The organism is Paenibacillus sp. sg306046 (genome assembly GCF_059821225.1).
Genome location: NZ_JCAMRT010000004.1, coordinates 113,509 through 171,179, shown reverse-complemented (window position 1 = coordinate 171,179; position 57,671 = coordinate 113,509). Strand labels below are relative to the sequence as shown.

The 57,671-nt window shown below is 54.0% G+C and carries 57 protein-coding genes (2 of these 57 only partly in view); all 57 read right to left on the bottom strand.

Going from position 1 to position 57,671, the window contains the following annotated elements:
- Positions 1 to 550, bottom strand: the 5' portion of a protein-coding gene (locus AC6ROY_RS05695) for a phosphatidate cytidylyltransferase (protein ID WP_500099115.1). It extends 239 nt beyond the left edge of the window; only the first 550 of its 789 coding nucleotides appear in the window; the start codon lies at positions 548 to 550; the stop codon falls past the left edge of the window.
- Positions 551 to 572: 22 nt separating this feature from the next.
- Complete coding sequence (uppS, locus tag AC6ROY_RS05690; RefSeq protein ID WP_500099114.1) at positions 573 to 1,340, bottom strand: undecaprenyl pyrophosphate synthase; 768 nt, start codon at positions 1,338 to 1,340, stop codon at positions 573 to 575.
- Positions 1,341 to 1,405: 65 nt separating this feature from the next.
- Positions 1,406 to 1,963 carry a ribosome recycling factor gene (frr, locus tag AC6ROY_RS05685; RefSeq protein ID WP_500099113.1) on the bottom strand — a complete coding sequence of 186 codons (558 nt, stop codon included), beginning with the start codon at positions 1,961 to 1,963 and terminating at the stop codon, positions 1,406 to 1,408.
- A 3-nt stretch (positions 1,964 to 1,966) separates the two neighbouring features.
- Positions 1,967 to 2,692, bottom strand: coding sequence for a UMP kinase (gene pyrH, locus AC6ROY_RS05680; RefSeq protein WP_500099112.1), 726 nt, complete (start codon positions 2,690 to 2,692; stop codon positions 1,967 to 1,969).
- A gap of 89 nt (positions 2,693 to 2,781) precedes the next feature.
- Positions 2,782 to 3,432, bottom strand: coding sequence for a translation elongation factor Ts (gene tsf / locus AC6ROY_RS05675; RefSeq protein WP_500099111.1), 651 nt, complete (start codon positions 3,430 to 3,432; stop codon positions 2,782 to 2,784).
- A gap of 109 nt (positions 3,433 to 3,541) precedes the next feature.
- A complete protein-coding gene (rpsB, locus tag AC6ROY_RS05670) occupies positions 3,542 to 4,240 on the bottom strand; it encodes a 30S ribosomal protein S2 (RefSeq protein WP_500099110.1) in 699 nt (232 codons plus the stop codon).
- Between the two features lie 240 nt (positions 4,241 to 4,480).
- On the bottom strand, positions 4,481 to 4,999 hold the full coding sequence (locus tag AC6ROY_RS05665) for a hypothetical protein (RefSeq protein WP_500099109.1): 519 nt from the start codon (positions 4,997 to 4,999) through the stop codon (positions 4,481 to 4,483).
- Positions 4,989 to 5,630 carry a hypothetical protein gene (locus AC6ROY_RS05660; RefSeq protein ID WP_500099108.1) on the bottom strand — a complete coding sequence of 214 codons (642 nt, stop codon included), beginning with the start codon at positions 5,628 to 5,630 and terminating at the stop codon, positions 4,989 to 4,991. The genes AC6ROY_RS05665 and AC6ROY_RS05660 overlap by 11 nt, the downstream gene beginning before the upstream one ends.
- Positions 5,631 to 5,658: 28 nt before the next feature.
- Positions 5,659 to 5,991, bottom strand: a complete 333-nt coding sequence (locus tag AC6ROY_RS05655) for a hypothetical protein (RefSeq protein ID WP_500099106.1) — start codon at positions 5,989 to 5,991, stop codon at positions 5,659 to 5,661.
- 20 nt (positions 5,992 to 6,011) lie between these two features.
- Positions 6,012 to 7,421: a flagellar assembly protein A gene (locus AC6ROY_RS05650; protein WP_500099281.1), complete on the bottom strand. Its 1,410-nt coding sequence runs from the start codon at positions 7,419 to 7,421 to the stop codon at positions 6,012 to 6,014.
- Positions 7,422 to 7,442: 21 nt separating this feature from the next.
- A complete protein-coding gene (locus tag AC6ROY_RS05645) occupies positions 7,443 to 8,225 on the bottom strand; it encodes a FliA/WhiG family RNA polymerase sigma factor (RefSeq protein WP_500099104.1) in 783 nt (260 codons plus the stop codon).
- Positions 8,226 to 8,242: 17 nt separating this feature from the next.
- A complete protein-coding gene (locus tag AC6ROY_RS05640) occupies positions 8,243 to 8,677 on the bottom strand; it encodes a hypothetical protein (RefSeq protein ID WP_500099103.1) in 435 nt (144 codons plus the stop codon).
- Positions 8,678 to 8,679: 2 nt separating this feature from the next.
- On the bottom strand, positions 8,680 to 9,174 hold the full coding sequence (locus AC6ROY_RS05635; protein ID WP_500099101.1) for a chemotaxis protein CheD: 495 nt from the start codon (positions 9,172 to 9,174) through the stop codon (positions 8,680 to 8,682).
- Positions 9,171 to 9,758: a chemotaxis protein CheC gene (locus tag AC6ROY_RS05630; RefSeq protein ID WP_500099280.1), complete on the bottom strand. Its 588-nt coding sequence runs from the start codon at positions 9,756 to 9,758 to the stop codon at positions 9,171 to 9,173. Before AC6ROY_RS05630 ends, AC6ROY_RS05635 begins: the two co-directional genes overlap by 4 nt.
- Before the next feature lie 38 nt (positions 9,759 to 9,796).
- The gene (locus tag AC6ROY_RS05625) at positions 9,797 to 10,258 is read right to left on the bottom strand and encodes a chemotaxis protein CheW (RefSeq protein WP_500099100.1); all 462 of its coding nucleotides are present in this window, start codon (positions 10,256 to 10,258) and stop codon (positions 9,797 to 9,799) included.
- 47 nt (positions 10,259 to 10,305) lie between these two features.
- Positions 10,306 to 12,375, bottom strand: coding sequence for a chemotaxis protein CheW (locus AC6ROY_RS05620; RefSeq protein WP_500099099.1), 2,070 nt, complete (start codon positions 12,373 to 12,375; stop codon positions 10,306 to 10,308).
- 57 nt (positions 12,376 to 12,432) lie between these two features.
- Positions 12,433 to 13,590, bottom strand: a complete 1,158-nt coding sequence (locus tag AC6ROY_RS05615; RefSeq protein WP_500099098.1) for a protein-glutamate methylesterase/protein-glutamine glutaminase — start codon at positions 13,588 to 13,590, stop codon at positions 12,433 to 12,435.
- A 44-nt stretch (positions 13,591 to 13,634) separates the two neighbouring features.
- Positions 13,635 to 14,510 (bottom strand): MinD/ParA family protein, encoded by an 876-nt coding sequence (locus AC6ROY_RS05610; protein ID WP_500099097.1) that lies wholly within the window; start codon positions 14,508 to 14,510, stop codon positions 13,635 to 13,637.
- Positions 14,503 to 15,882 carry a flagellar biosynthesis GTPase FlhF gene (gene flhF, locus AC6ROY_RS05605; RefSeq protein ID WP_500099096.1) on the bottom strand — a complete coding sequence of 460 codons (1,380 nt, stop codon included), beginning with the start codon at positions 15,880 to 15,882 and terminating at the stop codon, positions 14,503 to 14,505. Before flhF ends, AC6ROY_RS05610 begins: the two co-directional genes overlap by 8 nt.
- Entirely contained in the window at positions 15,879 to 17,912 is a 2,034-nt protein-coding gene (gene flhA, locus AC6ROY_RS05600; RefSeq protein ID WP_500099095.1) for a flagellar biosynthesis protein FlhA, read from the bottom strand. The genes flhF and flhA overlap by 4 nt, the downstream gene beginning before the upstream one ends.
- Before the next feature lie 41 nt (positions 17,913 to 17,953).
- Complete coding sequence (gene flhB / locus AC6ROY_RS05595; protein WP_500099094.1) at positions 17,954 to 19,066, bottom strand: flagellar biosynthesis protein FlhB; 1,113 nt, start codon at positions 19,064 to 19,066, stop codon at positions 17,954 to 17,956.
- 13 nt (positions 19,067 to 19,079) lie between these two features.
- Positions 19,080 to 19,862, bottom strand: coding sequence for a flagellar biosynthetic protein FliR (gene fliR, locus AC6ROY_RS05590; protein WP_500099093.1), 783 nt, complete (start codon positions 19,860 to 19,862; stop codon positions 19,080 to 19,082).
- An 8-nt stretch (positions 19,863 to 19,870) separates the two neighbouring features.
- Positions 19,871 to 20,140, bottom strand: coding sequence for a flagellar biosynthesis protein FliQ (gene fliQ, locus AC6ROY_RS05585; RefSeq protein WP_500099092.1), 270 nt, complete (start codon positions 20,138 to 20,140; stop codon positions 19,871 to 19,873).
- A 20-nt stretch (positions 20,141 to 20,160) separates the two neighbouring features.
- Complete coding sequence (gene fliP / locus AC6ROY_RS05580) at positions 20,161 to 20,922, bottom strand: flagellar type III secretion system pore protein FliP (protein ID WP_500099091.1); 762 nt, start codon at positions 20,920 to 20,922, stop codon at positions 20,161 to 20,163.
- Complete coding sequence (locus AC6ROY_RS05575) at positions 20,919 to 21,389, bottom strand: flagellar biosynthetic protein FliO (RefSeq protein ID WP_500099089.1); 471 nt, start codon at positions 21,387 to 21,389, stop codon at positions 20,919 to 20,921. Before AC6ROY_RS05575 ends, fliP begins: the two co-directional genes overlap by 4 nt.
- Positions 21,390 to 21,626: 237 nt before the next feature.
- Positions 21,627 to 21,989, bottom strand: a complete 363-nt coding sequence (locus AC6ROY_RS05570; protein WP_500099087.1) for a response regulator — start codon at positions 21,987 to 21,989, stop codon at positions 21,627 to 21,629.
- A gap of 30 nt (positions 21,990 to 22,019) precedes the next feature.
- On the bottom strand, positions 22,020 to 23,324 hold the full coding sequence (gene fliY / locus AC6ROY_RS05565; RefSeq protein ID WP_500099085.1) for a flagellar motor switch phosphatase FliY: 1,305 nt from the start codon (positions 23,322 to 23,324) through the stop codon (positions 22,020 to 22,022).
- On the bottom strand, positions 23,314 to 24,312 hold the full coding sequence (fliM, locus tag AC6ROY_RS05560; protein WP_500099083.1) for a flagellar motor switch protein FliM: 999 nt from the start codon (positions 24,310 to 24,312) through the stop codon (positions 23,314 to 23,316). The genes fliY and fliM overlap by 11 nt, the downstream gene beginning before the upstream one ends.
- A gap of 53 nt (positions 24,313 to 24,365) precedes the next feature.
- Entirely contained in the window at positions 24,366 to 24,860 is a 495-nt protein-coding gene (locus tag AC6ROY_RS05555; protein WP_500099082.1) for a flagellar basal body-associated FliL family protein, read from the bottom strand.
- 1 nt (position 24,861) lies between these two features.
- Entirely contained in the window at positions 24,862 to 25,083 is a 222-nt protein-coding gene (locus AC6ROY_RS05550; protein ID WP_500099081.1) for a flagellar FlbD family protein, read from the bottom strand.
- Positions 25,084 to 25,147: 64 nt separating this feature from the next.
- Complete coding sequence (gene flgG, locus AC6ROY_RS05545) at positions 25,148 to 25,972, bottom strand: flagellar basal body rod protein FlgG (RefSeq protein WP_500099080.1); 825 nt, start codon at positions 25,970 to 25,972, stop codon at positions 25,148 to 25,150.
- A 104-nt stretch (positions 25,973 to 26,076) separates the two neighbouring features.
- Complete coding sequence (locus tag AC6ROY_RS05540) at positions 26,077 to 26,451, bottom strand: TIGR02530 family flagellar biosynthesis protein (RefSeq protein ID WP_500099078.1); 375 nt, start codon at positions 26,449 to 26,451, stop codon at positions 26,077 to 26,079.
- Complete coding sequence (locus AC6ROY_RS05535; RefSeq protein WP_500099077.1) at positions 26,448 to 26,909, bottom strand: flagellar hook capping FlgD N-terminal domain-containing protein; 462 nt, start codon at positions 26,907 to 26,909, stop codon at positions 26,448 to 26,450. Before AC6ROY_RS05535 ends, AC6ROY_RS05540 begins: the two co-directional genes overlap by 4 nt.
- Positions 26,910 to 26,951: 42 nt before the next feature.
- Positions 26,952 to 28,280 carry a flagellar hook-length control protein FliK gene (locus AC6ROY_RS05530; RefSeq protein ID WP_500099075.1) on the bottom strand — a complete coding sequence of 443 codons (1,329 nt, stop codon included), beginning with the start codon at positions 28,278 to 28,280 and terminating at the stop codon, positions 26,952 to 26,954.
- A gap of 30 nt (positions 28,281 to 28,310) precedes the next feature.
- Positions 28,311 to 29,234, bottom strand: coding sequence for a MotE family protein (locus AC6ROY_RS05525; RefSeq protein WP_500099074.1), 924 nt, complete (start codon positions 29,232 to 29,234; stop codon positions 28,311 to 28,313).
- A 27-nt stretch (positions 29,235 to 29,261) separates the two neighbouring features.
- Complete coding sequence (gene fliJ / locus AC6ROY_RS05520) at positions 29,262 to 29,702, bottom strand: flagellar export protein FliJ (RefSeq protein ID WP_500099072.1); 441 nt, start codon at positions 29,700 to 29,702, stop codon at positions 29,262 to 29,264.
- Positions 29,703 to 29,710: 8 nt separating this feature from the next.
- A complete protein-coding gene (fliI, locus tag AC6ROY_RS05515; RefSeq protein ID WP_500099071.1) occupies positions 29,711 to 31,030 on the bottom strand; it encodes a flagellar protein export ATPase FliI in 1,320 nt (439 codons plus the stop codon).
- Between the two features lie 4 nt (positions 31,031 to 31,034).
- Positions 31,035 to 31,853 carry a FliH/SctL family protein gene (locus AC6ROY_RS05510; RefSeq protein ID WP_500099070.1) on the bottom strand — a complete coding sequence of 273 codons (819 nt, stop codon included), beginning with the start codon at positions 31,851 to 31,853 and terminating at the stop codon, positions 31,035 to 31,037.
- Entirely contained in the window at positions 31,846 to 32,853 is a 1,008-nt protein-coding gene (gene fliG, locus AC6ROY_RS05505) for a flagellar motor switch protein FliG (RefSeq protein WP_500099279.1), read from the bottom strand. The genes AC6ROY_RS05510 and fliG overlap by 8 nt, the downstream gene beginning before the upstream one ends.
- Before the next feature lie 22 nt (positions 32,854 to 32,875).
- Positions 32,876 to 34,483, bottom strand: coding sequence for a flagellar basal-body MS-ring/collar protein FliF (fliF, locus tag AC6ROY_RS05500; protein ID WP_500099069.1), 1,608 nt, complete (start codon positions 34,481 to 34,483; stop codon positions 32,876 to 32,878).
- Between the two features lie 44 nt (positions 34,484 to 34,527).
- The gene (gene fliE, locus AC6ROY_RS05495) at positions 34,528 to 34,827 is read right to left on the bottom strand and encodes a flagellar hook-basal body complex protein FliE (protein ID WP_500099068.1); all 300 of its coding nucleotides are present in this window, start codon (positions 34,825 to 34,827) and stop codon (positions 34,528 to 34,530) included.
- A 46-nt stretch (positions 34,828 to 34,873) separates the two neighbouring features.
- A complete protein-coding gene (flgC, locus tag AC6ROY_RS05490) occupies positions 34,874 to 35,329 on the bottom strand; it encodes a flagellar basal body rod protein FlgC (protein ID WP_500099067.1) in 456 nt (151 codons plus the stop codon).
- A gap of 3 nt (positions 35,330 to 35,332) precedes the next feature.
- The gene (gene flgB / locus AC6ROY_RS05485) at positions 35,333 to 35,734 is read right to left on the bottom strand and encodes a flagellar basal body rod protein FlgB (RefSeq protein ID WP_500099066.1); all 402 of its coding nucleotides are present in this window, start codon (positions 35,732 to 35,734) and stop codon (positions 35,333 to 35,335) included.
- Positions 35,735 to 35,988: 254 nt separating this feature from the next.
- Positions 35,989 to 36,762 (bottom strand): GTP-sensing pleiotropic transcriptional regulator CodY, encoded by a 774-nt coding sequence (codY, locus tag AC6ROY_RS05480; protein WP_500099065.1) that lies wholly within the window; start codon positions 36,760 to 36,762, stop codon positions 35,989 to 35,991.
- 24 nt (positions 36,763 to 36,786) lie between these two features.
- Positions 36,787 to 38,187, bottom strand: a complete 1,401-nt coding sequence (gene hslU, locus AC6ROY_RS05475) for an ATP-dependent protease ATPase subunit HslU (RefSeq protein WP_500099278.1) — start codon at positions 38,185 to 38,187, stop codon at positions 36,787 to 36,789.
- A 53-nt stretch (positions 38,188 to 38,240) separates the two neighbouring features.
- The gene (gene hslV / locus AC6ROY_RS05470) at positions 38,241 to 38,783 is read right to left on the bottom strand and encodes an ATP-dependent protease subunit HslV (RefSeq protein ID WP_500099063.1); all 543 of its coding nucleotides are present in this window, start codon (positions 38,781 to 38,783) and stop codon (positions 38,241 to 38,243) included.
- A gap of 123 nt (positions 38,784 to 38,906) precedes the next feature.
- Positions 38,907 to 40,226, bottom strand: a complete 1,320-nt coding sequence (gene trmFO / locus AC6ROY_RS05465; RefSeq protein WP_500099277.1) for an FADH(2)-oxidizing methylenetetrahydrofolate--tRNA-(uracil(54)-C(5))-methyltransferase TrmFO — start codon at positions 40,224 to 40,226, stop codon at positions 38,907 to 38,909.
- Between the two features lie 42 nt (positions 40,227 to 40,268).
- A complete protein-coding gene (topA, locus tag AC6ROY_RS05460; protein WP_500099062.1) occupies positions 40,269 to 42,374 on the bottom strand; it encodes a type I DNA topoisomerase in 2,106 nt (701 codons plus the stop codon).
- 34 nt (positions 42,375 to 42,408) lie between these two features.
- A complete protein-coding gene (dprA, locus tag AC6ROY_RS05455) occupies positions 42,409 to 43,512 on the bottom strand; it encodes a DNA-processing protein DprA (RefSeq protein WP_500099060.1) in 1,104 nt (367 codons plus the stop codon).
- Positions 43,513 to 43,642: 130 nt separating this feature from the next.
- Positions 43,643 to 44,575, bottom strand: a complete 933-nt coding sequence (sucD, locus tag AC6ROY_RS05450; RefSeq protein WP_500099058.1) for a succinate--CoA ligase subunit alpha — start codon at positions 44,573 to 44,575, stop codon at positions 43,643 to 43,645.
- 32 nt (positions 44,576 to 44,607) lie between these two features.
- Complete coding sequence (sucC, locus tag AC6ROY_RS05445) at positions 44,608 to 45,768, bottom strand: ADP-forming succinate--CoA ligase subunit beta (RefSeq protein ID WP_500099057.1); 1,161 nt, start codon at positions 45,766 to 45,768, stop codon at positions 44,608 to 44,610.
- 315 nt (positions 45,769 to 46,083) lie between these two features.
- Positions 46,084 to 48,300, bottom strand: coding sequence for a glycoside hydrolase family 88/105 protein (locus tag AC6ROY_RS05440; RefSeq protein ID WP_500099055.1), 2,217 nt, complete (start codon positions 48,298 to 48,300; stop codon positions 46,084 to 46,086).
- A gap of 23 nt (positions 48,301 to 48,323) precedes the next feature.
- Complete coding sequence (locus AC6ROY_RS05435; protein WP_500099054.1) at positions 48,324 to 49,880, bottom strand: type 2 periplasmic-binding domain-containing protein; 1,557 nt, start codon at positions 49,878 to 49,880, stop codon at positions 48,324 to 48,326.
- Positions 49,881 to 50,115: 235 nt separating this feature from the next.
- Positions 50,116 to 52,413 (bottom strand): helix-turn-helix domain-containing protein, encoded by a 2,298-nt coding sequence (locus tag AC6ROY_RS05430; RefSeq protein WP_500099052.1) that lies wholly within the window; start codon positions 52,411 to 52,413, stop codon positions 50,116 to 50,118.
- 117 nt (positions 52,414 to 52,530) lie between these two features.
- Positions 52,531 to 53,397, bottom strand: coding sequence for a carbohydrate ABC transporter permease (locus AC6ROY_RS05425; RefSeq protein ID WP_500099051.1), 867 nt, complete (start codon positions 53,395 to 53,397; stop codon positions 52,531 to 52,533).
- Positions 53,398 to 53,425: 28 nt separating this feature from the next.
- Positions 53,426 to 54,391: an ABC transporter permease gene (locus AC6ROY_RS05420; RefSeq protein ID WP_500099276.1), complete on the bottom strand. Its 966-nt coding sequence runs from the start codon at positions 54,389 to 54,391 to the stop codon at positions 53,426 to 53,428.
- A 209-nt stretch (positions 54,392 to 54,600) separates the two neighbouring features.
- On the bottom strand, positions 54,601 to 57,671 hold the 3' portion of the coding sequence (locus AC6ROY_RS05415; protein WP_500099049.1) for a glycosyl hydrolase. The gene runs 292 nt beyond the window's last position; 3,071 of the gene's 3,363 nt are visible here — the last part of the coding sequence; its start codon lies off the right edge, out of view; its stop codon occupies positions 54,601 to 54,603.

Genomic DNA, 57,671 nt, shown 5'->3' with positions numbered 1-57,671 from the left:
GCGCTACCACAATCGAAAGCACGACGCCGCCAACAGCGCCTTCGACCGACTTTTTCGGACTGATTGTCGGCCAGAGCGGCGTTTTGCCAAACTTGGAGCCGGTAAAATAAGCGCCGGAATCCGTCGTCCAAATGCATAGAAAAACAAGCAGCGTCCAGAACAGCCCGTGCTCCGGCACACTGCGGGTGACGATCATGTAATGAAAACCGAGACCAATATAGACCATGCCGATGAAGGCCATGGCCGCCTGGTCAATGGTCGTTCTGTTTTTGCTGATGACCGTTGCCGCCAGAAACAAAAACATCAGCAGCCAGATGAAATGGCTGTGGCCGAGCGTAGCGAATTGCCAGGGGATGGTCAGCAGCGCTAATCCTAAATAACCGACTGCTTCCACCATCCGGTTGTTCTTCAACCCGTTCATTCTCAGAAATTCATCGTAGCCGATGACGGCAAGCGCGACAATCAGACCGGTAAACCAGTAGCCGCCCAACACTAACAAAATGAAAAATGCGAGCCCTGCTACGACTCCTGTTACGATCCGCTGCTTCAATGTGTAATTCCTCCAATTGCCGCTATAAGCCGCCGTATCTGCGGGCACGCCGCTGGTATTCTTGGATTGCTTCGTAGAAATGCTGCTCGCTGAATTCCGGCCAACACAAATCCGTAAACCACAGCTCCGAATAAGCCAGCTGCCACAGCATGAAATTGCTGATCCGCAGCTCGCCGCTCGTACGAATCAGCAGATCCGGGTCCGGCAGCGGATCTGTCAGCAAATAACGCGAGAATGCCGCCTCGTCAATGTCCTCCGGCTGTACCTTGCCGGCTTGCGCATCACGCATCAGCTGCTTTACGCCAGACAACAGCTCTTTGCGGCCGCCATAATTAAGCGCAAAATTGAGAATAAGTCCGTCATTGTGCTTGGTCTGATCAATCGCATCCTGCACAGACTTCAACGTGTAATCCGGCAAATCCTGCGGCCAGCCCGTCATCCGAATCTGTACATTATTGGCAATCAGCTCTTCGATCTCTTTAGGGAAAAACTCAAGCGGCAGCTTCATCAGGTATTCGACTTCTTCCTTCGGCCGTTTCCAGTTCTCAGTCGAGAAAGCGTACATCGTTAACACCTGAACCCCGATGTCATTCGCCGCCATCGTTATTTTTTTCACATTTTTCATACCCGAATGGTGACCAGCAATCCGCGGAAGACCGCGTTTTTGCGCCCATCGGCCGTTGCCGTCCATGATAACAGCCACATGGCTCGGGATGTTATCGGAAGCGAGGCCTTGCGCCGCCTCCGCTTTCTCTGCCTTACTGCCGAACCACTTTACAAATGGTTTCATGCCAATCCTCCATCAGGAAAGACTAAAAGACTAAAAGACCCCTACATTCAGGGGGTCTTTGCCCATTACACTTCCATGATTTCTTTTTCTTTTGCTTGCAGCGTTTTGTCAACTTCAGCAATAAACTTATCCGTGAACTTCTGAATATTTTCCTGGTGGCCGCGCGACTCGTCTTCAGACATTCCCGCTGCCTTCTCCAGCTTCTTGATTTCATCATTTGCATCACGACGAATATTGCGGATGGCTACCTTTGCTTCCTCGCCGGACTTACGGGTCATCTTGACCAGCTCGGTACGGCGTTCTTCGGTCAGCGCAGGAATAATGATCCGGATGCTGCTTCCGTCATTAGACGGGTTCAAGCCCAAATCAGACTTCAAAATCGCTTTCTCAATCGCAGCCATCGAGCTTTTGTCCCAAGGCTGAATCATCAGCGTGCGGGAATCCGGCGTATTGATGTTCGCCAGCTGGTTAACCGGCGTCATCGCGCCGTAGTATTCAACCTGAATCCGGTCCAGCAGCGCCGGCGTCGCACGGCCTGCGCGCAGCGACAGCAGTTCTTTTTTCAGCGAAGCGATGGCTTTGTCCATCCGCTCTTCGGCATTTTTTTTAATCGTTTGCGGCATTGGCTATACACTCCCTTTTACGATCGTGCCGATCTTCTCTCCAACGACGACACGCTTGATATTGCCGCTTTCCGTAATCGAAAAGACAATCAGCGGGATATTGTTATCCATACATAACGAAGAAGCGGTTGAATCCATAACGCCAAGGTTTTTGTTGAGCACCTCGAGATAAGTCAACGTTTCGAACTTTACAGCACTCGGATCTTTGAACGGATCGGCCGAATAAACGCCATCCACTTTGTTTTTCGCCATCAGGATCACTTCCGCTTCAATCTCAGCGGCGCGAAGCGCAGCGGTCGTATCCGTCGAGAAAAACGGATTACCCGTGCCTGCGGCGAAAATGACGACACGGCCCTTCTCCAGATGCCGAATCGCTCTGCGGCGAATGTAAGGCTCCGCCACCTGCTGCATATTTATGGAGGATTGCACGCGTGTCGGAACGCCGATCGTCTCCAGCGCGTCTTGGAGGGCCAGGGAGTTCATCACTGTGGCGAGCATACCCATGTAATCGGCGGTCGCCCGATCAATTCCTTTCGCGCTGCCGGCGATTCCTCTCCAGATGTTGCCGCCGCCTACGACGATAGCAACTTCCACTTGAAGATCGGTCACTTCTTTCACCTGCTGCGCAATGGAACTGATCATCTCCGAATCAATCCCGTAGCCTTGCTGTCCCGCCAAGGCCTCACCGCTTAATTTCAATACGACTCTTTTAAACTTCGGGCGTTCCAAAGCCACATACCTCCCTTTCATTAAAGCACATTTCCCGTACTTAACAAACAGGGAACACGCCGGTGTCCCCTGTTTGACTTGCATATGGCTTACAAATTGACTTGGCTCATAACTTCTTCAGCGAAGTTTTCTTGTTTCTTTTCAAGGCCTTCGCCCAGCTCGTAACGAACGAAGCGGCGGATCGAGAGGTTTTCGCCGATTGTGGCGATTTTTTCTTTCAATACTTGCTCAACCGTTTTGTCCGGATCTTTGATGAACGGCTGCTCAAGCAAGCAATATTCTTCGTAGTATTTAGCCAGACGGCCTTCCACGATTTTTTCAACGATTTTCTCAGGCTTGCCTTCGTTCAAAGCCTGATTTGTCAAAATTTCGCGTTCTTTGTCAAGCGCTTCTTGAGGAACTTCGTCACGGCGCAGGAACTTAGGATTCGAAGCGGCAATGTGCAAAGCAACATCGCGTACGAACGTTCTGAACTGCTCGTTTTTCGCTACGAAGTCTGTTTCGCTGTTAACTTCAACCAGTACGCCGATTTTACCGCCAGCGTGGATGTAGGACTCGATCATGCCTTCCGTTGCAACACGGTCGGATTTTTTAGCCGCAGCGGCCAACCCTTTTTCACGCAGAAGCTCGGAAGCTTTCGTCAGATCGCCGTTTGCTTCCTCAAGCGCTTTTTTACAATCGAGCATACCTGCTCCTGTTTTTTCACGCAATTCTTTTACTGCTGCTGCAGTTACTGCCATCGTTAGGGCCTCCTTAGAGTTCTTTTCTGAAACTACACCTTAAAAAAAGGGCGGTGAAAGGATTTTGCACCTTTGAACCACCCTTTTCGTATTCGTACGTGTATGTGGATTAAGCTGTTGTTTGCTCGCCTTGTTGAGCTTCGATAACAGCGTCAGCCATTTTGGCTGTCAACAATTTAACCGCGCGGATCGCATCGTCGTTACCAGGAATGACGTAGTCGATTTCGTCCGGATCGCAGTTTGTATCAACGATACCGACGATTGGAATACCAAGCTTGCGAGCTTCAGCAACAGCGATCCGCTCTTTGCGAGGGTCGATGATAAACAACGCGCTTGGCAAACCTTTCATATGTTTGATACCGCCAAGGAATTTCTCCAGGCGATCTTTTTCTTTGCGAAGAATGATAACTTCTTTCTTAGGAAGAACGTCGAACGTGCCGTCCGTTTCCCATTTGTCCAGCTCATGCAGACGGTTGATCCGCTGTTGAATCGTGGAGAAGTTAGTCAGCGTGCCGCCCAACCAGCGTTGGTTGATGTAGAACTGACCGCTGCGCTCTGCTTCTTCTTTCACTGAATCTTGAGCTTGCTTTTTCGTACCAACGAACAAAATCGTTCCGTTGTCCTCGGCTACAGATCTGACGAAGTTATAAGCTTCCTCAACCTTTTTAACCGTTTTTTGCAGGTCGATAATATAAATTCCGTTTCTTTCGGTGAAGATGTAACGATCCATTTTAGGGTTCCAGCGACGGGTTTGGTGACCGAAGTGTACACCAGCCTCGAGCAGCTGTTTCATGGAGATTACTGCCATCCTCACGCACCTCCTCAAATATAGTTGTTTTTGGTACCTCCGCGCGATATCATCTTCACAGTGAAACTTCCAGATTATTGACGAAGCTGTCGTCGAATCGACACCTCTCGGCAACGCGGAAGCACCCTCACTGGAATTCATCGGCGTGTGGATTTTTACACCGTGGATTACTATACCATAAGTCGCATAAGGTTGCAACCAATACGTCCAATCGTCACAATCAAACAAATTCAGCCCGGTTTATTTGACCGTTAGCCCCGTTATAATTTGCTCCAGCGATTGCGGTCCTTTGAACTGATGCGCCCCGGTAATCAGGCTGCCGGACAGCCGGCGCTTGTACATCTCATTCTCGAACGCTTTTTTGTCCGCAATCAGGCCGCTTTTGACGAGCAGATCGGACACTTGCCACAGCACCATGCCGCTTTGGATGTAAATCATCGTCTCTTTCTCGGCTTGGACGGGCTTCTGCTGTGCTTGCTGCTCGGCAAGCCGCTGCTGGATCAGCTCGTCCACCTGAGGCTGGAGATACACCTTTGCGTCCTTCTCATACACCTGAAAATAAACGGCCGCGGCTTCCTTCAGCTGGTCGCGGGTCAACGGCTCTGCGGCGGGACGGGCATCGCCCCCGCTCCCACTTCCGTTCAGCTCCTCCGTCGTCAGCGGACTGACGCTTGGAGCGGCATTCATAAGCTGCAGCAGCACAGCGCCGGCAATCAAGCCGCTGCCGAGCCCGTAGAAAAGCGATTTTTTATTCGACATCCGCGCCTTCCTCCTGTTTCGCAAGCTGCAGGATCAGCGAGATTTCGCCTTTGTTGATGCCCAGCTTCTTCGCAATTGCATCCGTCGATTTGCCTTGGGCATGCAGTTGAAAAAGCTCGCTGTAGCGCTGGCGGATGTTCATCGGGCGGTCGCGGCTTTCCTGCGGCTCAGCCTCACTGGCCTGCTCCTCCGAAAAGCCGGCTGCCGCCGCCGCTGGCTGCGCCTCACGCCCTGGAGCAGCTGCTTCGCCAGCCAGCGCCTGGCTTTGGCTGCTTTGCCGAGACTCCGGCACGGTGTCCTGAACGTTCACCTGCTGCTTCTGGATCTGTTCCGTCACGAAGCCTACCCGGCTCAGCTCGGACTGAAGCTGCTGATTATGCTTTTCCAGCGTTTCGACCCGAACAGCCAGCTTCGCCGCATGGGTTTCGTAGTCTTTTCGAGTGTCTGAAAAAAGCTGGACAATCGCCTTGTTCTGCTCCTCAAGCTCCACCGCAAAATGATCCATCGCATGCTCCACTTCCTTCATGACGCCGGGCGTTTCCTTGGAGGCTTCCTGCGCCTTAGGCAGCAAGCGGGCATACACGATCAGCAGCAGACCAAACAGCACGATATAAATCCACGGTTGATTCAAAGCTATCACCTAATTTCACTGCAAGTAGTCAAAGCGAGATGTCGATATGATGTCCCTTGAAGGGGTGACCGTCATGAGGGGCCGGGCCTGCGCTGTCCGCCTTCGCTTTGCCGGACCGGGCAGAGGCCGCGGCCCCGCGCTTCCCCTCGCCCTCCTCGCGTCCGCCATCCGGGTCGGCAGCCGTCCGGGCGGCTTCCGCTGTCTTCGCGCTAATTCGGCGCTCCTGCACCAGCTGCTTTTCCGACTCCTGCGACAACGCAGCCTGATCGTGCACAGGCTTATGGATCAATTGCTGCTGCTTCAGCCCGACCTCATCATTTTTATGAAGAGCAAATTGCATTTCAACGGCTTTCATGCTCATGCGGCTTCCCTCCCGGTCCGTTATTGAATCGGCAGCATCGCAATATCGCCGTCCACCAGCTGAAACCTGACCCGTGGCGACGTATCCTTTATAAACCTGGTATACCGGCCGATGACGATTTTCGTACCGCTAAACACATTCCCGATCACTTCCACCTTCGCCAGCTCGGAATCCTCCAGCGATTTCTCGATCTCCAGAATGCGCTCCTTGGCGCTCGACACCTCTTCCGCCACTTGCTTCTTCGTATGGTTAAGCTTGATGCGCAGCCCAACCTTGTCCGGCGTCAGCTGTCCCGCAGCGGCCAGCTGGTCGAGCAGCACTAGCGCCTTATCCGTCTTTTCATAGTTGTCATTGAGCGCTCTCAAGCTTTCGCGCAGCTGCTTCAATTCATTGCGCAGCTCCGGCAGCACGCCAACCTCGATCGACGTAACCGTTGACATCGCATTGCCGATCGTCCGACCGACGACCGATTCGCCCGCTTGAATTTGCCCGCCGACGATCAGCCCCTTGGCGCCCTTACAGAGAACAAACCGGCCGGCGCGGATATTGGAGTGCATAATGCTCTGATTGGCCTGCACTTCCTCTCCCGCTTCAACCGTAGCATCCTGGATGAAGGAGCACTTCACCCGTTTGCCGGCACGGATAACCGCTTTATTGTGCCCCAAAATCCCGGCATTTATTTCAATGGAGCCGCCCGCCTCAAGGTCAGCCCCATCCACATTTCCGGTAATGCGAATGTCGCCCGCTGCCTTGATCCGGAAGCCTGGCAGCGCATTGCCGCGAATGACGACTGAGCCGACAAAATCAATGTTGCCGACATTGTAATCGACATCGCCATTCACCTCGAAGATCGGAAACACGTTGATTTTTTCACGTTCCGTTTTGGTGACCATGCCGTCAATAGCTGCATACATCGCGAGCTGCTCGGTATCCATGACGACATTTTTACCCGGCTTGAACCGGGCTTCCTTGCCGTCCTTGGCAAACAGCGCTTCCCCGGTAACCGCTCTTCCCGGCGTCCCTGTCTCAGCAGGAATACGCTCCGCGATCAGCTGTCCCTTGCGTACATTATGAATCGCCGTTACTTCTTTATAGTCAACCTTCCCGTCCTCCATCTCCGCTGGCTTTTTCGTTTGATCATTCAGGTTAAATGACATCACGATTTTGCCATCGGCCCCATTGCGGGGCGCTTCCCCGGTCGCGAGAACCGTGTTGGTGTAGAAGAACGCGGATGGATCTTTCACGATTTCCAGTAATTTCGCTTGATCAATGCCATGTACAATATGATACGTTTTCAGCAGCTCTTCCAGCTGCTCGAGCGTAACCGTAAACCGTTCATCACAATTCGTGAACTTCAAACATGCTGTCAATTTATCATCAGACAATACCACGTCTAAGTAGTAGCTTAACGGCATCGTCATTTCACCCATCATAATCCCCGCTTCCTTGCTTTAGTCTTGAAAAAGTTGCGACTTGTGACGACTCAGGGAGCCTCGCAACCGCAAAATTGCTTTGGAGTGCAATTGCGAGATTCTGGATGGGGAAAGACTCATGACCTCCGCAATTTCACTTAGCGAAAGCTCTTCATAATAAAAAAGGGAAACGACCGTTCTTTCTTTTTCCGTCAGACGTTCAATCGCCTGCGCCAGCGTATCCTTCAAATAAACATCATGAACCGTGGACTCCGGGTTTTTCGCTTTCTCGTCAATCAGAATGGACAGGCGTGTCTCCGCCTCTTCCTCGCGAATCGGGTCATCGACCGAGCAGATCGTCGTCACTGCGATGTCCTGCACCATCTGCTGAAAGTCGCTCTCGCTGATCTGCAAATATTCGCTCATCTCGGCATCCGTTACGGAGCGCAAATAGCGCTGCTCCAGCTTCTGGTAGCCTTCTTCGATTTTTTTCGCTTTTTCCCGGACTGAACGCGGGACCCAGTCACCTTGGCGCAAACCATCAATCATCGCGCCGCGGATGCGCCAGGAGGCGTAGGTCTCGAACTGCAGACCTCGTTCGTAATCGAATTTCTCGATCGCATCAATCAGCCCCATGACGCCGTAGCTCGTCAGGTCGTCCTTGGAGACGTTTTTGGGCAGCCCGATGGACAGACGGCCGGACACATAATCAACAAGCGGCAAGTAGGTTTCAATCAGCGTACGTTTTGCGTCCAGCTGCCGTTCCTCTCTCCACTGCTTCCATTTATCCATATTCGCCAAATGCGATTTTTGCCCGATCATGAAGGATTCACCAACCTTTACTCTTCAGTCATTCGACGAAGCGCCTGCGCCATTTCCTGAGACGTTGGCTCCGCTGCATCGCCGGTCTTGGTTGACAGCTTGGGCGGGTTAAGAGGCGCAAACAAAGCTTCCTCCGTTGGCGCAGACTCGTCGATCCGGCCTTTCAGCATCTGATGAAGCTCAGCATCCTGATCCGGCGGGGTAATGGCGTCGAAGGCGGTTCCTCGATCGAAATCCGCCTCTTCCTCCGGCTCAGGCTTGCCAACCTGGCCGATAGCGAATACCGTACCAAGCAACCAGCGGCAAGCAAAAACCAGAGCAAACAAAATCGCAAAGCTGTAACAGCTTCTGAGAAGCGTTGTCAGCCAGATGTTATTCCCGATTGACATTGCGAAGGTCATCATAAACGCAATGCCGCCGATCATAAAGTTCCATTTGATTGATCCGATCATGGCTACAATTCCTTCACTCCGTGTTGAACGCTGCGGATAAGAAGCATCCCTGTCTCACAGTCAAATTCGATCGTTCTGCCATAGTTGCCGCCCGTATCCTCAGCCACAACCGGGATCCGGTAGCGGGCCAGCAGCTCCTTGCAGGATTCGACATTACGCGGACCGATCCGCATCGTCTCCGATTGGCCCCCGAATGCAAACATCTGCGCGCCGCCGGCCATTTTCGCTGACATTCGGCTCGTCTGGGCGCCGAGCTTTTCCATTTGCTTAATCATTTCAGGCAACGCGGTGTCGGCATACTTCGCAATGTTCAGCTTGCCTTCTCTGGCGATTTCAGAGTTGGGCAGCATCACATGCGCCATGCCTGCTACCCTGGCTCTTGCATCGAATAAGGTCAATCCGACGCAAGAGCCCAGTCCTGTCGTTTTCAGCACACCAGTCAGATGGGCAACATTGAGGTCGGCCATCCCGACCTTGATCAAGTTGTCCTGAATCATGGAGTGTGCACTCCCAACGCAATGAAAATTTTCTCAAACGATTCCGGGTCCGGAATCAGGAAGAAGTGGCCCTCCACCTCTTCCTGCCCGTCCAGAAACTTCGTATCAATCAGCAGCGCCTGATCGCCCATTTCGCCGAACTGCAGCAGCCCATAAGCCAAAATCGCTCCGGCCATGTCGATTGCCAAGGAAGGAACCGTCGGCTGCATGTTCAAATTCGTGAAATCAGCGAGCGACGATAAGTAGGAGCCCGCCAAAATATTGCCGATCTCGCTCAACGCGGAAATCTCCATGTCCGTGTAGCCTTCATCGCTCAAGACGTCAATGCCGACCAGATTGTGCAGCAGCCGCTTGGCTGAATCCTGGCTGAGAATAAAAAACAGATTGCCCGGCGTTTCGCCTTCAACACGCAGGAAAATCGCAATGACGACAGCCTCGGCGCCGCCGACGCTGTCCGCGATTTCCTCAAATGCGACCATGCGCACCTTAGGCACCAGCATGTCCACCGGCTTGTCAAGCAGCTTGGACAAGGCAGTTGCCGCATGACCGGCCCCGATATTGCCCACTTCTTTTAAAACGTCCATTTGAAAATCGGCAAACGCATTAAATGCTTCCACGCGGTCTACTCCTCCACGCTTTCGAGCTGCGCAATTTCGCTTTTTCTAAGCACTTCCTGCAGATTCAGCAAAATGAGCAGCCGGTTGTCGCCAACCCGGGCAATGCCGCGCAAATATTTCGCTTTAATGCCGCCCACAATTTCCGGCGGATCATCCACGTGATCCGAGTCCACGTCAATGACGTCATTGGCGGAATCAACAATCAATCCGACCTCGTTGTCGCCAACCGCCACAATAATGATCCGCGTATTGTCCGTATATTCGCCTTCCTCAAAGCCGAAACGTCCGCGCAGGTCAATGACCGGCGTTACGACGCCACGCAGGTTGATGACGCCTTTAACAAAATCCAGCGTTTTCGGCACCCGCGTCATCGGCTGCATCCGCTCGATTGTCTTGACCTTTTCTACCTCGACACCATACTCCTCGTGAGCCAGCGCAAATACGATAACCTTCATTTCCTCTCCCATACTCTCATCCTCCTTCAAAGTGGTTGTACGCGTTCGAGCCTGGCAGATTATTTAATCAATGCATTGGTGTCGATAATCAACGCGACCTGTCCATCGCCCAAAATCGTCGCTCCCGAAGTGGCAAACAGGCTTGTCAAGTATTTGCCCAGCGTTTTGAGGACGATTTCCTGCTGCCCGATAAATTCATCCACGACAAGCGCGGCCATTTTTTCTCCCTTGCGGATGACCACGACCTGGATATCGGACGCACGGTTGTCATCTTCGCCCGGAACATCGAACAAATCAGCCAGCGATACGACCGGAATGACCGAATTGCGGTAATCCACCATATGGCTTCCATGCACCCTGCGGATTTGATCCTTCTTGATAGCCGCCGTTTCGACGATCGAGGTAAGCGGAATCGCGTATTTCTCACCGCGCAGACGAACCAGCATCGCAGAAATAATCGACAGCGTCAGCGGCAGCTGTACCGTCCATTTCGACCCTACGCCATAGGTAGATTCAACCTGGACACGGCCGCCGAGACTTTCGATTTTCGTCTTGACGACATCAAGACCGACGCCCCGACCGGAAATATCGGAAATTTTATCTGCCGTACTGAAGCCGGAAGCAAACAGCAGCAGAAACACTTCGTTGTCCGAGAGGCGAGCCGCCTGCTCCTTCGTCACAACTCCGTTCTGAATCGCCTTGCCCAGCACCTTTTCGCGGTTGATGCCGCGTCCGTTGTCTTCAATTTCGATAAATACATGGTTGCCGCTGTGATACGCCCGCAAATTGATCGTACCCGTCTCCGGCTTGCCTGCCGCAATCCGGTCAGGCGTCGGCTCCAGCCCGTGGTCAACTGCGTTGCGCAGCAAGTGAACGAGCGGGTCGCCGATTTCATCGACAACGGTGCGATCCATTTCGGTTTCCGCCCCGGTAATGATCAGATCGACTTTTTTATCCAGGCTTTTGGCGACGTCACGAATCATCCGCGGGAACCGGTTAAAGACCGTATCTACCGGAACCATTCTGAGCTTCAGCACGATATTTTGCAGGTCGCTGCTAACCCGTGCCATATGCTCGACCGTTTCGGTCAAATCATTTTTGCGGATTTCGCTCGCCAGCTGCTCCAGCCGTACCCGGTCGATCAGCAGCTCGCTGAACAAATTCATCAGCGTATCAAGCCGCTCGATATCAACGCGGATCGTCCGGTTTGCGACAGGCGCGCCTGCTGCTGCCGCCGGCTTTTTCTCCGGAGCTTTAGGCGCAGCCGGCTCGGCGACCGCCACAGCAGCTGCCGTCTCCGCCTGGGCCAGCGCAACTTCAGCCGCTGCTGCCACAGTCACCGCAGGCTTCATTCGTGCGGCCAGCTTTGCACTGTCCAGCACCTCAAGGTCTACCTTCTCAATTTCCGAAACACTGGAAATTTGAGCATGCAGCGCATCCCGGTTCGTATGCGAAATGTAATAGACCGCAAACTTCTGATCGAATTTTTCTTGCTCAATTTCTTCGACAGAAGGCATCGACTTGATCACTTCGCCGTTTTGCTCCAGCACGTTAAATACCATGTACGCCCGCGCCGCCTTCAGCACGCAGTCCGATTTCACGGTTACTTCAATCCAGAATACCGGAATACCTGCCTCAATCGTCTGCTCCAGAATCGACAGCTGGAACTCGTCCAGCTCCGCCGGGGCTGGCTGTACGCTGGCCGCAGCTGCTGGCGAAGCGGCAGCTGCGCCGCCGGCTTTTTTGTATTCGCCGGACACAATCGACTTGAGCGCCGTCACGACAGCCGTCACATCCGCCTTGCCCGTGCCTCCCTGAATAATGTCGTCCACCATCGTTTCGAGCGCATCCAGGCTTTTGAACAAACAATCGAAAATAAACGAATCCATCTTCAGCTTGTTATTGCGGACCAGGTCCAGCACGTTTTCCATTTCGTGGGTGAGCGAGGCGATGTCCTCGAAGCCCATCGTAGCGGACATCCCCTTCAGCGTATGCGCTGAACGAAAGATGTTTTGAACGATACTGATGTCTTCCGGGCTGCTCTCGAGACTCAGCATGTTTTCGTTGATCGCTTGCAGATGGTCCTTCGACTCATCAATAAACATTGAGAGATATTGATTCATCTCCATAAGCACACCTCCGTCGTGTCATAAGAAAGCTTCGGATCTTAAAGTTATGTAGTGCCGTTAAGACAATCCTGCCGTGCCGACAACCGCAATCAGCTTGCCTGCGATGTCCTGCTGGGGCAAGACATGCGTGACTCCTTTCAGTTCTACGGCTGCGCGGGGCATGCCATAGACGATACAAGTGTCTTCCGATTCCGCGATGGTCGTAACGGCTCCCGCATCCAGCAGCGATTTCATCCCTTTGGCTCCATCGGCGCCCATGCCCGTCATGATCACAATATGACGCTTCAGCTCGCGAAAAGGCAGCAGCGATTCAAACAGCACGTCCACAGACGGCCGGTGACCGCCACGGGGCTCATCCTTACTCAGATGAATCCGGTAGCCGTTAGAGCCGTTGCGGGCTACCGCCATATGGAAGCCGCCCGGCGCGACATAAGCGCAGCCATTTTCCAGCACCATGCCGTCCTCCGCTTCCGCCACCTGAAGCCCGGACACCGTGTTCAGGCGCATCGCCAGCGACCTGGTGAAATTCGGCGGCATATGCTGCACGATCACAACGGGCGCTGCCAGTCCGGCCGGAATTTGCGACAGCACCTGATGCAGCGCGCGCGGCCCTCCGGTTGACGTACCAATCGCCACCAGCTGCTGGACAGGACCTGACTTGCGGACAGGCGCAGCCGTTTCTACGCCCGGAGGCGCAGCCATCCGCCGGGGGAGCAGCGGGTTCGCCGGACGCGCAGGCGGCGCGGGCGGAGCAGAAGGCGCTGACAGCCCGCGATCCGGCTGATCCTCGACAACAGTGATACGCTTCATTTTTGTGCGCACCGCTGCATGCAGCTTTTCCAAAATCAGCTTTTTCACCTTATGTAGATCCAGCGAGATGGAACCGGAAGGCTTGCCGACAAAATCAAAGGCGCCCCACTCCAAAGCCTTGATCGTCTCGGTTGCTCCCTCCTGCGTCAAGCTGCTCAGCATGATGACCGGAACCGGGCATTCCTTCATAATGACGCGGAGTGCCTCCAGGCCGTTCATCACAGGCATCTCAATGTCCATCGTCACCGCGTGCGGACGTAACTTCTTGATAAGCTCAATAGCTTCTTTGCCATTTTTGGCCGTACCAGCGACCCGCAATAAAGGATCATCCGATATAAAGTCCGAAATCAGCTTTCGCATAAAAACTGAATCGTCCACGACCAAAACATCATATGGCTGCGGCATAACATCACTCCTCTACGTTGTAAGAAGGTCATGAAGGGGGATAGCTAAGGTTTAATCAGACGAATCATCCGGTTCAGGAAGCCTTTGACCGAAGCCGATTGTTGTTCGGCAGGCAGCTGATTCGCGAGAAAGTCAAAGGTCAGCTCGTTCAGCGACTTCGTGGCCGGACTATCGGGAAAGGCGAGCGTAAACGGCACCTGCTTGCGCACAGCGCGTGATACGGCCTGATCATCCATCACATAGCCAACGGTCGGGATGTCCAGATTCATAAACTGCTTGGCCACCAAGCTGATCTTGTCAGCCGTCTGGCGGCCTTCCTTCCGATCCGTCACCCGGTTGACCACAAGCCGGAACTTCACATCGTGGCCCTCGGCATGAATCATTTTAATGATCGCATAGGCATCCGTAATCGAGGTCGGCTCCGGTGTCGTAACCACAATCGTCTCCTGCGCGGCCAAAATAAATTTCATCGTTTCCTTGGACAAGCCTGCTCCGGTATCAAACAAGATAAAATCCACATGACCGTTCAGCTTGCCGATCTGCTCGGCGAAGTAGTCCAGCTGCTCCTCGGACAAGCGAATCAGGTCATTAAACCCTGAGCCGCCTGCGATAAACTGTACGCCCTGCGGTCCGGTATTGATGATGTCCCACACCGTTTTCTCGCGCTTGAGCAGATGGTACAAGCTGTACCTGGACGTAATGCCCATCAGTACGTCAATATTGGCCAAACCGATGTCAGCGTCGAAGATCAGTACCTTGTAGCCTTTCTGCTGCAGCGTCAAGGCGAAGTTGAGCGTAAAGTTGGACTTGCCGACGCCCCCCTTGCCGCTCGTTACGGTAAGCACCCGGGTCGGCCGTTCGCCATCCAGAACATGTTGACTTCTGAGTAGATTCCGAAGCTTCTGTGCCTGATCACTCATGTTCCCGGTCCTCCAAAATCAGATCAATAATGTGCTGCTCCTGCAAAATCTTAATATCATCCGGCACGCTTTGCCCGTTCGCCACATAGGAGGGCTGCAGGCCGAACTCGCGCAGCAAATTCGGAATCGCTCCGTAGGAGTCGGTTTCATCCATTTTGGTGAACAACACTTTATCCAGCTTGAATTTATTAAAGTTGCTGGTGATGGCCTGCATATCCTTATATTTGGTTGTCAGGCTGAGCACCAGAAACGTTTCGCTTTGTCCATTGGAACGAAGGAGCGCGTTCAGCTCGGACACAAACATCTCATTGCGGAAATTTCGCCCGGCCGTATCCATAAAAATAAGATCGCAATCCTTCAGATTCTCAAAGGCTTTCGTCAAATCAAGTGGCGAAAACACAACCTCCAGCGGCACGTTCAAAATGGTTCCATACGTTTTTAGTTGCTCGACAGCGGCAATCCTGTACGTGTCGGAGGTGATAAAGCCAACCTTTCGCTGATGCTTGAGCACCTGCTCCGCTGCCAGCTTGGCAATCGTTGTCGTTTTTCCGACGCCGGTCGGACCTACAAAATGGGCGATCCTCGTCTCGACCTTAATCGACTTCGCCCCATCCTTGGCAACAATCGCCAGCAGCTGGTTGTGCAAGGAGTGACGGACGAATTCGTCTGTCAGCTCCACCGCTTCGGCTTCCGCTTGCTCGGCAACGACCGCCAGCAGCTCCCGGACCAGCAGCGGGTCGACCTCCTGCTCCAGCAGTCTGCGCTCATAGCGCTCCAGACTCGGATGCTGCCGGACGACTCCGCCCTGCTGCTGCGACAGCTTGAGCATCATGTCCTTCATTTGCTTGATTTCTTCAAGCAGCAAATCTTCCCTTGCGCGCAACACGCCGGCCGCTTGGGTTTGCTGGACAGGAGCAACGGGCGCCGCCGGAGGTGCGACGTGGGCGGCAACCGGCGTCGACGGCAGTACGTCCGGCACATCGGGAAATGACAGCGCCAGCTTCTCCTCGCGGGTCGCGGGGACCGCTGCAGCCGGTACAGGCGCCGGAGCCGACGGTTGCGGTTGCCCGTTTCCGGCGTGAGCTCCATAAGCTGCCGCGACCACAGGCTTGGCGGCTGTGCTCATTGCCGGCATCTGGGCTGCTGCCTGCTGCGGCCGCGCCGGCGACGGTTCGCCCGACTTGCCGCCCGCTCCCGAAGCCGAATTGTCCAAGGCGGCAATCACTTCGATTTTCTTTTTAGAGAACATCCCCATAAAGCCGCCGGTACGAATTTCTTTCGTGTTGATAATTACGGCGTCCTTACCGAGATCGTTGCGAATTTTGAGCATGGCATCCGGCATTGAGTCGACGACGTATCGCTTCACTCTCATAAGTTAACGACCCCCATGCTTTGAATTTCAACGTTTGGCTCCAGCTCGCTGTAAGATAATACCGGAATATCCTGCATCGTCCTCTCCAGCAGCTGGCGCAGATACATCCGAATGGTCGGCGAGGTCAATACGATCGGCTGCTGGCCGGACTGGAGCAGCTTCGTCACCTGATCCGTCACCCGCTGGTAAATCACCTGCGTTGAGGAAGGGTCCAGCGACAAGTAGCTGCCCTGATCGGACTGCTGCACCGACTCGGCGATTTTTTTCTCCAGCATCGGCCCGACCGTAATCACCTTGAGCGAATCGCCGCTTGTCGTATACTGCTGCGTAATTTGACGCGATAGCGCCTGCCGGACATATTCGGTCAATATATCCGGATCCTTGGTATACGTCCCGTAGTCAGCGAGCGTTTCCAGAATCGTAACCAGATCGCGAACCGAAATTTTCTCGCGCAGCAGCTTGACCAGCACCTTTTGCACATCGCCAAGCGACAGCACGTTCGGAATCAGATCGTCAACCAGCGCCGGGTAGCTTTCCCTGACGTTTTCAATCAGCGCCTTCGTCTCCTGACGGCCAAGCAGCTCATGCGCATGCTTCTTAATAATTTCAGTCAGGTGGGTCGCAACGACGGATGGCGGATCGACGACTGTGTAGCCGGACAGCTCCGCGCGCTCCTTCGTCGGCTCATCAATCCACAGCGCCGGAAGGCCGAAGGCCGGCTCCATCGTGTCGATCCCCGTGATCGACTCGTCGTCGAAGCCAGGGCTCATCGCCAAATAGTGACCGAGCAGCAAATCTCCGCGTGCGACAATATTGCCCTTAATTTTGATGATATATTCGTTCGGCCGCAGCTGGATATTGTCTCTGATCCGAATGACTGGAACGACGACTCCAAGCTCCAGCGCACACTGCCTGCGAATCAAAATAATCCGGTCCAGCAGGTCGCCGCCCTGTTGAGTGTCAGCCAGCGGAATAAGCCCGTAGCCGAATTCGAATTCGATCGGGTCGACATTCAGCAGGCTGATTACACTTTCCGGGCTGCGTACTTCCTCGATCTGCTGCTCCTCCTCCAGCTGTACCTCCTGCGCCTGCTTTTTCTGCATCGTCTGTGTCATCCGGTAAGCGGCAAACGCCAGCAAGGCAGCAATCGGAAACGTTGTCCAGAAATGAATCGGCGTAAACAGACCAAGTGCGGTTACTGTACCGGCCGCAATATACAGCAGCTTGGGATACGAAAACAACTGGCCGGTCAAATCATGCGCCAGATTGCCGTCAGAGGCGGCTCTTGTGACGATAATACCGGCCGCAGTCGAAATCAGCAGCGCGGGAATTTGGCTGACGAGACCGTCGCCGATCGTCATGATCGAATATTTTTCGCCGGCTTCCGCGAAGCTCATGCCTTTCATCGCAACGCCGATAATGAGTCCACCGATAATATTGATGATCAGCATGATGATCCCGGCAATCGCATCGCCCTTGACGAATTTGCTGGCGCCGTCCATAGCTCCGTAGAAGTCAGCTTCACGGGATATTTTTTCACGTCGCTCCTTTGCCTGCTGTTCATTAATCATCCCGGCGTTCAAGTCGGCGTCGATGCTCATCTGCTTACCTGGCATCGCATCGAGTGTAAAGCGGGCCGCAACTTCGGCAACGCGCTCGGAACCTTTGGTAATGACGATAAATTGCACAAGCACAAGAATGATAAACACGACGAAGCCGACAACCAGGTTGCCTGCCGCTACAAAAGAACCAAAGGTTTCGACCACATTACCGGCATCCGCATGGGCCAAAATATTCCGGGTGGTAGACACGTTCAGCGCAAGCCTGAACAACGTTGTAATCAGAAGCAGCGACGGAAAAATCGAAAATTGCAGCGCATCGGTCGTATTCATTCCAACCAAAATGATCATAAGCGCCAGCGTAATGTTCATAATGAGCAGAAAGTCCAGCAGCCAAATCGGGAGCGGAACGACCATCATCATAATAATGCCGATGACGCCAATAAGAACGACAAAGTCTTTTACTTTCAATGCCGGTGCCCCCTTTCCATAACATGAGCGCGATGCGCGTCTTAGTTGGCTTTACCTTTCAGCTTGTACACATATGCCAATACTTCAGCCACGGCCTGAAACAGATCAGCGGGAATCGCATCTCCGATTTCCACCTGTGCATACAAAGCGCGGGCGAGCGGTTTATTTTCAATCGTTGTAATGCCATGCTCCTTCGCGACCTGCTTGATCTTCAAAGCCACATAATCCGAGCCTTTGGCAAGTACGGTCGGAGCCTGCATCTTGCTTCCGTCATATTGGAGCGCGACCGCAAAGTGAGTCGGGTTCGTGATGATGACATCGGCCTTAGGCACATCCTGCATCATCCGCTGCATCGCCATGCGCCGCTGTTTTTCCCGAATTTTACCTTTAATCAGAGGATCGCCCTCCGATTTTTTATATTCGTCCTTAATATCCTGCTTGGACATCTTCAAGCTTTTTTCAAATTCATACTTCTGGTACAAATAATCCAGCAACGCCAGGATGATCAGCACCATCCCGATTTTCACGCCAAGCATCAGCGTCAGTGATGCGGTGAAGGACAAAATCTCTTCAAGCGGCAGCTGAGCCAGCTGCATAATATGCTCGCGTTCATTCATCAGCGTCGAGTAAACGATATATCCGATAATCGACATCTTGAGCATCGACTTCAGAAAATCAACGACCGCTCTCATGGAAAACAGCTTTTTGGCGCCCTCGATCGGGTTAAGCTTGCTGAACTTCATCATCAGCGGATCGCCCGTGATCAGGAAGCCGATCTGCAAATAATTTCCGGCGATTGCAATGATGATCGAAATGATAAAAATCGGACCCATAATTAACAGCATCTGCAAGCCAAGCTTTTCAAACAACACCATCACATTATCCGGAGTTGTGTCCAGCAGCAGAAAATCCGTATAAATGGAACGGAACAGGCCAACCAGATGCGTTTTCATAAACCCGCCAAATACAAAAAACGAAAGGAAGGAAAAAAACAGAATAAAGGCAGCAGGCAAATCCATACTTTTGGCAACTTGGCCCTTTTGACGGGCATCCTGCTTTTTTTTAGGCGTTGCGGGCTCCGTTTTTTCCCCGGAAAACAGCTGAAGATCGAGCTGCAAGCGAAAGGTCCGCTTCGCCACATCCCTCTCTTCCATCACGCCATTCCCCCTATCCATTCTGAAACAAGCTGAAGAAGCTCTTGATCGACTCCATCATTTTCGCAAAAATATTCGTAAACAAAAATTCATACCCTGGAAACAACAGCACCAGCATCAGCAGGCCAAGTAAAATTTTGAGCGGCAGCCCAATGACAAAAATATTAAATTGAGGCGCGACTCTCGCCAGCAGTCCGAGACCGACATCCGTTAAAAACATCGCCACGACGATCGGCGCCGCCATCTGGAAACTGAGCGCAAACACCTCGGAAAAGGTTCGCAGCATAAAATCGGAAATTTGCCCGCCATACATGCGCTCGAACAAGGTATTGGACAACGGCACCCATTCATAGCTGCGCATAATGGCTTCCAGCAAATACAGATGACCGTTCAAGCTGAGAAACATCAGCGTAGCAATCATAAACTTCAAATTGCCAAACACCGGACTTTGCATGCCCGTCATCGGATCAATGACGTTCGCAATACCGAACCCCATCTGAATATCAATGAACGAGCCGGCAATCTGCACGACCGTGAAAAACAAATAAGCAATGAAACCCAGACAAAGCCCCACTAAAATCTCCCTGACAATCGCCACAACGTACAGCCCGTCGATCGTCACTCCGGCCTGCGTCCCTGCTCCGGCGAATGCAATCAGCGCCACAAAAAAAGACAAACCAAGCTTGAGCTGCGTAGGAGCATTACGGGCCGAAAAAACAGGCGCTACAAGAAAAAAAGAAGTTACCCGGCAAAATACCAGCATGTAAGCCGGCAAATAAGCTAACATCCACTCCATGCTCCCGGCTACCCGATAAACTTATGCAAGTTATTTAACAGATTGTACGTAAAATCCATCAGTGTGTTTAAAATCCATGGCCCGAACACAAGAATGGACAGCAGCACCAGCACGATTTTCGGTACAAAGGCAAGCGTCTGCTCCTGAATTTGCGTCGTAGCCTGGAATACACTGATGATCAAGCCGGCGACAAGGGCGATCACCATCATCGGAGCGCTGGCCTTGAGTGTTGTGTAGACAGCCTCGCCGGCCAATCGGATAATAAACTCCGTGCTCACGCGAGATTCCTCCTTGCCGGTTATGAGTTGTAGCTAAGCAGCAGCGATCGTACGACAAGATACCAGCCATCTACCAGAATAAACAGCAAAATTTTGAATGGCAATGAAATCATAACAGGCGGGAGCATCATCATCCCCATCGCCATCAATGTTCCGGCTATGACCATATCAATGACCAAGAAAGGGATAAAAATCATAAAGCCCATCTGAAACGCCGTCTTCAGTTCACTGATCGCAAAAGCCGGTACCAGCGCTGTCAGCGGGGTATCGGCCACACCGCTAGGCGGAGGCGCCTTCGTGTAGTCCAAAAACAGCTTCAGGTCTTTCTGTCGGGTATGCTTGAACATAAATTCCTTCATCGAAAGCGATGCCCGCTCTAACGCTACCGTTTGTGTAATTTCGCCCTTGCTGTAAGGCTGAAAGGCGTTTTGGTTAATTTCACCGAAGGTAGGCGCCATAATAAAGAAGGTCAGAAACAACGCAAGTCCAATTAACACCTGATTGGGCGGCATCTGCTGGGTACCAAGCGATGTGCGTACGAAGCCCAGCACAATAATAATCCGGGTAAAGCTCGTCATCAGCACCAAAATAGCCGGCGCGATGCTTAAAATCGTGAGCAGCAGCAAAATCGTCACGGTGGCCGAGCCGTTTGCGGCATCCCCCGAACCGCCGATATCAATGTTGATGCCAGGAATCGGATCGGCGGCCACAGCCTGCCCCGCAAACGAAGCAAATCCCCACACCATAAACAGCAGCACAACTGGTTTTATCCACGTTTTCATGACTTGTCCTTCGATTGCTCTGAATTATGATCCTGCTGGAGCAATTCCTCTACGAGCTTTCTGCGATCCGTCATTTTGCTTTGGAACACTTGCTGGAACGAAGGATTATCGACATCCAGCTCTTCCTCGACGTCAGGCTTCTTCCGCCGGCCCTTGATCCAATCGCCGATGGACTGCAATCCAGGACTGACTATCGTTGTTCCAATAGACATCCCGTCTCGAATCGCCCTGATTTCCTGCTCATCAGTCACCTTCTCCAGCAGCTGTACATCTTCTCCAACACCGACGATGTAAAGCGCGGAGCCGATCTCCACGACCTGAATCGACTTGTTCGGACCGAGAGGCAGACCGCCCAGGGAGCGGGCCGCCCGTCCGGAGAACACCTTATTTTTTTGAGCGATGATCTTCATAATGACGAAGAACATGACGATAATAACAATGAGAAAAAAGATAACCTTCACAATCATTCCAAAGGTGTCCCCTGCCTGGTACAAGGAATCCGGTGAGTCAAAAGGACTCGAACCGGGCGTCTCCGTCCCTGCTTCCCCGTAACAAACAGCAGTGAACAGCCCTGTTTGTAACCATACGACGAAACTGGCAAGCAACGTCTTGGTTGCGAGTCTCTTCAATGTTCACATTCCCTTCAGTTTGTTTGAAAGCTGCATCGCCGTTGCTTCTGTAGACCTGAGGAAACGCTCAGCTGATTAGCCAAGCGTCTTTTTGATCGCCTCGATAACACGGTCTGCCTGGAACGGCTTCACGATAAAGTCCTTGGCGCCGGCTTGAATAGCGTCAATAACCATCGCCTGCTGACCCATTGCGGAGCACATGATGACCTTGGCATTTCCATCAATTTTCTTGATTTCTTTCAGAGCCTGAATCCCATCCATTTCCGGCATGGTGATGTCCATCGTAATCAGATCGGGACGAAGTTCTTTAAATTTCTCAATCGCCTGAGCACCGTCATTTCCTTCTCCTACGACTTCATAGCCGTTTTTCGTCAGAATATCACGGATCATCATTCTCATAAATGCTGCATCGTCTACAATCAAAATTCGGTTTGCCATGGGTTCAAATCCTCCTAGAAAGTTGTAAGTTTAGTATTGCTGCAGTTTTTGAATCCGGTCCCACTGGTTCACGATGTCCGTGACACGCACACCGAAGTTCTCATCAATAACGACGACCTCGCCTTTGGCAATGAGTTTGTTATTGACCAAAATATCAACCGGCTCGCCAGCCAGCTTGTCCAGCTCGATAATCGAGCCTTGGGAAAGCTCTAAGATATCTTTGATGACTTTGTGCGTACGGCCTAACTCAACGGTTACCTTCAACGGAATATCAAGCAGCAGATTCAAATTCGTATCTTCCGCGGCGGACAGCTGCGGCGGTGCAAAGTTTGAAAACTGCGCCGGTTGTACATTCACGTTGCGGCCCGTCGGCACCCCGTAGTTGGCAGGCTGCGGAGGATAAGGCGGCGGCTGCATCGGTGGCTGCTGATACATCGGCTGCTGGTAGCCCTGCTGCATCGGGTCCGGATACATCGGTTGCTGATACATGGGCTGTTGATACATCGGCTGTTGCATCGGCTGCTGATAAGGATCTTGCTGATACGGAGGCGCTGCCGGAGGAGCAGCTGGCGCTGGCGGCGCAGACGGGGCTGCAGCCTGAGCCGGTGGAGCCGGCGGGGCTTCGACCGCATCCGATCCTCCCATCAGAATAGATACCATATCTCTGGCGAATCCGACCGGCAGCAATTGCATGATGGTCGAATCAATCAAGTCGCCAATGGTCAGACGGAACGAAATTTTAATGAATACATCCTCGTGCGGAATGGAATCATTTTCTTTGCCGTCCGTCAAATCCATAATATCAATTCCTGGCGGCGAAATGTTGACAAACCGGTTAAAGATCGTCGACATCGAAGTCGCCGATGAACCCATCATCTGATTCATGGCTTCCTGTACGGCACTGATATGAATATCGGACAGCTCCATATTTTGTCCGGTGCCGTCTCCGCCCATCATCAGATCGGCAATAACCTGTGCATCCCGTGTTTTGATCACCAGCAAATTAATCCCGTGGAATCCGTCGACATAATCGACATGAACCGCCACATGCGGCTTAGGGAACTCATTCACCAGATCCGTTCTCGCGATGACAGATACCTTCGGGGTCGTAATATCGACCTTTTTGCCGAGCAGCGTAGAGAGCGCAGTAGCGGCGCTGCCGAACGTGATATTCCCGATTTCTCCCAATGCATCCTGCTCCAGCGGCGACAAGTAGTCCTCGACCTGTGGCGCCAGTCCGCCCGAATAGTTCGAATCGCCCGATCCGCCGCCGTCAGAAGACTGTCTCAATAAGGCGTCAATCTCTTCCTGAGACAAATAATCTTTATTCGTCATTCTCTTCTACTCCTTCATGGACAACTTCACTGATTTGTATCGCCAGCTTGCCGCGGGCTGTTCCCGGCGTTGCATAATACTTGAGCTTTTCCCCAATCCGGATGTGCAGCGGCTCGTCCACCGTTTTGTTCAGTGTGATGACATCCCCTGCGCTCAGATTAAGAAACTCCTGGACCGAAATCGCGGATGCGCCCAACTCGGCAATAATCGGGAGCTTCGCCTTATGTAGCCTGCTCTGGAGAGCCTGCATTTCTTCGGGGGCGCTCGTTTTCTTCTGCGATACAAACCAGTGATGCACCGAGAGCCGGGGCATAATCGGCTCAATGACGACATGCGGGATACACAGGTTTATCATACCTGTCGTATCACCAATCTTGGTGCTGAGCGAAATCAAGGCTATCGTTTCATTGGGGGACACGATCTGCATAAATTGCGGATTCGTCTCCAGCCCCTCCAGACGGGGAGACAGGTCAAGCACCGTTTTCCACGCCTCTTGCAAACTTTCAAACGCGCGGCTGAAAATTCGCTCCATCACAATCGTTTCAATTTCGGTCAATGCGTTGATTTTGGTCGGAGACGTACCCGCGCCCCCCAGCAATCGGTCAAGCATCGCAAACGCGACGTTAGGGTGAACCTCTAGCACCATTCGTCCTTCCAACGGCTCCGCTTCGAAAATATTCAGGATTGTCATTTTAGGAATGGAGCGAATAAACTCATCATAAGGCAATTGCTCGACTTGTACCACATTAATCTGCACAAATGTTCTTAATTGAGCCGAAAAATACGTGGTCAGGAAGCGTGCAAAGTTTTCATGGATACGGGTTAAGCTGCGGATATGGTCTTTGGAAAACCTTACTGCGCGCTTGAAATCATACGCCCGGACCTTCTTCTGTGTGTCTTCTTTTTTGAGCTCCTCGGCGTCCATTTCCCCGGATGAGAGGGCCGCCAGCAAGGCGTCGATCTCATTCTGCGATAACACATCCACCATGTCTTGTCACCCCCTTATCGCCCATTTACACGCCATCTTGTTGCTTGATTACGTTATTGCAGCACAATATCGGTAATCAATATTTGCTGCAGCTTTCCCTCGTGAAGCTCTTCATTCATTCTATTCATAAGGGCTGAGGTAAGATTGTCAAAGCCTTTTTTACCTGACACCTGATCCGGGGTCTTATCGGCAAGCGTTTCAATGACAATGGCTTTCATACGACTTTGCAGCTTTTCAAACTCGTCCTTACCCTTTTGATTTTCAAGTTCAAAGGCAAAGCTGATTTTGACAAATTTGTTGCCCTGTGTGTTTGGCACAGCGGCCAAATTTGTCAGCACATCCTTCATTTCCACCGTAAATGCTTTTACTTGATCCGGTGTCAGCTTTTTGCCTGCCTTCACATCCTTGACCGAGTTTTGCGCTTGCTCACTCGCACTGGACGCGCCGGACTTATCCATATAGTTCCATAAGACGAATGCAGCCGTTAAAATTAACGTGATGGCAATCAGTATGGCAACGACCATAATGAAAATTTTACTTTTAAACAACTTACGACCCCTCCGAATTCAGGCTCTTCATCGTACCGCCGATGAGACCAATAGTCTGCATGTAGCGCTGTACCAATTCGACCACTTCCGGCACAGGTTCGAGCACCATTATTTTTTTTCCCGTAACCAGCGAAATCATCGTATCCGGCGTTTCTTCGATCAATTCGATCATCAAGGCATTAATCGTAATTGTTTTTCCGTTAAGTCGGGTCAGGTTGACCATAAGCGCACCTCCGGCTGAATCATCGGGGGAGACTTGCTCCCCCGTGGATACTAGCTTAACCTAATTAGCGCTTCAGGTTAACTACTTCCTGCAAAATTTCATCCGAAGTTGTAATGATCCGCGAGTTGGACTGGAAGCCGCGCTGCGCGACGATCATTTCGGTAAATTCGGCCGTCAGATCAACGTTGGACATCTCCAGCTGTCCCGACACAACCGCGCCTGTTCCGGTTGTCGCGTCATTGGCCAAGGCTGTTGCCAGATCAAGCGCCTCCGTATTCGAGTTCGGCGTCATCCGGTACAGGTTGCCCCCGATTTTTTCCATACCCGCAGGATTTGTTACCTTTGCTACCGCAATAAACTGACCCGTTTGCGTCGCCGTGCCGTCCGCCGCTACGGTAATAATTTCACCCGCTTGCGAGATGGAAAATGCTGTGACACCATCTTCAAGCGTCACTGCAGCCCCGCCCGTATTCATGACAAACATCCCGTCTGCATTCACAAGCCGATTCAAGGCGTCCAGCTCAAAGTTGCCCGCGCGAGTCAGATACGGCCCGTCTGCGCCGTCGATACTAGGCGATACAGCGAAAAAACCGTCGCCGTCAATCCTCAAGTCTGTCGGCTTGTTGGTTGTCATCGCACTGCCCGGCGTATGCAGCGTATCAATAGCCGCTACCGTCACCCCGAGGCCGATTTGCTTGGAATTGACGCCGCCTCGCGCGTCCGTCGGAGCAGAGACGCCGGCAACCGTCTGGCTCAAAATATCTTTGAACATAACGCGCCCGGCCTTAAAGCCAACCGTATTGACGTTCGCAATATTATTGCCGATAACGTCAAGCTTGGTTTGAAACCCCCGCATACCTGATACGCCTGAATACAGAGACCTTAACATGAATCATTGCCCCCTATCGGCCGGCAGTCCGGCCGTTCGCTTCATTAATGGTGTGGTTGCTTCAGTCGATCCGCAACCAAGGCCTCCGAGTAGTCGGGCCAGCCTTATGAAATGATCATGGCGCTGTCGATCTGGGTAAACAAATTGTCCTTCATCGAGCTTTCATCCATCGCCGTCACAACGGTCCGGTTTTTGATGTTTACGATTAAGGCGGTATCATTGATGAGCATCAGCGAATCCTTGGCGCCCTTTGTGGCCGCCTTGTCAATCGCCGTATTAATTTTCGCCAGCTGCTCAGGCTGGAACTGAATGCCGCGCTGCCGCAGCCTTTCTTCAGCATGGTGGCTGAACTTGACCGCCTTGCTTTGCAGAATGGCATCAAAGGATGCCGGTTGGGGCGTACGCTCTGCTGCAGCCTTGGCGCGTGCGGTGGACAACCCGCCCGGGTACAGGCTCCCTGCCGTTATGCGTCCGTTCATGGGGCAGCTGCCCCCTCACCCGCTTGATTTTTGATTTGCGAGATGTTTTCCAGCGCAATATCTTCGCCGTTAACCTTCGCAAATTGCTCACCCTTCTTCAAGGTGATGGACTCCACGACACCTGACTTCGAATGCGAGGTTCCATCCTTGTCTGTATACGTCCAGGAAATTTCCTTGCCGATCAGCCCGGAAGCAAACCCAAGCGATTGACGCAGCGTCTTCAACTCCGTCGCCATCTTGCTCATCTGCTCAACAGACGTAAATTGCGCCATCTGGGCAATAAACTCTTTATCCTGCAGCGGCTGGGTCGGGTCCTGATGCTTCAGCTGGGTCAGCAATATTTTTAGAAACTCATCTTGGCCGAGCTGGTTTTTTTCCTTTTCAGCGCCCGCTCGATCAACATTAGCTTTGGAATAATAAGGCCAAATATTTTTGGTGCTAACCGTCGAATCTGCCATTTTAGTTCACCTCCTGCCTGCACTTCTGCTCCGCAAACTTGCCTAAGCGGTAAAGTCGATTGAACCGTCGTTGGCCGCGGACCGTAATCGGCTAGCCAGCGTCTCTTCTTCCGCTTTCACATCATCCAATGTAAGTTCCTTGCCATTCGATTTCTGCTGCTTCGACGATTGTGACTGCTGCTGACGGCCTTCCTGGAACATACCGGATTGATAGCTCTGGCTTTGGCTTACCTCCAGCTTATCCACCTGAATCCCCTGCGCCTGCAGCGAGTGGCGAAGCTGCGACAGCTGCGCTTCGAGCATTTCCTTGCCGTTCAAGCTATCCGCCATAAACTGGGCAACCAGCTGGCCGTTATGCATCGCAAGCTTGACCTCGACGTGTCCCAAATGCTGCGGATACAACGAGATTTTCGCTTCGGTCACTCCATCTGCCGATGTGCCGAGCACAAACGAGCTGACCACGAATTTGGTCATATCGTCTGCGAAAGACGATGCCGGCATTTGCAGGAAAGCGGCTTTGGCTGCTTGCTGAGCGGCTGGAGCTTGCTTCATCCATTCATTGACCGTTACAGGCAGCTGCGGCTCGACCTCGCCCTGATTGCCGCTGAGCAACTCGAATAACGGGCCATCCTCCTGAGCGCCAGGCTCTGTCGCTAAATGAAGCGGCTGATGCTTGAGCGCCAGCGCTTCAAGCTGCTGGAGCGCATGCGGTACAATCTGCACAGGCGCTGCTGCTGGAGCTGCTGCAGCAACCTCTTGTCCAAGCTTCGTTTGAACAAGAGGCAGTGTCTCATGCTGCTTGTTCTGCTTTACAGGCTGCTTGGCATCGGCTTGCGCCGCTGCTCGCAAAAGCGCCTCCGGAAGCTCGCTAATCGCTTGTCCTGCCGCTTGCGCAACCGGATTTTGCTTGCCTTCCGCCGTCAATTCACTCAGCTGCTGGAGCGCCTTGAGCATCTCGGGACTAAGTACGATCACATTGCCTGAGCCGTCTTCAATCGTCGGCTGACCGTCTACGAGCTGTACATTCGGCAGCAAGGGCACAAACAGCAGCGGGTTCAGCAATTGCTCGCCGTCTTCGCCTTCCGTCTGCTCTCCATCCGTCAGCAATTCGGCAGGCAGCAGCGCCGCTTCACCAGCTTCCCCCTGTTCAGCCGCCAGCATCGACAGCACAGGAGCCAGCTGCTGAATCAATACAAGCAGTTCATTACCCGATGCTTGGGTCGTAGCGGTTCCGGTTGACTGCGTTCCCATTGCGCCTGTCAGCGCAGCGTTAAATGTACCTTCTCCTGTCGCGGCCCCCTGGGAAGCTGCAGCAGCTGTAGCTGCCGCTGTACCCGGTTTTGCCGCAACACGTGTCGCCTGGATTTCCATATGTAATGTTTCACCTCCTTTCAGGTTTGGCTATTGAACAAGTCTGGCTGAAATGAGTGCGGCCGTTTCCTTCGATGCATCGGAGATGGCCGACAAAATTTTGGAGCGGCCAGCATTGTCCACCGACTTCAAAATCGAAATGACTTTATCCGGATTCGTATTTTGCATCTCCAGCAAAACCGTAGCCGCGCTTTTAGGCGTCATGCTAGAAAACGTCGAACCGAGCTCGTCACTGCTCAGCTGCTTTGTAGCCGGGGTAGCCGCAGGCGCCGTCGCCTTCTGCAGCCGCTCCTGCAAAGCTGCAATTTGCGTGTCGCGCACCTGATTTTGATCCTTGATCAGAATCGAAGCCTCGGCGGCCTTCTTCGCATCCATCTTCTCCAAAATTTTCACCCGGTCATCCGTCTTCATCATACTCAACACCAGCACTTGCTCGTTTAAGGTCAAGTTTTCAAGAATGGGCGCCGATTTACTGGCTGACATTTTAGCGTACATCGTTGCCAATTGCTGAATTTGCGCCTTATATTCTTCATCTGACTTGGCCTTTGCCTTCGTCTGCTCCTCCAGCTCACTGTTTTTAAGCTGCAGATCCTTGATCGCCTGCTCTCGCTGCTGCAGAAGCTCCTCAGCCTTTTTCAGCTCCTGATCCTTCGCCGTTGCGTCCGACGCCGCTTGCGCAAGCGCCTCCTCCGGTGTCGGCGCAGCCTCTGCCGATTTTGTCTGGCCTTCAGCCGGCGCAGCCGTCGACGGTTCGCTTTTCGGCTCCGGAATAACGCGGTTGACGATCGGAATTTGCTTGGCCGTTCTGAGCGCGCTGTTCACAATGTCGTAATCGAAAATCGTCAGCAGCACGCCGAGCAAAACAGCCGTAAAAACAAACGGGATGAGGAACCAGATCAGAAATCGCTCCATGGCCCCATAGGAACCTGATTGCTCCGAATCTGTGTTTGCCATGTCCCCGCCTCCCTTTTCCTCCTAAAATTACACTGGCCTTACGTAACGGTTTGTCGCCATTTCATCCAGCTGATCCTGCTCTTTCTTGAGCATATCAGCCGAAAAGCGCTGGAACGCTTTTTCCTTGGCTTTGTTCCATACCTTCTCCTGCAGCACCTTGCCATTCAGATCGTCCTGCTTGAGCTGCACCACCGTCTTCGCCTGCTGCAAGTCGCGCTGCTTGGAGCGAATCCGGCCTTCCATGTGGTCCACATACCCTTGCAGCACAAGCAAGTTGGATACCGTCGTGCTGCGGCCGGAAGCCTGGTGCAGCTCCTCCTGCAAATCAACCTTGGATTGCTGCAGCTCGGACAGCGTCATTTCTTCCCTGCGCATGACGCCAATAGCTTCGGACAGCACCCACTCCGCTTGCGTTTTCTCATTTTCCTTCAGATCCACGATCTTCTGAAAAGCGTAGCGAAACCGCATAAGTGATCTCAGCCCCTAGTAAATTGTTGGATTAACTGTTCCGTTGCCTCGGCATACGTCAGCTTGTCATGCACGCGTTGCTTCGTATATTCGTTGATCAGCTGAATCGAGTCCATCGCATGGTCAATTTCCGGATTGGACCCTCGCTGGTACGCCCCGATATTGATCAGGTCCTCCGAATCCTTATATATCGACATAAGCCGTTTCAGGTTTTCGGCGGCAAGCTGTTGCTGCTGAGGCACAATTTCCTTCATCACCCGGCTGACGCTGGCCAGCACGTCGATCGCAGGATAATGTCCCCGGTTGGCAATCGAGCGGTTGAGCACGATATGGCCGTCCAAAATCCCCCGCACGGCGTCCGCGATCGGCTCATTCATGTCGTCACCGTCGACCAGCACCGTATAAAACGCAGTAATCGAGCCTTTCGGGCCGGTACCGGAACGCTCCAGCAGCTTGGGCAGCATCGCGAATACCGAAGGCGTGTAGCCCCGCGTGGCCGGCGGCTCGCCTACGGCAAGTCCGACCTCGCGCTGCGCCATCGCAAACCGGGTGACGGAATCCATCATCATCATCACGTTCAACCCGCGATCGCGAAAGTATTCGGCAATGCTTGTCGCAATCAGCGCTCCCTTGATTCGAATCAGCGCCGGCTGATCGGAGGTGGCGACGATCACGACGGAGCGGGCCAGCCCTTCGGGACCAAGATCGCGCTCGATGAAATCCAGCACCTCGCGGCCGCGCTCGCCGATCAGCGCAATGACGTTCACATCGGCTTCGGTATTCCGGGCGATCATTCCCATCAGCGTACTTTTCCCGACACCCGAGCCGGCGAAAATACCGACCCGCTGGCCCCGGCCGATGGTCAGCAGCCCGTCGATACAGCGCACGCCTACGCTGATCGGCTCCAGCACGCGCGGGCGCTTGAGCGGGTTGCTCGGCGCGTTGTGCGTGGAGTAATGAGTCATTCTTGACGGTAGGAACGTGCCGTCAAGCGGCTGACCGAGCCCGTCCAGCACTTTGCCAAGCAGCTCGTGACCAACCTGCACGGTCAACGGCTTGCCTGTGCCGACGACATCACAGCCGGGTCCGATCGCATGCAGCTCGCCAAGCGGCATCAGGATGACCTTGTTATTTTTGAAGCCGACCACCTCGGCTTTAAGCGGCTTGTTCGATTTCAGCGGATAAATCAGGCATACATCGCCTACGCTCGCATCCGGACCTTCCGACTCCACGGTCAGTCCGATGACCTGCGTCACCTTGCCGTTTACACGGATCGGGTCCATCTGTCGCAAGTGCTCCAGGTATTTGTCTGTGGAAGGCAGCTGCATACGATCAAACCTCCTCGTCGCGGCTAGCCAGCTGCTGCAGCGCCTGCTTGATCTCGTTCAGCTGGGTATCGATCCGCGCATCAATACTGCCGAAGGACGAACGAATGACGCAGCCAAGATCAGTAACGGAGCCGTCCGGTATAATTTGCAGCTCCGCTTGGGAGTCAATGTGCAACAAAAGCTCTTCCCGCGCGTCTTGGATGTAAGAAAATTGGGAAGGCGCTACACAAAGCGCGATCAAACCGGTTTCCCTGCGCCGCGCCAGCACCTTGCGGATCAGATCCTTCACCCATTCCGGCTCAAGCGTCAGCTGGCGGGCTACAATTTTCTCGGCAATCGAACAGCTCATCTCGATCAGAAACGGCTCCGCCTCCTGAATAATGCCATGCTTGAGCAGATAGGCTTGCTCCAAAATTTGTGCGGACTCCTGCAGCATCTGTTCATATTGCTGACGAAGCTCGGCTTCGGCCTGTTGGCGGCCTTGCTCGTAGCCCTGCTGAAAGCCCTGCTGCGTAGCTTCTGCGGCTGCCGCCACATCCTGCTCCCTGCGCTGCAGCCACCAGGCGTCCACTTCCTGCTGCGCCTGCTCCTTGAGCACGGCTGCTTCGTCCATCGCCGCCCGGACCTGCTCTTCAGCAAACAGCTGCGCATCCTCGAGGATTTGCTCCTTCATCTGATGCAGCTCGTCGATCTCCTGCTGCTCATCGGGCGACAGCCCTTCCTCCGCTTCCGTTTCTTCATTAAGAACAGGCGGAGCCGGGTGTTCAACAACCTTCGTATCCTCTACCGGGACGTACTGGAAATATTTGATGACATTAGACAATAATATCATCTCCTCCGCCGCGTGCGATGATGATTTCTCCAGACTCTTCCAGACGGCGAATTGTCGATACGATCCGTGTCTGCGCTTCTTCTACATCACGCAGCCGGACAGGACCCATAAATTCCATTTCCTCGCGGAACGTTTCGGCCATCCGTTTGGACATATTTTTGAAAATCGCTTCGCGTACTTCCTCGCTGGCCACCTTGAGCGCAAGCTGCAGGTCGGCGTTTTCGATATCGCGGATAATGCGCTGAATCGAACGGTTGTCGATATTGACGATATCTTCGAATACAAACATCCGTTTTTTGATTTCCTCGGCCAGCTCCGGATCCTGAATTTCAAGCGAATCGAGGATCGTGCGCTCGGTACCGCGGTCGACGCCGTTCAAAATTTGCACGACGGACGAAATGCCGCCCGCATTTGTGTAATCCTGGGTAACGGTTGCAGACAGCTTCTGCTCCAGCACCCGCTCGACCTGACTGATCACCTCAGGCGACGTGCTGTCCATCAGCGCAATCCGCTTCGCGACATCAGCCTGCTTCTCCTGCGGCAGCGACGACAGAATGATCGAAGCTTGCTCCGGCTGGAGATAAGAGAGTACCAGCGCGATCGTCTGCGAATTTTCGTTTTGAATAAAGTTGAGAATTTGCGCCGGATCAGCCTTGCGGGCAAAGTCAAACGGCCTTACCTGAAGCGTCGCCGTCAGGCGGTTGATAATATCAAGCGCCTTTTGCGAGCCGAGCGCTTTCTCCAAAATATCCTTCGCGTAGGAAATACCGCCCTGGGAAATAAATTCCTGCGCTAGGCAAATTTGGTGAAACTCCGCCATGATCGCTTCTTTTTCGCTATTGTCAATTTTTCTGACATTAGCAATTTCCAACGTCAATTGTTCGATCTCTTCATCTCGCAGGTGTTTGAAAATTTGCGCCGATACTTCCGGGCCCAAACTGATCAAAAGGATGGCTGCTTTTTGTCGTCCCGTTAACGCCGATTGCTGCATTTTCGCCAAAGTTCAAGCACCTCTATTCGTCGACTAACCAGGTGCGCAGCAGATTCACAAACTCTTCGGGCTTGCGTTTGGCCAATTGCTCCAGTTGTTTGCGCACTTGATTCTCATTCGTCACATTATCAATATCAATGGTTGGGAATTCCACCTTGGCGGCCGCTGCTTCTTCTTCCATAAGCGCCGCTTCCTCGGCTTCTTCCTTCGCCTTGCGCCGCCTGCGCATCATCCAGAAAATACCAACCCCCAGCAAAGCCAGCGCCAAGCCCCCAAGCGCGCCATACAGCAGCGCTGTGTTGGACGTCAACGATTGATTTTCGGTCGTTCTGGCGAACGTATGCGGGAACACGGACACCTTCCGCTCCAATTCGGCATCCGTAATTGTCACCTTGCTGTCAGCAAGTGCGGCACGTACGATGTTAATCAGAATTCCTCGTACCGCATTCGTCGTCTCTGGAGTCAAAGAAGTCGGATCTGCCGGATCAGGTGGTTCAAGACCGACATTAATGGTTAAGTCTTTTACAATAAAGGGCGCTGCGACAACCTCCTGCGTAATCCGGTTCACTTCGCGGTTTACCGTTCGCTGCAGCTCTTCGGAGGTTGAATTGCCGGTATTGCCTGTCCCTTGGTATCCGGGCACATCGGTTGCGCCTGTGCCTGGCGTACCGCCGTTGGCCGCTCCGCCGTTACTCGTGTAGTTTTTCTGAATTTCCTGAATGCTGATATCCAGACCGGTCTGGTCCACTTCATTGGGCGCAGTAACCAGATTGCTCTTCGAGCTGGTCTGATCAAAGTTCATAGTAGAGAACACGCTGACAATGACTTTGTCCCGGCCGAGAATCGAACCGAGCATTTGCTGCACATTGCGCTGCACGTCATTGCGGAATTGATTGTTGATTTCGAAATGGTCCCGAGCCAAGCTTGTCGAGCCGATCGAGCCGTTTCGTTTGGAGTAATCCAGCGGGTTCATGTTCTGATCGGAAATTGTAATATTTTCAATCGGCAGCCCCTTGATGCTATGGGAAACCAGATTGTACATCGTGTCGACCTTGGCCTGATCAAGCTGGTAACCCGGCTTTACTTCCAGCATAACCGATGCCGTCGCTTTCTCCGGCTCCTGGCCTTTTGGCAGAAACACCGTTTCCTTCGGCATGGTGATCAGCACCTTGGAGCTTGCAATCGCCGTGTTGGAGTTAATCAGCTGCTGCAGCTCGCCTTGAACCGCATTAATATACTTAACATCAAACTCACGGTCTGTCGTACCAAATGTACCGCTTTGACTGAAAGCTCCGTACCCGACATTCCCTGTTTTGTTCAAGCCTTGCGACTCGACAGCCAGCTTGACGCTCGCCACCTCGCTGCGCGGCACACCGATGCTTTTCCCGTCGTCGCTGAGCTGGTAAGGAATTTTGGCGCCATCGAGATATCCCTTGATCGCTGCGGCGTCGCTCGGCTGAAGATTGGTGTAAGCCAGCGCGTATTCCGTTTTGGAAAAATTATAGCTGATGATGCCGACTGTCAAAATAACCAAAACAACAGTAGCGATCAATGAAAATTTTTGCGTCTTGCTAAACTGATTCCAATATTGCTTCACACGATTCCAATATTGGAGCAAATTTTCGTTCACTGTTTCACCCCGTCCATGGACCGTCACTTTCGATTATTGCTGAATTAAACCTGCATTCGCATGATTTCCTGATAAGCCTCGATGACTTTATTCCTCACTTGAACAGTCAGCTCTAATCCAAGGGATGCTTTTTCAGAGGCAATGACAAGCTGGTGCACGTCCGAAATTTCACCTTTAATGAATTGCGTATTCAACTTGTCAACAACAGCTTGCTGGTTGTTTAAATTGGCGATCGCTCCGTTCAAGTAGCTGCTGAACTGGTCGGATACTTCGGAGGCGCTCATGTTGCTGGACTGCGCAGCCTTCGCGATCTGCAGCGGCGAAAGGCTCACCTTATCAATCATCGACAATACCCCTTCTTTATCCATGTGCCGCTAAGGGCCGATTCGGTTACCTACCGATTTCCAGAGCTTTGGTCACCAGTCCCTTGGAAGCATTTAATGCCGTTACATTGGCTTCATACGAGCGGGTAGCTGAAATCATGTCAACCATTTCCTTCATAATGTCCACGTTAGGCATCATGACAAACCCATTCGCGTCCGCATCCGGATGCGTCGGATTGTATACTTGCTTCAGCGGCGAAGTATCCTCGAACACCCGTGTCACCCTGACGCCTTCTCCGGCTCCTTTTTCCTGGCCGGACATGGCATTTTGCAGCGAGTAGGCAAAGTTTTGCGGCTTGGACTCCATCGTAATCAGCTTGCGCTTGTACGGCGTCCACTGTCCGTTAACGAACTGCGCTCGCGTCGATTCGGCGTTGGCAATATTGGACGAGATGACGTCCATCCGAAACCGTTGAGCGGTCAAGGCGGAGGCGCTAATATCGTAGCCGTTGGTCAATCTCATAAGTTACCCCCTCCCCGCAATGACTGTTCTGAGTTTTTTGATATCCGCACTGACCTGCTGGACGATCGTATTATAGCGCAGCTGGTTTTTCGCCATCAATGCCATTTCATAGTCGATATCCACATTGTTTCCATTGTTGTTCATCGTCGTCTGATTGTCGTGGGCCATCTCTGCCTCCGGTTGCGCAGGCCGCCCGATCACAAAATGCCGCGGATCTGTCCGGTAGCCCTGGAGCGACTTCATCCCCATTTCACTTTGCAGCAGCTCCTCGAACTTGACATCGGACCTCTTGAAGTAAGGGGTATCCACGTTAGCTATGTTGTCGGCAGAAACTTTTTGCCGCAAGGTCGCGGCGTTCAGCGAACGCTCCATCAACTGGAAACCCGGCTTATTCAGCATCATCATTCGGTAGAATCCCACTTTCACTTGAATTAATCTGTGAGTAGATATTCAACATGAAACTTGGTTTATCCTCCTTTCTTCGACAATTTATTCGAAAAAAAATAATCACTCGTTTAGCGTAATTTGTAGTCGCACAGAACTATTTCTATATTGAGAGAAGTTGGAAATGATTACAATAAGAAAAAAGCCCTATATTTAATATATAGGACCTATCTTTTGTGTGAAATTTTCATGAAAATTTGGATAAACAAGAAAAATCAGGCTTTTACCTGCTGAATACCCGCCAAAAGCTGGTCATTCAACACACGAATATATGTCCCCTTCATCCCCAATGAACGGGTTTCGATCACGCCGGCGCTTTCCAGCTTGCGCAAGGCGTTTACAATCACTGAGCGGGTGATGCCGACGCGGTCGGCGATCTTGCTTGCAACCAGCAGCCCCTCCGTCCCGTTCAGCTGCTCGAAAATGTGCTCGACGGCTTCAAGCTCGCTGAACGACAAGGAGCCCACAGCAACCTGTACAACCGCTTTGCCGCGCGCTTCGATTTCGATCTGCTCGGCTTTCTCGCGGAGAATCTCCATTGCAACCACGGTTGAGCCGTACTCCGCCAAAATCAGATCATCGTCGACAAAGGCATTGCCGGTTTTGGTCAGCACCAGTGTTCCCAGCCGCTCCCCGCTCCCGATAATCGGCACCAGCGTAATATAGAAGGTCGCGCCTTGCGCGTGATCGCCAAACACATCGTACGGAGAGCCGGCCTCCAGGTTCGAGGACGTATCGGATACGTGCAGCAGCAGCTCGTTGTATTCGGCCGGAAACCGCTGTTCCTGAAGAACCGCCAGACTGCCTGCCTGATCGCCTCCGGATGGAGCGACCGCGCTGCCAAGCACCTTCCCCTTCCGGCTGACGACGAAAATATCCGCATCCGAAATATCGCTAAGCACAGCCGCCATATCCTTAAAGCTGACCGGATTGCCCGCTTCCTTCTGAAGCAGCTTATTCAGCCTCCTGGTCTTCATCAACAATGTCATGATTAATGCCTCCACATCAAGCAATTACAAAATATACTGGCTTAGATCACGATTCTGAACGATGCCGGACAGCTTTTCACGTACATATTCGGGCGAAATTACAATTTGCTCCAGCGTGATCTCCGGTGCTTCAAAGGACAAATCCTCCAGCAGCTTTTCCAAAATCGTATGCAGACGACGCGCTCCGATATTATCGGTATTCTGGTTAACCTCCGCTGCAATGCGGGCGATTTCCTGGATCGCTTCCTCCGAAAACTCGACCCGGATGCCTTCTGTTTCCAGCAACGCCGTATATTGCTTGGTCAGCGCATTTTTCGGCTCTCTGAGAATCAGCACAAAATCCTGCTGGCTCAAGCTGCTCAACTCGACCCGGATCGGGAAACGGCCCTGCAGCTCCGGAATCAGATCGGAAGGCTTGGCGATATGGAATGCTCCGGCCGCCATAAACAGGATGTAGTCCGTCTTCACCGGACCGTATTTCGTCATGATGGTCGATCCTTCGACGATCGGCAAAATGTCCCGCTGCACACCTTCACGCGATACATCCGGACCGCCGCCGCGACCCGCGCCTGCGATTTTGTCAATCTCATCTATAAAAATAATACCGACCTGCTCAGCTCGCCGCACAGCCTCCTGATGAACCTCGTCCATATCAAGCAGCTTCTGGGCCTCTTCCTGCTGCAGCACCTTGCGCGCTTCCTTGATCGGCAGCTTGCGTTTTTTCGTCCGTTTAGGCATCAGGCTGCCGAACATCTCCTGCATGTTCATCCCGGCCTGCTCGTTGCCCTGGCCGCCCAGCATATCGAGCATCGTCGGCGAGTTGTCCTCGATCTCGATTTCAATCACCTGCTGCTCCAGCTCGCCGCGCAGCAGCTGCTCTCTGATGTCGCGGCGGCGACCGGCCACGCCGGCATCCTGCTGCTCGGTTTCCGGCTCAGCCTGCGACTGGCCCTGACCGCCGAACAGCATCTCGAACGGATTGCGCTGGCTGCGCGATTTGGAGCTGCCCGGGACAAGAATGGACACGATCCGGTCGACAACCATCTGCTCGGCCTTGTCCTTTAGCCCTTCCATCTTTTCCGTCTTGACCATCCGGATCGACGTTTCCACCAGATCGCGCACCATGGATTCCACGTCACGGCCGACGTAGCCGACTTCGGTAAACTTCGTTGCCTCCACCTTCACAAACGGAGCGCCGACGATTTTCGCCAGCCTCCTGGCAATTTCCGTTTTTCCGACGCCGGTAGGCCCGATCATCAAAATGTTTTTCGGAATAATTTCATCGCGAAGCGATTCCTCAAGCCGGCTGCGGCGATAACGGTTGCGCAACGCGACGGCGACCGATTTTTTCGCCTGGCGCTGCCCGATAATGTATTTATCCAATTCAGCTACGATTTCTTTCGGCGTTAAGCTGCTTGCTGACACAAACACAAACGGCACCTCCTGAAGGTTGCAATGACTGCCCGGCGTTCCCGGCGCTATTCCATTTCTTCCACGATAATGTTATGGTTCGTAAATACACAGATGTCGGCCGCCATCGTCAGCGCGGCGTGGGCAATGTCCCGCGCGCTCATCGCAGGCGCGTAACGATGCAAGGCCCGGCCCGCGGCCAGCGCGAAGCTGCCGCCGGAGCCGATCGCCACGATTCCGTCATCCGGCTCGATAATTTCTCCGTTACCCGAAATAAGCAGCAACCCGCTTCGATCCATCACGATCATCATCGCCTCCAGACGGCGCAGCACGCGATCCTGCCGCCAGTCCTTGGCCAGCTCCACTGCCGCCCGCTGCAAATTCCCATGATGCTCCTCCAGCTTGGCCTCGAATTTCTCGAACAAGGTAATCGCATCCGCGACCGAGCCTGCAAAGCCGGCAATGACATTGCCCCGGTATAACCGGCGAACCTTCTTCGCATGTGATTTCATCACCATGCTGTTGCCAAACGTCACCTGGCCGTCTCCGGCAATCGCTCCCTTGCCCTCGTGGCGAATCGCAAATATTGTCGTCGCATGAAATGCATCCATATAAAGCGAATTCCTCCTCATTCAAGACGAAAACTAAGCCCGTAGTACAAGCTTAGTTCGTAAGTTTCCAATCCATGTGACAAAAGCTGGATATCCCGCACCTATCGTACCATAGGTCAAGTTTTACTGACAAGACGAATTGTTTGTATTTTCAATAAAATTCTGAATTTTCGCAATAGCGCGTTCGGCGATTTTTTCGTATTTGAGCTTTTTATTTTTGATCCGCTCCTCAAGCGGCGGAAATAATCCGAAGTTCGCGTTCATCGGCTGAAAATGCTTGAAATCGGCCGTCGTAATATAATGCGCCATGCTGCCGAGCGCTGTATCAGCTGGCAAAACGAAGCACTCCTCATTACGGGCAAAGCGAGCGGCATTCAGTCCCGCGATCAAGCCGGAAGCCGCCGACTCCACATACCCTTCTACACCGGTCATCTGTCCGGCAAAAAACAGGTTGTCCCGCTTGCGGAACTGGTACGTCGGCTTGAGCAGGCTCGGCGAATTAATAAACGTATTGCGGTGCATGACGCCATAGCGCACAAATTCCGCATTTTCCAGCCCGGGGATAAGCGACAGCACCCGCTTCTGCTCGCCCCATTTCAGATGCGTCTGAAAGCCGACCAGGTTGTACAGCGTGCCCGCGGCATTGTCCTGGCGCAGTTGGACGACCGCATGGGGCAGCTTGCCCGTGTGCGGGTTGATCAAGCCGACCGGCTTCATCGGCCCGAACAGCACCGTTTGCCGTCCGCGGCGAGCCATCACTTCAATCGGCATGCAGCCCTCGAAATAAATTTCCTTCTCGAACTCCTTCATCGGAGCGGCCTCTGCCGTAATCAGCGCCTCGTAAAACGCATTGAATTCTTCCTCGTTCATCGGACAGTTCAGGTAAGCGGCTTCACCCTTGTCATACCGCGACGCGAGATACACCTTGCTCATGTCGATGGATTCCTTCTCTACGATCGGCGCAGCCGCATCATAGAAGTACAAGTAGTCCTCGCCCGTCAGCTCCTGCAGATGCGCGGCCAGCCCCGGTGAGGTGAGCGGTCCGGTTGCGACAACCGTGATGCCGTCAGGCAGCCGCTCCAGCTCCTCATTGCGTACCTCGATCAGCGGATGGTTGCGCAAAATCGACGTAACCTCCCCGGAAAATCCGTCGCGGTCGACGGCCAAAGCTCCGCCCGCCGGCACCGCATGCTTGTCAGCCGCCCGCAAAATCAGCGAATTCATCATCCGCATTTCTTCCTTCAGCAGGCCGACCGCATTGGTCAAGCCGTTCGCCCGCAGCGAGTTGCTGCACACAAGCTCGGCAAATTGATCGGAAATATGCGCCGGCGTCTGCCGCACCGGCCGCATTTCATAAAGCACAACCGGGACGCCCTGCGATGCGATTTGCCAAGCTGCCTCACTGCCTGCAAGCCCCGCCCCGATTACAGTTACTCGTTCCATAGCTGTCAACGTTTGTTCCCCCTGAACCTTGAATCTCCGTGCTTAATCCGCTTCCTGATCGTTATCTTTTGCTTCTTCCTTGAAATCGCAGGATACGCATTGAATAAATACCCCGGATTTATTACGCTTTTCAATCAGCATCGCTCCGCAGCTCGGACACGGCTGTCCGACCGGCTTATCCCAGGACACGAAGTCACATTCCGGGTATTTGTCGCAGCCGTAAAAAATCCGGCCCTTTTTGCTGCGGCGTTCGATAATTTTTCCTTCGTGACAGGTTGGGCAAGCAACCCCGATATCCTTCACGATCGGCTTCGTATTACGGCAGTTCGGGAAGCCGGAGCAGGCGAGAAATTTGCCGAAGCGGCCCATTTTGTAGACAAAGTGGCTGCCGCACTTCTCGCAAATTTCATCGGATACCTCGTCCTGAATTTCGATCTTTTCCATTTCTTCCTCGGCCACTTCCAGCCGTTTTTCGAAAGATTCGTAAAATTCACTCAACACCCGGACCCAGTCTTCCTTGCCTTCCTCGATATGGTCGAGGCCTTCTTCCATATGGGCGGTAAATTCGACATCGAGAATTTCCGGGAAAAACTCAATCATCTGCTGGATCACCAGCTCGCCCAGCTCGGTCGGAATAAATTTCTTCTCTTCAATCGCGACGTAGCCGCGCTTCTGGATCGTCTCCAGCGTCGGGGCATACGTGCTCGGACGCCCGATGCCCATTTCCTCCAGCGCCTTGACCAGCCGAGCCTCCGTAAACCGCGGCGGCGGCTGCGTGAAATGCTGCTTCGGATCAATCTGCTTCGCATTGACCGCATCGCCCGGCTTGAGCGGCGGCAGCAGCCGGTCATCGTCATCGCCGGAGTCGGCGACATCGTCGCTGCCCTCAACGTACACCTTCATGAAGCCGTAAAACTTCACCTTCGAGCCGACCGCCCGGAATACAGCATCGCCGGCAGCCAAATCAACCGTCATCGTGTCGAGCACGGCCGAAGACATCTGACTGGCTACGAACCGCTCCCATACAAGCTTGTAAAGGCGAAGCTGGTCGCGGCTCAAATGCGCCTTGATCGAATCGGGCTCGCGCAGCACGGAGCTTGGGCGGATCGCTTCATGCGCGTCCTGGGCGTTGCTGTTTTTCTTCACGTACACACGCGGCGTTTCCGGATAATAATCGGCGCCGAATTTTCCTTCGATATACCCCTTCGCTTCCTCCTGGGCTACAGGCGAAATACGTGTTGAATCCGTACGCATATACGTAATCAGGCCGACGGTGCCTTCCGCGCCAAGGTCGATCCCCTCGTACAGCTGCTGCGCCACCGACATCGTCTTGGAAGCCCGGAAGCCGAGCTTGCGCGCCGCCTCCTGCTGCAAGGAGCTTGTAATAAACGGCGGCGAAGGATTGCGGTGCCGTTCCTTCTCCTTGACTTCGCTGACCGTAAATTGCGCCTCGCTTAGGCCAGCCAAAATTTCGTTGACCTCGGCTCCGGTTTTCAGTTCCTTTTTATCGCCGTTCAGACTGTAAAATTTGGCGTCAAAGTCCGCTTTGCCGGTTGACAGCTTAGCGGTAATCGTCCAGTATTCTTCTGGCACAAATGCGTTGATTTCATTTTCCCGGTCGAAGATCAACTTAACCGCTACAGACTGCACCCGGCCGGCGGACAATCCTTTCTTGACCTTCTTCCACAGCAGCGGGCTAATTTTATAGCCAACCAGCCGGTCCAAAATACGCCGGGCCTGCTGCGCATTCACCAAATCCTGGTTAATTTTGCGCGGCGTTTTAAACGCGTCCTTCACCGCTTGCTTCGTTATTTCATTAAAAACAACACGGCACGCGTCCTGATCGTTAATTTCCAGATAATGCGCCAGATGCCACGCAATCGCTTCCCCTTCACGATCCGGGTCAGCCGCCAGATAAACTTTTTTCACGCGTTTGCTCGCGTCTTTTAGTTCTTTTAATACAGAGCCTTTGCCGCGAATCGTAATATACTTGGGCTCGAAGTTTTTCTGCACCTCTACCCCAATCTGGCTTTTCGGCAAATCTCGAATATGACCCATCGAAGCTTTTACGATATATTTGCTGCCCAAATATTTACCAATCGTTTTGGCTTTTGCGGGTGACTCCACAATGACCAGCGAATCTGCCATAGGCGTCTCTCCCCCTTCAACAGTTAAATATGTATCACCGTAAGGTGTAAGCTGTACCCGGAATTTCCATGATGCGCTGCATCATTAGTAAATTTATCAGAACTGCGTGCAAATGTCCAAAGGTAAATTGGGTTTGCTGCAGCAGCTGATCAATGGTCTGCGGCCCTGAACCGAGCAAATCGCAGATCCGATTTTCGTCGTCAGACAGCTTTTGGTCTACGGAACAGGTGTCCTTACTGTATGCCGTTTGCAGTCCGTCTATGCGATGATTGTATTCCTCCAGCACGTCAGCGGCCGATGCTGCCAGCTTGGCGCCGTCCTTGATCAGCTTCAAGGCCCCCTGGCTTTTCGGAGAGTTGATCGGCCCCGGCACGGCAAATACATCCCGGCTGTAGCCCAGCGCCAGCTCAGCCGTAATGAGCGAGCCGCTGCGCACCGCGGCTTCAACGACGAGCACACCGGCGCTTAATCCGGCAATGATCCGGTTGCGAAGCGGAAACAGCCCGGCGTGCGGCTTCGTGCCGAGCGGATATTCGGTCACCAGCAGCCCGCGCTGCGCAATCCGTTGGAATAGCCCTTTGTTTTCCGCCGGATACACCGTATCCAGACCGCAGCCAAGCACCGCAATAGTTTGCCCCTCGACCTGAAGCGCTCCCTCATGCGCAAAGCTGTCGATGCCGCGCGCGAGCCCGCTGACAATGCAGACGCCTGCCCGAGCCAAGTCCGCCGCCAGCCGCTCGGCCGAGGTCCGGCCATACACCGTCGGAGTCCGCGTGCCGACGACGCCAATGCAGAAGCTTCTCAGCAATTGCTTGTCGCCGCGTACATACAGCACCCAGGGAGGGTCAGCCATCTCCCGCAGCAGCTCCGGGTAGTCGTCATCCCATACCGTGATCCACGTGATCCCGGCCTGCTCGCAGCGCTGCAGCTCCGCTTCCCACTGTCCGCTGCGAAAGCTGCCGCGCAGCAATCCGAGCGCCTGCGCGCGGGCTGGAGTAAATCCCAGCTCCATCCAGTCAGCCGCCTCCATGAGTGGGGCGTCCGCCAGCGCTCCAAGACGCGTAACGACATGCTGAATCGTCTTCCAGCCAATCCCTTGCAGCTGATGCAGAGCAAACAAAACTTGTCGGTTATCCATCTAGTATAGCTCCTCCTTATAATAGAAACAAATTTTTTGGCCGGGAACAAAAAACAGCCCCCCGGCTTTCGCATTAGCGAAAACAGAGAGGCTGCTTGCCTGTCCGAATCTTGCTTTTAAAAAGAAATGCTTATTTTTTCGTGATGCATTTGTCGAGCAGGCCTTTTTCTTCGAGCACGCTGACCAGGGTGGAACCCATTTCCGAAGGCGTAGGCGCGACCTTGATGCCGCAACGCTCCATCGTTGCAACCTTCTCGGCTGCCGTCCCTTTACCGCCGGAAATGATTGCGCCTGCATGACCCATCCGTTTGCCTGGAGGCGCCGTTTGTCCGCCGATGAAGCCGACAACCGGTTTCTTCATGTTTGCTGCAACCCACTCAGCCGCTTCTTCCTCAGCGGATCCGCCGATTTCACCAATCATGATCACGGCATAAGTGTCCGGATCTTCATTGAACAAATGCAGGATGTCGATGAACTCGGAGCCCTTAACAGGGTCGCCGCCGATCCCTACTGCGGACGATTGGCCGATGCCGCGCGTCGACAGCTGGTGAACCGCTTCGTACGTCAACGTTCCGCTGCGCGAAACGACGCCAACATGACCTTTCGTGTGAATGTATCCCGGCATAATGCCGATTTTACATTCGTCCGGAGTAATGACGCCCGGACAGTTTGGTCCGATCAGACGTGTTTTCTTGCCTTCCATATACCGGCTAACCTTAACCATGTCAAGCACCGGAATACCTTCTGTGATGCAAATAACGAGATCAAGCTCAGCGTCTACCGCTTCCATGATCGCGTCTGCGGCGAATGCCGGCGGAACATAGATAACCGATGCTGTTGCATCTGTCGCTTTTTTCGCTTCAACAACCGTGTTGAACACCGGTACGGATACCGTCGTGCCGTTCTCCAGGGTAATGTCAACGTTTGTGCCGCCTTTGCCCGGCGTTACGCCGCCGACCATTTGCGTGCCGTACTCCAGACCGCCCTTGGTATGGAACATACCTACGGAACCTGTGATCCCTTGCGTGATAACCTTTGTATTTTTATCTACCAAAATAGACATGTTACGGTTCACATCCCCTGATCAGTTTAGAATTACTTCACGAGCGCGACGATTTTTTGAGCGCCGTCTGCCATCGAATCGGCTGCTACGATGTTCAGACCGGATTCGTTCAAGATTTTTTTACCCAGCTCTACGTTGGTTCCTTCGAGACGAACGACCAGCGGGCGGTCCAGACCAAGCTCGCGGGCTGCCGCGACAACGCCGTCTGCGATGACGTCACATTTCATGATGCCGCCGAAAATGTTAACGAAAATCCCTTTTACATTTTCATCGGACAAAATGATTTTGAACGCTTCGGTTACTTTCTCTTTCGTAGCGCCGCCCCCTACATCGAGGAAGTTGGCAGGGTCGCCGCCGTAATATTTAATAATATCCATCGTCGCCATAGCCAGACCTGCGCCATTAACCATACATCCGATGTTGCCATCGAGTGCGATGTAGCTCAGATCGTACTTGGACGCCTGAATTTCCTTCTCGTCTTCTTCTTCGAGGTCGCGCAGCGCCACGATATCTTTATGACGGAACAAAGCGTTCGAATCGAAGTTCAGCTTCGCATCCAGCGCCATGACGTTGCCGTCGCCGGTTACAACAAGCGGGTTGATTTCCGCCGTGGAGCAATCCTTCTCAACAAAAGCCGTGTACAGCGCCGTCATAAACTTGACCGCTTTGTTGACCAGCTCGCCTGGAATGTTGATCGCGTAAGCCAGCTTGCGCGCCTGGAAGGCTTGCAGGCCAATCGCCGGGTCGATGATTTCTTTGAAAATTTTCTCTGGCGAATGGTGAGCCACTTCCTCGATTTCCGTACCGCCCTCTTCGGAAGCCATCATTACGACGCGGCCTGTTCCACGGTCCAGCACGACGCCGATGTAATATTCTTTCTTGATATCGCAGCCTTGCTCGATCAGCAGGCGCTTAACTTCTTTGCCTTCAGGACCCGTTTGATGAGTCACGAGCACTTTGCCGAGAATTTCTCCTGCATATGTACGTACTTCGTCAAGGCTTTTGGCAACCTTAACGCCGCCTGCTTTACCGCGGCCGCCTGCGTGAATTTGCGCTTTGACAACCACAACAGGAGTACCCAGCGACTTGGCAGCTTCCACCGCTTCGTCCACCGTGAATGCCACTTTACCCTCAGGTACGGCAACCCCGTACTGTTTCAGCACTTCTTTGCCTTGATATTCATGGATATTCATTTAGCAAAATCCTCCTATCGGTATTGACTTGCTCTATGGAATCGACTCACTTTCGCTGCCGAAAGGAGTGGACCGCTATATTTAAGCGCTTGCCAGCTACTAGCATGTCCCTCGCGGCAAACCTTTATCATTGTAACATTTTTTATGGCGGGTTTCCTTAGTTTTTGTAGGAAGTTGGCGATTCAACTTTTTTATTGAAGGTTAAAATATATGTTTTCGCCAGCAAACGCCCTCAGCGAACAACCAGCGGAAAAAGCCTTCGCGCCGGAAAAATAAGGCAGTGCGAAGGCTCTCTCAGGTTGTGCCCGTGTACAGCTAAGCTTGTGCAGAAGAAACCGGCTGCGCCGCAGTCGCCTCTTCCGCCTGGAGCAGACGCTCCACCTGCAGCACCTCGATCCCCGCCAGCAGAACAATCCCGATGCCGTGTGTATCGTTCAGCAGCCATTGCAGGTCGTGCTTGTAATAATCGGCGTTAAACGAATAGCCGGACCCGCGGCATACGCCATAAATGTTGCCGAAGCGGTCAATTGCCCGCCCCGTCATGCCTTGCCAGCCGCGGATGACCGCCTCCAGATACGTGTCGCCGTCCTCCAGCCAGCCGAACCGGAGCCCGCGCGCCATCGCATACACAAACATCGACGTGCAGGACGTCTCCTCGTACGATTCCGGGTCCGTCAGCACTTGATGCCACAGCCCGTTCACGCCCTGCAGCCGCAAAAATCCGGCGCACAGCTCGCGGAAAAACGCCAGCAGCTCCGCACGCTGCGGATGACTGTCCGGCAGCGCCTCCAGCAGCTCCGACAGCGAAAACAGCACCCAGCCGTTTCCGCGGCCCCAGGCAACCATCGTCGGCTTATCCAGCGTCAGATCGTACACGTGGGACATAATTTGCAGCTCCGGCCGATACATCAGCTCTTTGTACTGGATAAATTGATTCGCCGCATCATCCAGCCCGCTCATGTCGCCCGTAAGCCGGTAATAACGGCTCAGAAACGGCACGCTCATGTACAGATCATCGCACCAGATCGTCTCATGCGTAAAGTCGGCCAGCCGCGGCTGGCGGTACAACGCGCCCGTGGACAGCCGCTCCTGTCCGCTGCCGATATAATCGGCAACAACCTGCACAACCTCCTCGGCGCCCTCGATCGGCTGCTCCCGCAGCGCCAGCAGCAGCGTTGCGCCGAACGAGCCGCAATCATCGAGACTGTCCAGCGTAGCCAGCGTATTCAGCACGCCGGAGGCGCCGAAGCGCTGTTTGTCCCAGAGCGCGTAGCGGTACAGCCGCACGCACGCTGTCATATGCGCATGCACGTACGCCTTGATATCGGCGCGATCCAGCAGCTTGCCGGTTTGCAGCACCCCGTACAGCGTCACGCCGAGCGGATAATTCCATTTGCCGAACAACGCATTTTCGGTAAATAACCGCACCCACACCTGCGGCTGGTCCAGCCGCCAGAAGGTGCCGCCGTCGCGTGTCCCGATCAGCGAGTCAAGCGCCTGATCACCGTGAGGCAGCGGCTCATCCGCTTCAAAGAGGCCGGCATACAGCCACGGGTCGCGGCTGCCTGCCACCGGGCGCGGACTGGCAAGCTTCAAGCCTTGCGGCAGCTCGCCCAGTGTGAAGCCCCAGTTCCCCGTACCCGCTTCCGCCCGCACAAGCAGCTCATGCTTGCCGTACTTGAGCTGAAGCGGCAGCTTAAACTCGCCGGCTTCCGTCACCTTCAGCACGCGCTCCCCGCCGACGTACAGCTCCAGCGGACCGGCGGCCTGGCCGCGCAGCGTTGCCGTGCAGACGCCCCGGCCTTCGCTGAACAAGCTGGTCCGGGCAACCGCATAACGTCCGGCAATCGCTGCGCTGCGGCCGAAAATGCGGGCGAGCGGCGTCAGCTGCCGATCTTCCGCCGACCAGTCAAGCCGCGGATACCAGACGACCGCACTGTCCGACTCGCGGCTCCCGGCTTCGGGAAGCTGCGCCCACACTTCGTCCTGCGGCTCGCTATAGATCCACCCTTCATGACCGTCGCGCTCCGGAGTCGGAGCGACGACATGAATCGGATTGCTTTTGAAGGAGCCCGGCCCGAACGCCCCGCCACAGCCTGCCTCTGTTTTCGTAAACAGCAGCACGAAGTCATTCCAGCCCTGGCGAAGCGGAACCGTTACCGGTATTTTCAACCGGTCGTTCAGCTCCTGTGAAATATTCGCCTTAAACTGCAGCTCGCCATTGGCGAAAAACTGCACTGGCCCGCCGCAAAATAAATGAAACGTCATGGGCGCATCCTGATCGCTCCAAAACTTCGACCAGGCGTACACATATTGTCCATTGCGCAGCGAAGGAAAACGCTGAACCATATTAAAGTCGTAACAATAGTTTGCTCGTTTGACGATACCAGCCTCGCTAAACGCCCGGTACTTCACCGGATGCGGCGGATGATGCCCGATGTAACGGTTCGCAATCGTCGCCAGTACTTCGCCGACGGCGCCGCCCCCGGCCGCTCCGATGTTTTCCCGTTCGTTCACGTAAGGTTTACTCATCTCCGCTCCATCTCCCGCTCTCTCTATTTGCCTGCGCGCTTCTGGTAAGCTTCCGTCAGCTCTTGACCCATTTTGACGACGTCCGCATCCGTCTTGTACTTGGCAACAAAATCATCCCAGGCGGTAATCGGCTCGCGGCCAAGAATAATTTTGGTCTTCAGGTCCATGACCTTCTTCTCAAACTCTGCCGAAGCTTTGAGCGCCGTCGGCGAATACAAACCGATCGTGACATCCGCCACACTCGTTTTGGCGCGCTCGTCCTGGATTTTACGATACAGCTCATCCGCATCCTTCGGGAACGTAACCTTGGTCGAGCTGGCGTAAGGATCGGCAACATAAACGATCTGGTTGAAGTCAGGGCCGTTGTCTGCCGCCAGCTTCTCGGTGTCGATAACCTTCTGTCCATCCTTCACCGTGTGATGCGTGCCTTCCAGGCCATACTGCTGAAGCGCAAATACGTCATCGTTCATCCACGTATCGACCAGCTTCAAAATTTGCTTCATTTTTACTTCAGGAACCGATTTCGGAATCGCCATCAAGCCGTTGAAGCCAGGACCTTTCGGGTTAAAGCCGTTCAGACTGGTCAGCGGGTAAAAATCAGTCGGCTTGAAGTTCGGGTCCAGGTTTTTCATTTTGTTGTAGTAGTCGCTTTGCATCGTACCGGCCTTCTCGGCGATCATGCCGGCTTTGCCCGCCCGGAACAGATCACCCGTCTGCGACAGCTTGAGCGAAGCAAAATCTTCCGGAATCAGCTTGTCCTTGTACATGTTTGTCATGTATTCAATCGCTTTGCGCGTTTCCGGCAGGAAGGCTGTATTGACCAGCTTGCCGTCCACGACTTTCCATTTATCATTTTTCACGTTAGCCCCGGTGAAGCTGTTTTCGATCGCCGCAAGCGTTCCCATATCAGCAGGCGGATTCAAATAAGCGGCCAACGCCGTCGTATCATTTTTGCCGTTTTTGTCCGGGTCCTTCTCCGCGAACGCTTTCATGACCGTGTACAGCTCGTCGGTTGTTGTCGGCACCTGCAGCCCCAGGTTATCCAGCCAGTCCTTGCGGAGGACGATAAACATGTCGGCTTCAGACGGACGCGGACGCGGAATACCGTAGTTTTTGCCGTCCTGCATTTTCGTCAGCTGCCAGGCCGTTTCGGAAACCTTGCCGCTCAGGTTCGGGTAATCCTTGATGAAGGGCGCAATATCCCAGAATGCGCCTTGCGTAACGGCATTGCGGAATACCGGGCTGAACGGATCGTTAATGAGCACCAGGTTCGGAATGTCGCCGGACGCCAGCGTTACATTCAGCTTATCGGTATAGTTATTGGCCGATACCCACTGGATCGTCATTTTGGAATTGGTCGCCTTCTCAATCGCACGCTTGATTACGTTATCGTCCGCCGGCGGCGTCGATCCGATCAGATTGGTCATGATCGTCAGCTCCAGCGGTCCGTTTTCTCCGCTGGCGTTCGTATTGCCTGCACCCGAGCCGCCGCCGCATGCCGCCAGCATCATGGACATGGCCAGTGCAGACGTCATGACGGCCATCGGCTTGCTCAGACCGTTTCTTTTTGTTTGTTTCATGTTCAGGTTCCTCCCTTTTAGTTGGATGGCTCATGCAACTCCGCTGCCACAAGCCCAACAGTAGACGATCGGGCTTCGCACCGGCAATTCGAATCTTTTGCACGCGCTGCGCCAGCCGTTAAGACATTTTTGTCGCTTGGAGTTCTATGCCGGACGCGGCTTTACGCGGCTTTACGCGGCTTTATACGGCTTGTCGCCGCTTTCCGGCTCTTTCCCCGCGTCCTGCCGTAACCGGCTAAGGACGGTTCAACTCGCGGTAACGGCTTGGCGTTATGCCCTCGTATTTTTTGAACAGCCGGTTGAAGTAGCTGTGCTGGTAGCCGACGCGCTCCGCGACCTCATTGATTTTCAGCTCGCTGTCCTTCAGCAGCTTCTTCGCCTGCTCTATCCGCAAATTCGTTAAATAATCAATAAAATTAACGCCGGCATTCTGCTTAAATGCCCGGCTCAGCGTATACGGACTCGTTCCGAACATATCGGCGCAAAATTCCAGCGACAGCCCGGTCATATAATGCTCATGCAAATACAGCATGACCTTCTCGACAATTTGACCGAGATGCACATCCTGCCTGCTGATCATTTCCTGGACAAACACGTGCACGACTTTATGCTGGAACCACTTGAGCATTTCGTCCCGCTCCTTGATGTCCGCCAGCTGCTCGTACAGATTGGCGTTGCCATACAGCTGAAGCGGGTTCATCCCGGATTGCAGCGCGGCATATCGGACACTGCCGAGCAGCTGCAGCATCCCCTGCTGAATGACAAACTCGGTAGAGCCGCCTTCCGACAGCTCCTCCATAAATTGACGGATCAGCTCGGCCGCCTCGTCCTCCAGCCCGTTGCGGATTGCCTGAATAATGTCTTTGTCCAGCGTAAACGGATAAGCGCCGTCCTGCTCCTGGTAATTGCGGCCAAGCTTTCCGGTCCAGATGAGCTGGTTGTCATCCAGCAGCTCCCGATACGCCATCGCCTGCCGCACCTCCTCGAATAGCTGGGGGATATGTTTAGCTGTGTAGCCCCATTGACTGATCGCAATCGTCACCTGCATGCGGATCAGCTCGTTGATCGTCTGCGTCAGCTCCTGGCACAGCTTCTCCAGGCTGCCCTCCAGCCAGCGGCCCGGCTGCTCCAGCGGCAATGCCAGCAGCACGCCGATCGTAAAGTTGTGAAAATTAATAACCTCTGCCTGATCATTGTGCTTACGCACCAGTTCCTCAATAACATTGGCCGCGGCAAACGTCACCAGGTCCTCATCCCCATGCGAAAATCGCCCGGTCAAGTTGGAAAAGCCGGTCAGACGCACCATGCAGACGACATATTGCTGCCCTTCCGTCTCCCAGCCGTAATGGCTCATCCGCTCCTGAATTTCATGCTCGCGGAGCGCAAACAGATGGCCTTGCGCCAGCTGCAGGAAGAAGCCCTCGCGCAGCACAGGCAGCTGCTCCTTGAGCTTCGAGCGCAGCGATTCGCTCTCCTGCGCCTGATGCTGCCAATGCCCCTCCAGCATGTCGAACTCATCCCGACCTTCGGCGCCCTTGCCCCCGGTCAGCTGGCTGATCAAACGCTCCAGCGGGGAGTAAATGCGACGGGATACAAACCAGGACAAGATTAACGCCAGCACAAGCCCGGTTGAGCTGATCGCCAAAATCCATTTGGACAGCGTCACCACAGGCGCCGTAATAAAGTTCAGCGGGGACGCAGAAATATACACCCAGGTTTGACCCAGGCGGTTGAACTCGCCATAGGAAACCGAGTAGCTCTCCTGCTTGTAGTCAAACAAAAACGACTCCTGCGTCTCATTATGCTTGCCATACTCCTCGCGCAGCGCCGCTTCCATCGCCTGATCGGCAGGTCCGCCTGTGGAAACCACCCAGCCGCTCTGCTTGTCCATCAACAGCGTCAACCCTTCATTATGCGGCGTCAGCGTGCTGAGCAGCGTGCGCAGCTTGCCCAGATTAACGGTCGCCACAAGCGCTCCGAACGGCTCCGCGCTCGCTCCCGGCAATTTATTGACCAGTGAGATCGTGTTGGCATGCAGCCCGGTTTCGCTGCCATGCGCCCATGAAGCTGAGCGCGGCAGCGCCAGTAAAGATAAATAAGACTGCGCCTGCTGCGCTTCATCCAGAAACTCATACTTTTCCTTGCTCAAGCGCAGCGGCTTCGGCTTGTTTAAGTACAGCTCGACCTGCTCCAGCAGCGGATGCGCGCCCTCCAGCACCAGCAGCGTCCGGTACAGCTCGTGAACCTGCTCGAAGTCGCGCGCAAAGTTCAGGTCCTTGAGCCGCTCGTCAAACTTCGGATCGAACGCCCAGTGGGAAATCGTCATCTCCAGATAACTAAGCTGGTCATCCACGCCCGCCGCGCGCTGCTGAATCTGGCTTTGGTGGGATAATCGCAGCTGCTGCTCAAGCTTGCCTGTTGCGATTTTATACGTGCTAATCCCTATAATTAGTCCTGGAATGCTCGCAATCAGCAAAATCAAAATGAGACTCCGGCGGAAGTATCGGCTGTTGCTGCGGTATTTTCGTTGCATTTCTGTCCATGCTCTGCTGACTCGCGTCAAGATGACTCACCTTCCACAACTGAATGATCTTAACCCCATTCGACATGACACGACAGATTCCTTTTTACCGTCTGCCGCCAGGGAGGCTTACCCTTTGACCGAGCCGACCATGGCGCCCTTGGCAAAGTGCTTCTGCAAAAACGGATACACCAGCAAAATTGGCACTGTGGCAACAACGACAGCAGCCATTTTAAGCGTCTCGGTCGGCGGCGCAGCCGTGACCGCATCAGCCCGCAGCTCGGCGTTGTTGGCGTTGAGCAAAATATTTTGCAGCAGCACCTGCAGCGGCCATTTCGCAGCGTCGTTAATGTAGATCAGCGCGTTAAAAAACTGGTTCCAGTAGCCCACCGCGTAAAACAGACCGAAGGCGGCCAGCGACGGCAGCGACAGCGGCAGGATGATGCGGAAAAATACGGACAAATCGTTGCAGCCGTCCATCGAAGCGGACTCTTCCAGCTCGGCCGGAATGCTGTCGAAAAAGTTTTTCATCAAAATGACGTTCCAGCCGCTTGCCAGCGCAGGTAAAATAAGCGACCACAGGCTATTGATCAGATGCAGCTCACGCACGAGCATATAGTTCGGAATAATGCCCGGGCTGAACAAAATGGTAATCAAAATAAGCAGCAAAATAAATTTGCGTCCGCGCAGCCGCTTACGCGACAGCGTATAAGCAAGCGCCGCCGTCACAACCAGCGAGCACGCGGTTCCCATCAGTGTCAAATACACACTGACGCCGAGCGAACGGGAAAACGCGCCGTTGGAAAGCAGAAAACGGTACGATTCCAGCGACCACGACTCGGGAAACAGCACAAAGCTCTTCTTCAAATATTCCACCGGATCGGTAAAGGATACAATAATGACATAATAAAGCGGAAAAAACGTCACGATGGCAATAAGCGCCAGCAGCAAAATATTCAGTCCGCTCAGCAGGCGGTCGCCCAATCCTTGATTCATGCTTGTCCTCCTCCTTGGCCTTTCCGTTTTAATAAACGCCTTCTTCGCCCATTTTTTTGGCGATTTTGTTGGCAATGATGACCAGCGTCAGCCCGACCAGCGACTTAAATAAGCCGGCTGCCGTACTGTAGCTGAACTGGCCTTGCTGAATGCCGACCCGGTACACATACGTATCAAACACCTCGGCGACCTCGGACACCGCACCGTTGTACATCAGAAACACTTGCTCAAAGCCGACATCCATCATGTGGCCCAGACGCAAAATAAGCAGGACAACAATGACGCTACGGATCGCCGGCAGCGTAATATGCCACATTTGCTTCAATCTGCCGGCTCCGTCGATCCGCGCAGCTTCATACACGCCGGGATCAATGCTCGCCATCGCTGCGAGAAACAGGATCGTGCCCCAGCCGCATTCCTTCCAGATCGACTGGAACGTCAGCATAATCCAGAACAGATCGGAATTCGTCAGAAAGTCGATTCTGCTCGCGCCGACCGCCTCCAGAAACTTGTTCACCAAGCCTTCGCCCTTGGCAAACAGCAGGAAGGTCAGGCCGGAAATAATAACCCAGGACAGGAAATGCGGCATGTATACAATCGATTGGACAAGCCGCTTATAGATCATGTTCCGCACCTCATTAAGCATCAACGAAAGCACGATCGGCAGTGGAAAAAATAAAATCAGGCTCAGCAGGTTAATCGCCATCGTATTGCGGAACAGCATCGCAAATTCCGGGTTGGAGAAGAAACGCTGAAAATGCTCAAGCCCTACCCATTCACTGCCGGTGATTCCGGCAAAGGGCGAATAATTTTGAAATGCGATCACGATGCCCCACATCGGTCCGTACTTGAACAGCAGAAAAAAAATAAGGCCCGGCAGCGCAAGCAAATATAAATATTTGTCCCGCTTGATATCTCTCCATAAGGCGCTCAGGGCGCTGCGCTTCGGACGCTGACCCTTCGTGGCCGCCGCATTGGTTTGCGGCATCATCATTGACATCGTTATGTTCCCCTCTCCTGCCTATTCTCGGCTGCAGCTTTGTACCGCTTGCTACCCACGGTAACGGACAGCGGCTTCAACTGACAATCGGAGAGTTTTGTACGGCTGCGGGCATAGCAAACAGCCCGCAAGATGTCGGCTGCGACATTTTTGCGGGCTGCGACTTTTATGCAAAGCCTAGGTAAATCAACGGTTTGCGGGGTTTAACCCGCCGTGTGTACAGACCTTAGCTCATGAGAGGCATAGTGGAAATACTTGCCCTCCAGCAGACCGATCAGCGTGCCTGTTACCCGCACCTCGATCCGGTTTTCCCCGCTGTGCAGCCAAGCGGCCGATCCTGTCCAACGGTAAGGAGACCAGGCGCGAACGCCAAGCGAATGTCCGTTGACAAGCACCTCGGCGCTGTCGTGGAACTCCGTATCGAGCTGATCGAGAACAAGCTCAAACTCGCCGGAGGCAACCCAGCCGGATAGCTCCACCGTACGCTCGAAGGCGAATCGCCCGGCGTAATACGGATAACCGGGATACGGACCGGCCTTCAACGGCGCCTGCTGTACAGCGGACGGCTGAAGCACAACCTGCTGCTCCGCGTCGAACCGTACATCGAAGGCGCCCGTCACATACACCGCATCAACGAGACCGTCCCAGTCATGCGCGATCTCAACCTCAATTTCAATGACGTTCACGCCTGGCTGCACATAAGCGCTGATGACCGCACTTTGATTGCGGTGATCGTACAGGAAATACGGCTGGAAGTCGGCGGCCGTCAGCTTATGCCCATTGACCGCAATCGTCCAGCTGCCGGACAAGGCAGCCTGATCGACAACAAGCCGCATTCCGTTTGCAACCGGTCCCTGGACCGTCAGCGCTGTGATGTACCGCGCATGCAGCGGATACGCCAGCTCCAGCTTCATCGGCGTGCCAAACAGCTGATCCATCGTCACCGGCAGCGTATGACCGGCGGCCAGATCGGCGCATTGATCAATAAACGTCTTGACCGGCACCCGGTCCGCGGCCAGCAGACGCTCGCCCCCCGGACGGCTGACCTCCAGACGGAACGTATCCAGTCTGACCGCGTTGTCCTGTAAAGCGCTCAGGCTCCACATGCCGCCGCTATCGACGCTCAGATGCTGGCGCTCCGCCGGTGCAGCCTGTGCTTGCCCGGCATCGGCGCGAGGCGTGCGGACGATCTGAATGAGCCTGGATTCATACGCCGCCAGCTTGACCGGCAGCTGCCAGGCCGAACCGTCGCGGCGTCCTGCCAGCACGGCTTCACTGCCATCGTCAAGCGACAGCTCGCAGAACGCCGCCTCGCTTTCCCCGGCCAGACTGCCCGCGTCTGTCCACAACTGCTCCTCCACCTGCAGCAGCAGCTCATGCTCCCGGTCTTCCTGATTGCTGATGAAATACAGCGCCTGATCTGCGGATACGTAACGCAGCTGCGTCAGCAAGCCGCGGCCGCGGTCGGCCGGCAGCAGCTTCACCGCCGCCGGCTGAAGCTCGTCCAGCAGCGTGAACAATCGCTCCTCCACCGCCGTCTGGTCGGCGGCTTCGCCGAATGGCAAATAATACCCGGCGGTTACGCCTTTACTCCAGCTCAGCTCTCGCTGCGCAGGGGACGGCGCTGCCGAATCGGCGGCCATACCTTCCGCTCCCGTCACGAGCACTTCCGCAGCCGCAGCGCCTTCAGCGGCGGCTGCCTCCCAGAAGCCCGCCGGAACGGTCCGCTCCAGCCCGAAGGCCTGCCCCAGCAGGTCAGCTTCGCCTGCCAGCCCGCCAAGCTGCTCTCCAGGAAGCTGGCCAAGCGAAATCACGGTGCCGCCCGCTTGCAGGAAAGCGATCACCTTCCGGATCGCTCCGGCCTCCAGATTCGTCAGCGGCGGCAGCACCAGCACCTTGTAGCGGGCCTGGCCGACGACAAGCTGCCCTTGCTCAATATCCGCTTGGGCGAGCAGCCCCGCATCAAGCTCATCATAATCGTGATCGCTTTTGATAAGCGCGCTGCCGATCCCGCCCCACCAGCGCTTCAACGCCTCCAGTCTGCGCTGCTCCTCCGGATCATGGCCGCCATACGTAAAGCCATGGAACGGATTGCCCATCTCCGCCCAGAGCGAGGTTGTCGGCTGCAGCAGCGCAATGGAAATCGCCGCCTCTCCCTGGCTCATGACGTAGCTGATCCGTCCGGTATAATCGCCCAGCAGCCGGAAATGCTGCCAGTACGGGTTTTGCAGAAACTGCGACGGCGGCGCATCATGCTTCGTCAAGCCGTCCAGCGTATAGAAAAACGCATGGAAATTGTAAAAGTTCGTGCCGAGCGCAGCCAGCCGGTCAATCATCCACTTCGCATCCTGCAAGGTCATCGACCAGCCGACGCTGTGGAAGCATTCGATCAAATTGCGCGGCCTGCTTAGCTGTCGGGCAATCGAGCTGGTCATCTTGGCATTGTACCGGAAATTGCACGCCGCCTTCTGCAAAATCCAGTCGAGCGAGCGGCCCAGCTTCTCATGGCCGGTATCGCCTCCCGGAACATGGCTGTACAACTGGGTCGTATGGCGAACCGCCGGCACCTCGGTTACGTATTCCAGCCCGTGAGCTTCGCACCAGTCATGCACCTGCTTATGGTAGCTGTCCAGCAGCAGCTGGTGAACTGCCTCATAATAATCGTAGCGAATTTTCGCCGTGCCAGGCTCGTCGGCCAAAATAAGCGCATACAGATGGTCGCGCAGCTCGTACCCGTGCAGCTTCAGGAAAAAGTCAGTGAGCTGCGGCGACCAAGGCACATGACCCAGCAGCCCGATCTCATCCGTAAACATGCCCTTGATCGTCGTCCCGAAATAAGCGGACAAATGCTGCGCATATTTCTCATGCGTCAGCCGGATAAATGTCGCCATCGCCTCCCGGTTGCACGGATCGACGAAGGTTCCGTAATATTTAAAATCCTCGATCTCCTCTTCCTGAATGACCAGCACGTCCCACTCGCCGTCCGGCGCTTCCCAATCCAGCAGCTGAATCGTCCGGTAAGTAAAAAAACGTTTCTGATTATATGCCGTCAGTCCGGCCTTCTGGAAAATCGGGTCCGCCTGCAAATTGCCGATGCTGCCCCGGATATCCACAGCGTCCTGCCAGCTCCGCTCCCCGGCAGCGTTCACCGGTACAGCCTTGGCGTATAAAATGCGCGCCCACGGCAGCTCAAGCTTCAGGCGTTGTCCGCCAACCGCGCGCTCCGTCCGGTGAACAAGCGTGTAATGCTTCGCATCCGGATGCTCCAGCGTTA

Excerpts from the sequence above, each read along its gene's own strand:
- uppS (WP_500099114.1), bottom strand. The coding sequence starts at position 1,340 with ATGAAACCATTTGTAAAGTGGTTCGGCAGTAAGGCAGAGAAAGCGGAG.
- frr (WP_500099113.1), bottom strand. The coding sequence starts at position 1,963 with ATGCCGCAAACGATTAAAAAAAATGCCGAAGAGCGGATGGACAAAGCC.
- tsf (WP_500099111.1), bottom strand. The coding sequence starts at position 3,432 with ATGGCAGTAACTGCAGCAGCAGTAAAAGAATTGCGTGAAAAAACAGGA.
- rpsB (WP_500099110.1), bottom strand. The coding sequence starts at position 4,240 with ATGGCAGTAATCTCCATGAAACAGCTGCTCGAGGCTGGTGTACACTTC.
- AC6ROY_RS05665 (WP_500099109.1), bottom strand. The coding sequence starts at position 4,999 with ATGTCGAATAAAAAATCGCTTTTCTACGGGCTCGGCAGCGGCTTGATT.
- AC6ROY_RS05655 (WP_500099106.1), bottom strand. The coding sequence starts at position 5,991 with ATGAGCATGAAAGCCGTTGAAATGCAATTTGCTCTTCATAAAAATGAT.
- AC6ROY_RS05650 (WP_500099281.1), bottom strand. The coding sequence starts at position 7,421 with ATGGGTGAAATGACGATGCCGTTAAGCTACTACTTAGACGTGGTATTG.
- AC6ROY_RS05645 (WP_500099104.1), bottom strand. The coding sequence starts at position 8,225 with ATGATCGGGCAAAAATCGCATTTGGCGAATATGGATAAATGGAAGCAG.
- AC6ROY_RS05640 (WP_500099103.1), bottom strand. The coding sequence starts at position 8,677 with ATGATCGGATCAATCAAATGGAACTTTATGATCGGCGGCATTGCGTTT.
- AC6ROY_RS05635 (WP_500099101.1), bottom strand. The coding sequence starts at position 9,174 with ATGATTCAGGACAACTTGATCAAGGTCGGGATGGCCGACCTCAATGTT.
- AC6ROY_RS05630 (WP_500099280.1), bottom strand. The coding sequence starts at position 9,758 with ATGGACGTTTTAAAAGAAGTGGGCAATATCGGGGCCGGTCATGCGGCA.
- AC6ROY_RS05625 (WP_500099100.1), bottom strand. The coding sequence starts at position 10,258 with ATGGGAGAGGAAATGAAGGTTATCGTATTTGCGCTGGCTCACGAGGAG.
- AC6ROY_RS05620 (WP_500099099.1), bottom strand. The coding sequence starts at position 12,375 with ATGGAGATGAATCAATATCTCTCAATGTTTATTGATGAGTCGAAGGAC.
- AC6ROY_RS05615 (WP_500099098.1), bottom strand. The coding sequence starts at position 13,590 with ATGCCGCAGCCATATGATGTTTTGGTCGTGGACGATTCAGTTTTTATG.
- AC6ROY_RS05610 (WP_500099097.1), bottom strand. The coding sequence starts at position 14,510 with ATGAGTGATCAGGCACAGAAGCTTCGGAATCTACTCAGAAGTCAACAT.
- flhF (WP_500099096.1), bottom strand. The coding sequence starts at position 15,882 with ATGAGAGTGAAGCGATACGTCGTCGACTCAATGCCGGATGCCATGCTC.
- flhB (WP_500099094.1), bottom strand. The coding sequence starts at position 19,066 with ATGGAAGAGAGGGATGTGGCGAAGCGGACCTTTCGCTTGCAGCTCGAT.
- fliR (WP_500099093.1), bottom strand. The coding sequence starts at position 19,862 with ATGGAGTGGATGTTAGCTTATTTGCCGGCTTACATGCTGGTATTTTGC.
- fliP (WP_500099091.1), bottom strand. The coding sequence starts at position 20,922 with ATGAAAACGTGGATAAAACCAGTTGTGCTGCTGTTTATGGTGTGGGGA.
- AC6ROY_RS05575 (WP_500099089.1), bottom strand. The coding sequence starts at position 21,389 with ATGATTGTGAAGGTTATCTTTTTTCTCATTGTTATTATCGTCATGTTC.
- AC6ROY_RS05570 (WP_500099087.1), bottom strand. The coding sequence starts at position 21,989 with ATGGCAAACCGAATTTTGATTGTAGACGATGCAGCATTTATGAGAATG.
- fliY (WP_500099085.1), bottom strand. The coding sequence starts at position 23,324 with ATGACGAATAAAGATTATTTGTCTCAGGAAGAGATTGACGCCTTATTG.
- fliM (WP_500099083.1), bottom strand. The coding sequence starts at position 24,312 with ATGGTGGATGTGTTATCGCAGAATGAGATCGACGCCTTGCTGGCGGCC.
- AC6ROY_RS05550 (WP_500099081.1), bottom strand. The coding sequence starts at position 25,083 with ATGGTCAACCTGACCCGACTTAACGGAAAAACAATTACGATTAATGCC.
- flgG (WP_500099080.1), bottom strand. The coding sequence starts at position 25,972 with ATGTTAAGGTCTCTGTATTCAGGCGTATCAGGTATGCGGGGGTTTCAA.
- AC6ROY_RS05540 (WP_500099078.1), bottom strand. The coding sequence starts at position 26,451 with ATGAACGGACGCATAACGGCAGGGAGCCTGTACCCGGGCGGGTTGTCC.
- AC6ROY_RS05535 (WP_500099077.1), bottom strand. The coding sequence starts at position 26,909 with ATGGCAGATTCGACGGTTAGCACCAAAAATATTTGGCCTTATTATTCC.
- AC6ROY_RS05530 (WP_500099075.1), bottom strand. The coding sequence starts at position 28,280 with ATGGAAATCCAGGCGACACGTGTTGCGGCAAAACCGGGTACAGCGGCA.
- AC6ROY_RS05525 (WP_500099074.1), bottom strand. The coding sequence starts at position 29,234 with ATGGCAAACACAGATTCGGAGCAATCAGGTTCCTATGGGGCCATGGAG.
- fliJ (WP_500099072.1), bottom strand. The coding sequence starts at position 29,702 with ATGCGGTTTCGCTACGCTTTTCAGAAGATCGTGGATCTGAAGGAAAAT.
- fliI (WP_500099071.1), bottom strand. The coding sequence starts at position 31,030 with ATGCAGCTGCCTTCCACAGACAAATACCTGGAGCACTTGCGACAGATG.
- fliG (WP_500099279.1), bottom strand. The coding sequence starts at position 32,853 with ATGCAGCAATCGGCGTTAACGGGACGACAAAAAGCAGCCATCCTTTTG.
- fliE (WP_500099068.1), bottom strand. The coding sequence starts at position 34,827 with ATGATTGATAAGGTGAGCCTTTCGCCGCTGCAGATCGCGAAGGCTGCG.
- flgC (WP_500099067.1), bottom strand. The coding sequence starts at position 35,329 with ATGAGATTGACCAACGGCTACGATATTAGCGCCTCCGCCTTGACCGCT.
- flgB (WP_500099066.1), bottom strand. The coding sequence starts at position 35,734 with ATGATGATGCTGAATAAGCCGGGTTTCCAGTTGATGGAGCGTTCGCTG.
- codY (WP_500099065.1), bottom strand. The coding sequence starts at position 36,762 with ATGACATTGTTGATGAAGACCAGGAGGCTGAATAAGCTGCTTCAGAAG.
- hslV (WP_500099063.1), bottom strand. The coding sequence starts at position 38,783 with ATGGATGCATTTCATGCGACGACAATATTTGCGATTCGCCACGAGGGC.
- trmFO (WP_500099277.1), bottom strand. The coding sequence starts at position 40,226 with ATGGAACGAGTAACTGTAATCGGGGCGGGGCTTGCAGGCAGTGAGGCA.
- topA (WP_500099062.1), bottom strand. The coding sequence starts at position 42,374 with ATGGCAGATTCGCTGGTCATTGTGGAGTCACCCGCAAAAGCCAAAACG.
- dprA (WP_500099060.1), bottom strand. The coding sequence starts at position 43,512 with ATGGATAACCGACAAGTTTTGTTTGCTCTGCATCAGCTGCAAGGGATT.
- sucD (WP_500099058.1), bottom strand. The coding sequence starts at position 44,575 with ATGTCTATTTTGGTAGATAAAAATACAAAGGTTATCACGCAAGGGATC.
- sucC (WP_500099057.1), bottom strand. The coding sequence starts at position 45,768 with ATGAATATCCATGAATATCAAGGCAAAGAAGTGCTGAAACAGTACGGG.
- AC6ROY_RS05440 (WP_500099055.1), bottom strand. The coding sequence starts at position 48,300 with ATGAGTAAACCTTACGTGAACGAACGGGAAAACATCGGAGCGGCCGGG.
- AC6ROY_RS05435 (WP_500099054.1), bottom strand. The coding sequence starts at position 49,880 with ATGAAACAAACAAAAAGAAACGGTCTGAGCAAGCCGATGGCCGTCATG.
- AC6ROY_RS05430 (WP_500099052.1), bottom strand. The coding sequence starts at position 52,413 with ATGCAACGAAAATACCGCAGCAACAGCCGATACTTCCGCCGGAGTCTC.
- AC6ROY_RS05425 (WP_500099051.1), bottom strand. The coding sequence starts at position 53,397 with ATGAATCAAGGATTGGGCGACCGCCTGCTGAGCGGACTGAATATTTTG.
- AC6ROY_RS05420 (WP_500099276.1), bottom strand. The coding sequence starts at position 54,391 with ATGATGATGCCGCAAACCAATGCGGCGGCCACGAAGGGTCAGCGTCCG.